Annotated in this window: 52 protein-coding genes and 1 tRNA gene; 32 read left to right on the forward strand and 21 right to left on the reverse strand. The window is 71.0% G+C overall.

The window, feature by feature from the left end; all coding sequences use genetic code 11:
• On the forward strand, positions 1-301 hold a 301-nt coding region (locus tag BLR49_RS13335), incomplete at its 5' end, for a hypothetical protein (protein ID WP_218121353.1).
• A gap of 180 nt (positions 302-481) precedes the next feature.
• Here the strand turns inward: BLR49_RS13335 and BLR49_RS11040 are convergent.
• Entirely contained in the window at positions 482-1,159 is a 678-nt protein-coding gene (locus BLR49_RS11040) for a uracil-DNA glycosylase (protein ID WP_092537585.1), read from the reverse strand.
• Positions 1,160-1,245: 86 nt separating this feature from the next.
• Between BLR49_RS11040 and BLR49_RS11045 the strand changes: the two genes are divergently transcribed.
• From BLR49_RS11045 to groL, 3 genes are all read left to right on the forward strand, one after another.
• A complete protein-coding gene (locus BLR49_RS11045; RefSeq protein ID WP_092537587.1) occupies positions 1,246-1,851 on the forward strand; it encodes a LytR C-terminal domain-containing protein in 606 nt (201 codons plus the stop codon).
• Between the two features lie 106 nt (positions 1,852-1,957).
• Positions 1,958-3,298 carry a glycoside hydrolase family 15 gene (locus BLR49_RS11050; protein ID WP_092537589.1) on the forward strand — a complete coding sequence of 447 codons (1,341 nt, stop codon included), beginning with the start codon at positions 1,958-1,960 and terminating at the stop codon, positions 3,296-3,298.
• Positions 3,299-3,633: 335 nt separating this feature from the next.
• Positions 3,634-5,259: a chaperonin GroEL gene (gene groL, locus BLR49_RS11055; RefSeq protein ID WP_092537591.1), complete on the forward strand. Its 1,626-nt coding sequence runs from the start codon at positions 3,634-3,636 to the stop codon at positions 5,257-5,259.
• A 192-nt stretch (positions 5,260-5,451) separates the two neighbouring features.
• On the opposite strand, the gene BLR49_RS11060 is transcribed toward groL, so the two are convergent.
• The gene (locus BLR49_RS11060) at positions 5,452-5,688 is read right to left on the reverse strand and encodes a hypothetical protein (RefSeq protein ID WP_092537593.1); all 237 of its coding nucleotides are present in this window, start codon (positions 5,686-5,688) and stop codon (positions 5,452-5,454) included.
• A 124-nt stretch (positions 5,689-5,812) separates the two neighbouring features.
• Positions 5,813-6,118 (reverse strand): WXG100 family type VII secretion target, encoded by a 306-nt coding sequence (locus tag BLR49_RS11065; protein WP_092537595.1) that lies wholly within the window; start codon positions 6,116-6,118, stop codon positions 5,813-5,815.
• A gap of 1,080 nt (positions 6,119-7,198) precedes the next feature.
• Between BLR49_RS11065 and BLR49_RS13755 the strand changes: the two genes are divergently transcribed.
• On the forward strand, positions 7,199-7,462 hold the full coding sequence (locus BLR49_RS13755; RefSeq protein WP_245690642.1) for a DUF559 domain-containing protein: 264 nt from the start codon (positions 7,199-7,201) through the stop codon (positions 7,460-7,462).
• Positions 7,463-7,507: 45 nt separating this feature from the next.
• On the opposite strand, the gene BLR49_RS11075 is transcribed toward BLR49_RS13755, so the two are convergent.
• The 4 genes from BLR49_RS11075 to BLR49_RS11090 all read right to left on the reverse strand — a co-directional run bounded on the left by BLR49_RS11075 (position 7,508) and on the right by BLR49_RS11090 (position 12,055).
• Entirely contained in the window at positions 7,508-8,734 is a 1,227-nt protein-coding gene (locus tag BLR49_RS11075; protein WP_425425772.1) for an HD domain-containing protein, read from the reverse strand.
• Positions 8,735-8,923: 189 nt separating this feature from the next.
• Entirely contained in the window at positions 8,924-10,558 is a 1,635-nt protein-coding gene (locus BLR49_RS11080; RefSeq protein WP_425425773.1) for a sensor histidine kinase, read from the reverse strand.
• Between the two features lie 2 nt (positions 10,559-10,560).
• The gene (locus BLR49_RS11085; RefSeq protein WP_092537599.1) at positions 10,561-11,307 is read right to left on the reverse strand and encodes a response regulator transcription factor; all 747 of its coding nucleotides are present in this window, start codon (positions 11,305-11,307) and stop codon (positions 10,561-10,563) included.
• Between the two features lie 157 nt (positions 11,308-11,464).
• A complete protein-coding gene (locus tag BLR49_RS11090; protein ID WP_092537601.1) occupies positions 11,465-12,055 on the reverse strand; it encodes an NYN domain-containing protein in 591 nt (196 codons plus the stop codon).
• An 841-nt stretch (positions 12,056-12,896) separates the two neighbouring features.
• On the opposite strand from BLR49_RS11090, the gene BLR49_RS13760 reads away from it, so the two are divergent.
• Positions 12,897-13,142 (forward strand): DUF559 domain-containing protein, encoded by a 246-nt coding sequence (locus tag BLR49_RS13760; RefSeq protein WP_245690631.1) that lies wholly within the window; start codon positions 12,897-12,899, stop codon positions 13,140-13,142.
• 229 nt (positions 13,143-13,371) lie between these two features.
• Here the strand turns inward: BLR49_RS13760 and BLR49_RS11100 are convergent, their stop codons facing one another.
• Both BLR49_RS11100 and BLR49_RS11105 read right to left on the reverse strand, forming a co-directional pair.
• A complete protein-coding gene (locus tag BLR49_RS11100; protein WP_092537603.1) occupies positions 13,372-14,289 on the reverse strand; it encodes a cation diffusion facilitator family transporter in 918 nt (305 codons plus the stop codon).
• Positions 14,290-14,366: 77 nt separating this feature from the next.
• Positions 14,367-14,681, reverse strand: coding sequence for a protoporphyrinogen oxidase (locus BLR49_RS11105; RefSeq protein ID WP_092537605.1), 315 nt, complete (start codon positions 14,679-14,681; stop codon positions 14,367-14,369).
• Between the two features lie 157 nt (positions 14,682-14,838).
• On the opposite strand from BLR49_RS11105, the gene BLR49_RS11110 reads away from it, so the two are divergent.
• Positions 14,839-15,705: a VIT1/CCC1 transporter family protein gene (locus BLR49_RS11110; RefSeq protein WP_092537607.1), complete on the forward strand. Its 867-nt coding sequence runs from the start codon at positions 14,839-14,841 to the stop codon at positions 15,703-15,705.
• Positions 15,706-15,858: 153 nt separating this feature from the next.
• Here the strand turns inward: BLR49_RS11110 and BLR49_RS11115 are convergent, their stop codons facing one another.
• From BLR49_RS11115 to BLR49_RS11130, 4 genes are all read right to left on the reverse strand, one after another.
• Positions 15,859-17,052 (reverse strand): App1 family protein phosphatidate phosphatase, encoded by a 1,194-nt coding sequence (locus BLR49_RS11115; RefSeq protein WP_092537609.1) that lies wholly within the window; start codon positions 17,050-17,052, stop codon positions 15,859-15,861.
• Positions 17,053-17,126: 74 nt separating this feature from the next.
• Positions 17,127-18,467 (reverse strand): glycosyltransferase 87 family protein, encoded by a 1,341-nt coding sequence (locus BLR49_RS11120; RefSeq protein WP_245690632.1) that lies wholly within the window; start codon positions 18,465-18,467, stop codon positions 17,127-17,129.
• 197 nt (positions 18,468-18,664) lie between these two features.
• The gene (locus BLR49_RS11125; RefSeq protein WP_092537613.1) at positions 18,665-20,023 is read right to left on the reverse strand and encodes an MFS transporter; all 1,359 of its coding nucleotides are present in this window, start codon (positions 20,021-20,023) and stop codon (positions 18,665-18,667) included.
• Between the two features lie 73 nt (positions 20,024-20,096).
• Positions 20,097-21,347, reverse strand: a complete 1,251-nt coding sequence (locus BLR49_RS11130) for a variant leucine-rich repeat-containing protein (RefSeq protein ID WP_092537615.1) — start codon at positions 21,345-21,347, stop codon at positions 20,097-20,099.
• Positions 21,348-21,512: 165 nt separating this feature from the next.
• On the opposite strand from BLR49_RS11130, the gene BLR49_RS11135 reads away from it, so the two are divergent.
• The 10 genes from BLR49_RS11135 (at position 21,513) to BLR49_RS11180 (ending at position 31,543) form a co-directional block, all read left to right on the forward strand.
• The gene (locus BLR49_RS11135; RefSeq protein ID WP_092537617.1) at positions 21,513-22,406 is read left to right on the forward strand and encodes a PP2C family protein-serine/threonine phosphatase; all 894 of its coding nucleotides are present in this window, start codon (positions 21,513-21,515) and stop codon (positions 22,404-22,406) included.
• A complete protein-coding gene (locus BLR49_RS11140; RefSeq protein ID WP_092537619.1) occupies positions 22,403-23,383 on the forward strand; it encodes an FHA domain-containing protein in 981 nt (326 codons plus the stop codon). Before BLR49_RS11135 ends, BLR49_RS11140 begins: the two co-directional genes overlap by 4 nt.
• 141 nt (positions 23,384-23,524) lie before the next feature.
• Positions 23,525-24,364, forward strand: a complete 840-nt coding sequence (locus BLR49_RS11145) for an FHA domain-containing protein (protein ID WP_092537621.1) — start codon at positions 23,525-23,527, stop codon at positions 24,362-24,364.
• Entirely contained in the window at positions 24,361-25,254 is an 894-nt protein-coding gene (locus BLR49_RS11150) for a hypothetical protein (protein WP_092537623.1), read from the forward strand. Before BLR49_RS11145 ends, BLR49_RS11150 begins: the two co-directional genes overlap by 4 nt.
• 462 nt (positions 25,255-25,716) lie before the next feature.
• The gene (locus BLR49_RS11155; protein ID WP_425425774.1) at positions 25,717-26,937 is read left to right on the forward strand and encodes an AAA family ATPase; all 1,221 of its coding nucleotides are present in this window, start codon (positions 25,717-25,719) and stop codon (positions 26,935-26,937) included.
• A 14-nt stretch (positions 26,938-26,951) separates the two neighbouring features.
• Positions 26,952-27,947 carry a DUF58 domain-containing protein gene (locus tag BLR49_RS11160; protein WP_092537625.1) on the forward strand — a complete coding sequence of 332 codons (996 nt, stop codon included), beginning with the start codon at positions 26,952-26,954 and terminating at the stop codon, positions 27,945-27,947.
• A gap of 2 nt (positions 27,948-27,949) precedes the next feature.
• A complete protein-coding gene (locus tag BLR49_RS11165; RefSeq protein WP_092537627.1) occupies positions 27,950-28,471 on the forward strand; it encodes an alpha-amylase in 522 nt (173 codons plus the stop codon).
• Entirely contained in the window at positions 28,465-29,517 is a 1,053-nt protein-coding gene (locus BLR49_RS11170; protein ID WP_092537629.1) for a VWA domain-containing protein, read from the forward strand. Before BLR49_RS11165 ends, BLR49_RS11170 begins: the two co-directional genes overlap by 7 nt.
• On the forward strand, positions 29,514-30,596 hold the full coding sequence (locus BLR49_RS11175; protein ID WP_092537631.1) for a VWA domain-containing protein: 1,083 nt from the start codon (positions 29,514-29,516) through the stop codon (positions 30,594-30,596). The genes BLR49_RS11170 and BLR49_RS11175 overlap by 4 nt, the downstream gene beginning before the upstream one ends.
• The gene (locus BLR49_RS11180) at positions 30,593-31,543 is read left to right on the forward strand and encodes a tetratricopeptide repeat protein (RefSeq protein ID WP_092537633.1); all 951 of its coding nucleotides are present in this window, start codon (positions 30,593-30,595) and stop codon (positions 31,541-31,543) included. The genes BLR49_RS11175 and BLR49_RS11180 overlap by 4 nt, the downstream gene beginning before the upstream one ends.
• Positions 31,544-31,557: 14 nt before the next feature.
• Here BLR49_RS11180 and BLR49_RS11185 read toward each other — a convergent pair whose 3' ends face one another.
• Together BLR49_RS11185 and BLR49_RS11190 are read right to left on the reverse strand one after the other, a co-directional pair.
• Complete coding sequence (locus tag BLR49_RS11185) at positions 31,558-32,229, reverse strand: TetR/AcrR family transcriptional regulator (protein ID WP_092537635.1); 672 nt, start codon at positions 32,227-32,229, stop codon at positions 31,558-31,560.
• A gap of 173 nt (positions 32,230-32,402) precedes the next feature.
• A complete protein-coding gene (locus BLR49_RS11190; RefSeq protein WP_092537637.1) occupies positions 32,403-33,014 on the reverse strand; it encodes a (deoxy)nucleoside triphosphate pyrophosphohydrolase in 612 nt (203 codons plus the stop codon).
• A gap of 261 nt (positions 33,015-33,275) precedes the next feature.
• Between BLR49_RS11190 and BLR49_RS11195 the strand changes: the two genes are divergently transcribed.
• Positions 33,276-34,070, forward strand: coding sequence for a M50 family metallopeptidase (locus BLR49_RS11195; protein ID WP_092537671.1), 795 nt, complete (start codon positions 33,276-33,278; stop codon positions 34,068-34,070).
• On the forward strand, positions 34,067-34,291 hold the full coding sequence (locus BLR49_RS13120; RefSeq protein WP_143013755.1) for a hypothetical protein: 225 nt from the start codon (positions 34,067-34,069) through the stop codon (positions 34,289-34,291). Before BLR49_RS11195 ends, BLR49_RS13120 begins: the two co-directional genes overlap by 4 nt.
• Positions 34,292-34,566: 275 nt before the next feature.
• On the opposite strand, the gene BLR49_RS11200 is transcribed toward BLR49_RS13120, so the two are convergent.
• Positions 34,567-34,640: transfer RNA gene (locus tag BLR49_RS11200), tRNA-Gly, on the reverse strand.
• A 250-nt stretch (positions 34,641-34,890) separates the two neighbouring features.
• Here BLR49_RS11200 and BLR49_RS11205 point away from each other — a divergent pair.
• From BLR49_RS11205 to BLR49_RS11215, 3 genes are read left to right on the forward strand one after another with little or no spacing between them, the layout of a single operon-like run.
• Positions 34,891-35,499, forward strand: coding sequence for a TM2 domain-containing protein (locus BLR49_RS11205; RefSeq protein WP_092537639.1), 609 nt, complete (start codon positions 34,891-34,893; stop codon positions 35,497-35,499).
• 60 nt (positions 35,500-35,559) lie between these two features.
• Positions 35,560-36,192, forward strand: coding sequence for a dCTP deaminase (gene dcd / locus BLR49_RS11210; protein ID WP_092537641.1), 633 nt, complete (start codon positions 35,560-35,562; stop codon positions 36,190-36,192).
• Entirely contained in the window at positions 36,189-37,376 is a 1,188-nt protein-coding gene (locus tag BLR49_RS11215) for a hypothetical protein (protein ID WP_245690634.1), read from the forward strand. The genes dcd and BLR49_RS11215 overlap by 4 nt, the downstream gene beginning before the upstream one ends.
• Positions 37,377-37,404: 28 nt before the next feature.
• On the opposite strand, the gene BLR49_RS11220 is transcribed toward BLR49_RS11215, so the two are convergent.
• The 4 genes from BLR49_RS11220 to BLR49_RS11240 form a co-directional block, all read right to left on the reverse strand.
• Positions 37,405-38,001 carry a hypothetical protein gene (locus tag BLR49_RS11220; protein WP_092537643.1) on the reverse strand — a complete coding sequence of 199 codons (597 nt, stop codon included), beginning with the start codon at positions 37,999-38,001 and terminating at the stop codon, positions 37,405-37,407.
• A gap of 414 nt (positions 38,002-38,415) precedes the next feature.
• Positions 38,416-39,066, reverse strand: coding sequence for a hypothetical protein (locus BLR49_RS11230; protein WP_245690636.1), 651 nt, complete (start codon positions 39,064-39,066; stop codon positions 38,416-38,418).
• 53 nt (positions 39,067-39,119) lie between these two features.
• Positions 39,120-41,516 (reverse strand): Tox-REase-5 domain-containing protein, encoded by a 2,397-nt coding sequence (locus BLR49_RS11235; protein WP_092537647.1) that lies wholly within the window; start codon positions 41,514-41,516, stop codon positions 39,120-39,122.
• 180 nt (positions 41,517-41,696) lie between these two features.
• A complete protein-coding gene (locus BLR49_RS11240; RefSeq protein WP_092537649.1) occupies positions 41,697-42,446 on the reverse strand; it encodes a 3'-5' exonuclease in 750 nt (249 codons plus the stop codon).
• A 60-nt stretch (positions 42,447-42,506) separates the two neighbouring features.
• On the opposite strand from BLR49_RS11240, the gene BLR49_RS11245 reads away from it, so the two are divergent.
• Both BLR49_RS11245 and BLR49_RS11250 read left to right on the forward strand, forming a co-directional pair.
• Complete coding sequence (locus BLR49_RS11245) at positions 42,507-43,343, forward strand: nitroreductase family protein (RefSeq protein WP_092537651.1); 837 nt, start codon at positions 42,507-42,509, stop codon at positions 43,341-43,343.
• A gap of 10 nt (positions 43,344-43,353) precedes the next feature.
• Complete coding sequence (locus tag BLR49_RS11250; RefSeq protein ID WP_245690638.1) at positions 43,354-44,175, forward strand: serine hydrolase domain-containing protein; 822 nt, start codon at positions 43,354-43,356, stop codon at positions 44,173-44,175.
• A gap of 60 nt (positions 44,176-44,235) precedes the next feature.
• Here BLR49_RS11250 and BLR49_RS11255 read toward each other — a convergent pair whose 3' ends face one another.
• A complete protein-coding gene (locus tag BLR49_RS11255; protein WP_092537655.1) occupies positions 44,236-45,042 on the reverse strand; it encodes an exodeoxyribonuclease III in 807 nt (268 codons plus the stop codon).
• A gap of 110 nt (positions 45,043-45,152) precedes the next feature.
• Here BLR49_RS11255 and BLR49_RS11260 point away from each other — a divergent pair, with 110 nt between their 5' ends.
• The 8 genes from BLR49_RS11260 to BLR49_RS11295 all read left to right on the forward strand — a co-directional run bounded on the left by BLR49_RS11260 (position 45,153) and on the right by BLR49_RS11295 (position 52,978).
• The gene (locus BLR49_RS11260) at positions 45,153-46,028 is read left to right on the forward strand and encodes an SDR family NAD(P)-dependent oxidoreductase (protein ID WP_092537657.1); all 876 of its coding nucleotides are present in this window, start codon (positions 45,153-45,155) and stop codon (positions 46,026-46,028) included.
• 119 nt (positions 46,029-46,147) lie between these two features.
• The gene (gene nrfH, locus BLR49_RS11265) at positions 46,148-46,645 is read left to right on the forward strand and encodes a cytochrome c nitrite reductase small subunit (protein ID WP_092537659.1); all 498 of its coding nucleotides are present in this window, start codon (positions 46,148-46,150) and stop codon (positions 46,643-46,645) included.
• A 6-nt stretch (positions 46,646-46,651) separates the two neighbouring features.
• Complete coding sequence (locus tag BLR49_RS11270) at positions 46,652-48,187, forward strand: ammonia-forming cytochrome c nitrite reductase subunit c552 (RefSeq protein WP_245690639.1); 1,536 nt, start codon at positions 46,652-46,654, stop codon at positions 48,185-48,187.
• Positions 48,188-48,204: 17 nt separating this feature from the next.
• A complete protein-coding gene (locus tag BLR49_RS11275) occupies positions 48,205-49,104 on the forward strand; it encodes a tetratricopeptide repeat protein (protein ID WP_092537661.1) in 900 nt (299 codons plus the stop codon).
• Between the two features lie 4 nt (positions 49,105-49,108).
• On the forward strand, positions 49,109-49,801 hold the full coding sequence (locus tag BLR49_RS11280; RefSeq protein ID WP_092537678.1) for a cytochrome c biogenesis CcdA family protein: 693 nt from the start codon (positions 49,109-49,111) through the stop codon (positions 49,799-49,801).
• A 13-nt stretch (positions 49,802-49,814) separates the two neighbouring features.
• The gene (locus BLR49_RS11285) at positions 49,815-51,359 is read left to right on the forward strand and encodes a cytochrome c biogenesis ResB family protein (protein WP_245690640.1); all 1,545 of its coding nucleotides are present in this window, start codon (positions 49,815-49,817) and stop codon (positions 51,357-51,359) included.
• Positions 51,352-52,275 (forward strand): c-type cytochrome biogenesis protein CcsB, encoded by a 924-nt coding sequence (gene ccsB / locus BLR49_RS11290; protein WP_092537663.1) that lies wholly within the window; start codon positions 51,352-51,354, stop codon positions 52,273-52,275. Before BLR49_RS11285 ends, ccsB begins: the two co-directional genes overlap by 8 nt.
• Positions 52,268-52,978 carry a TlpA family protein disulfide reductase gene (locus tag BLR49_RS11295; RefSeq protein WP_092537665.1) on the forward strand — a complete coding sequence of 237 codons (711 nt, stop codon included), beginning with the start codon at positions 52,268-52,270 and terminating at the stop codon, positions 52,976-52,978. The genes ccsB and BLR49_RS11295 overlap by 8 nt, the downstream gene beginning before the upstream one ends.
• The last annotated feature ends 125 nt before the right edge of the window (positions 52,979-53,103 follow it).

Raw genomic sequence — 53,103 nt, forward strand, 5'->3', positions numbered from 1 at the left:
ACCCCAGCGCCGCAAGACCCCACCCTCAGGGACCCGGCAGGTACGCGTCGGCGCCAACGGGACCGTCAACCTGGCCTCGATCACGTTCCTGGCCTCCAAGGCCCACGCCGGCAGCCAGGCCATCATCGACTGGAACCCCGACACAATCATCATCACCACCACCGACGGCGAGGTCCTCGCCCAGTACCCCTGGCCCGCACCCGGCACCCGCTACGTCTCCACCCACACACACCCAACCCCACCAACCAGCACCAACCACCACCACACCCCACAAGACCCAGAACTGTCACCGATGTCCTGACACACCAACTGTCACCGATGTCCTGACACAAAACTGTCACCGATGTCCTGACACAAAACTGTCACCGATGTCCTGAGACATCACACCGTCTGAGAGCGCAGCCAGGACGGTCCAAATGGCGGTAGACGGTCCAAATGGCGGTGGACGGCAGCGCCGGCCGGGGCGGCGGCCCCTAGGCGCTCACGGCAGGCGCCAGTCAACCGGCGTCGTCCCCATCCGCTCCAACTCCGCGTTCGCCCGGGAGAAGGGGTGTGAGCCGAAGAAGCCGCGGGAGGCGCTCAGCGGCGAGGGGTGTGGGGAGGCGATGATCGGCGTCAAGCCCAGCATGGGGGACAGGGACTGCGCCGGGCGGCCCCACAGGATCGCCACCAGTGGTCGCTGCCGGGCCACCAGCGCCTCAATGGCGCGCTGAGTGACCTCCTCCCAGCCCCAGCCCCGGTGCGATGCCGGCGCGCCCGGCCGCACGGTCAGCACCCGGTTGAGCAGCATCACCCCCTGCAGCGACCACGGGGTCAGGTCCCCCGAGGTGGGGCGCGCCACGCCCAGGTCGCTGACCAGCTCGGTGTAGATGTTCTCCAGGCTCCGCGGCGGCCGCACGCCCGGTTGCACCGAGAAGCTCAGCCCCATTGGGTGACCCGGCGTGGGGTAGGGGTCCTGCCCGACGATCAGCACCTTGACGTCGTCGAGCGGGTAGGTGAAGGCGCGCAGGACGTCGGTGCCCGCGGGCAGATAGCCGCGCCCGGCGGCCACCTCCTCGCGCAGCTTCGCGCCGATCTCGTGGATGGTCGGCTCCACCGGTGCGAGCGCCTCGGCCCAGGAGGGGTGGATGATCTCGGACAGCGGCTTCGGTTCGGTCACGCCCCGAGCCTAGTCGCCGGGGCTCGGCCCCGGGGTGTCGGCGCGCATCTGCCTCCGCCGCGGCGGCCTCCCGGTATCCTCACGGTGTGAGCCGCTACGACTACCCCGATGACGAGTTCGACGCCGACGACGACGGCCCGGTGCCCGTGGGGGTGCATCGCGCCCAGGTTCCCGCCTGGCGCAGCTGGATTCCCCTGCTGGCCATCCTCATCATCGTGCCGCTGCTGGCCTGGGGCGCCGTCGGGCTGCTCGGGCGGCACTCGATCGGAACCGGTGGCTCATCCACGGCCACGGCCGGCGTGGCGGCCGTGGACGACTCCACGACGGCGCAGGCCCCGGAAGGCGAGCAGCAGGCGGCCCCGGAGGCAACCGACGAGGCCAGTGCGGAGCCCACCGGCACCGTGGACTACACCACGGGCATCACGGTGCACAACGGCACCGACACCACCGGCCTGGCCACCCGCACCGGCGACAAGCTGCAGAACGCCGGATTCACCTCGATCACGGTCTCTCAGGGCGTGTACACCCTTGAAGAGCCGATCAGCACCACCGTCTACTACGCCTCCGCGGACCTGGCGGCCACCGCCCAGGCCGTCGCCGATGTGCTGGGGTCGGGCGAGGTGGTCGAGTCCGCTGAAGAGGCGCAGTCCAATCCGATCGTGGTCGTCCTGCGCAGCGACTACCAGGAGTGACCGCCGAGATCGGTTGCAATAACCGCCGAGATCGGTAGAAGTTACGTACTGAGATCGGTCGATATGGCTGCCGAGACCGGCGCAAGTGACACGCGGAGTCCGCATCATGACGCAAGTGCCCAGTGGTGAACCGCGTGTGCCCGCCGGCGGGCAGGGGCGCCTGTGCAGGCGCATGCTGTTGCTCGGCGTCCCCGCCACGGCCGCCGCAGCGAGCATGGTGGCTCGGCTGCCGTCAAGACCCGCATGTCCCGAACTGCTCAGCGGTGGCGTGCTGGCCCGGGCCGACGGCGTCGTCGAGGTCCTGCCGCCCGAGCAGGAGACTCGCCTCAACCCACTCGAGCCCGCACAGCGCCAGCGTCTGGCTGTGGCCACCTTGCCGACCGGTCGTTGGCGGGAACTGTGTCGTACCGCCCTGGGCGACCTGCTCGCTCTGACCGGCCCGAATCTGGCTCGGGCCGACGGTGACGGCGTGGCGCCGGGCCACACCCGTTTCCCCGGCGGTGCCGTCGTCGCCGGTCCGGTCGGAATCTGGAGGTACGTGTGGCCGCGGGACGCATCCTTCGCCGCCGCAGCGTACGCCGCGGTCGGGCTTGTGCCGGAGGCCCTTGATGTGCTTGCCCACCTGGCGACCCTGCAGCGCCCGGACGGCGGTTTCGAGGCGCGCTACACCGCTGCCGGCATGGTCCCCGACGACCGCCCCGCCCAATCCGACGGCATCGGCTGGTTCCTCTGGGCGGCGGGACGCCTGCTCTCCGCCGGGGCCGACGGCGGCGAGATCGCGCAGCGGCTCGGTGCGGCGCTCGCCCGTGCCTGCGCTGGTGTGCTGGCCCTCACCGACACGCCCTCCCATCTGCCCGCCGCCTCGCCCGACTACTGGGAGGTGAAGGAGCGGACCGTCACCCTCGGGACGGCCGCGCCCGCCCTGCTGGGCCTGGAGGCGGCCAGGGCGCTCGCGGCGGCGGGGCTGGATATGGGGGCCGACGTCGATCTGCTCGAGGAGCGGGTGATGACGGTGCGGAGGGCGTTGGAACTGGGCTTCGCGCCCGGATGGGGACGGCATGTGCGCGGGGATGATGTCGACGCGGCGATCGCCTTCGTCGCGCCGCCGTTCACTCGGGCGTGCGACGGCGTTGAGTCCGTCAGGCGGGGTGCGGTGGCGCGAATGTCTCGGCCGGCCGGGGGAGTGGCGCCGGGGGCGTCATGGCGCGACGACGGGATCTCGTGGACTCCGGAGACGGCGCTGTTGGCCTGGTCCGCGGCCGCTCTCGGGCGCACCGAGGAGGCGCGTGAGCTGCTGGAGTGGTTGGAGGATCACCGCACGGGCGCGGGCGCTCTGCCCGAGAAGGTGCGGGCCGACGGTGCGCCCGCGGGACCGGCACCGCTCGCCTGGACCTGCGCGCTCGTACTGTTGGCCACGGCGGAACTCCGCCGAGATCGGTTGCAATAACCGCCGAGATCGGTAGAAGTTACGTACTGAGATCGGTCGATATGGCTGCCGAGACCGGCGCAAGTGACACGCCGAGGCCGGTTGGTGCCGCGCCTGGAGAGGTCTTTCACACCCCGTTTCGCGCCGACGGCGAACCTGAGCGCCTTGCACTCAAGGGTCGAGAGTGCCAGCATTGCGGTTAGCACTCGGAGGCGTCGAGTGACAGAACCACTGGACGTCACCGGTGAACGACCCAGGCCAGCAGGTGAGGGTCGGCGTCGGGCGGGACATGAACGTCCGGCGTCGGTTCGTCCGTCGCGGGCACCCGCCGGCCACCACTCAATACAGGAGCAGCAATGCCCAAGATCATCGCCTTCGACGAGGAGGCCCGCCGCGGTATGGAGCGGGGCCTGAACACCCTCGCCGACACCGTCAAGGTCACCCTCGGCCCCAAGGGCCGCAACGTCGTCCTCGACAAGAAGTGGGGCGCCCCGACCATCACCAACGACGGTGTGACCATCGCCAAGGAGATCGAGCTCGAGGACCCCTACGAGAAGATCGGCGCCGAGCTGGTCAAGGAGGTCGCCAAGAAGACCGACGACGTCGCCGGTGACGGCACCACCACCGCCACCGTCCTGGCCCAGGCGCTCGTGCGCGAGGGCCTGCGCAACGTGGCCGCCGGCGCCAACCCGATCGCCGTGCGCCGTGGCATCGACAAGGCCGTAGCCGCCGTCGTCGAGCGCCTGCTGGCCGACTCCAAGGAGGTCGAGACCCAGGACGAGATCGCGGCCACCGCCTCCATCTCCGCCGCCGACGAGCAGATCGGCGCCATGATCGCCGAGGCCCTGGAGAAGGTCGGCCACGACGGCGTCATCACCGTTGAGGAGTCCAACACCTTCGGCCTCGAGCTCGAGGTCACCGAGGGTATGCGCTTCGACAAGGGCTTCATCTCCCCCTACTTCGTCACCGACGCCGACCGCCAGGAGGCCGTCCTGGAGGACGCCTACATCCTGCTGGTCGAGTCCAAGATCTCCAACGTCAAGGACCTGCTGCCCCTGCTGGAGAAGGTCATGCAGTCCGGCAAGCCGCTGGCGATCGTCGCCGAGGACGTCGAGGCCGAGGCCCTGGCCACCCTCGTGGTCAACCGCATCCGCGGCACCTTCAAGTCCGTGGCCGTCAAGGCCCCCGGCTTCGGCGACCGCCGCAAGGCGATGCTGCAGGACATGGCGATCCTGACCGGCGGCACCGTCATCTCCGAGACCGTTGGCCTGAAGCTGGAGAACGCCACCCTGGAGGACTTGGGCCAGGCCCGCAAGGTGGTCGTCACCAAGGACGAGACCACGATCGTCGACGGTGCCGGGGACAAGGACGCCATTGACGCCCGGGTCGCCCAGATCCGCAACGAGATCGAGAACTCGGACTCCGAGTACGACCGCGAGAAGCTGTCCGAGCGCCTGGCCAAGCTGGCCGGCGGCGTGGCGGTCCTCAAGTCCGGTGCCGCCACCGAGGTGGAGCTCAAGGAGCGCAAGCACCGCATCGAGGACGCCGTGCGCAACGCCAAGGCCGCCGTCGAGGAGGGCATCGTCGCCGGTGGTGGCGTCTCCCTGCTGCAGGCCGCGTCCGCCCTGGACGCCCTGGAGCTGTCCGACGACGAGGCCACCGGCGCCGCCATTGTGCGCGTTGCCCTGGAGGCCCCGCTCAAGCAGATCGCCATCAACGCCGGCCTTGAGGGCGGCGTCGTGGCCGAGCGCGTGCGCAACCTGCCGACCGGTGAGGGCCTGAACGCCGCCACCGGCGAGTACACCAACCTGCTGGCCGCCGGCATCGCCGACCCGGTCAAGGTCACCCGCTCCGCGCTGCAGAACGCCGCGTCCATCGCGGGCCTGTTCCTGACCACCGAGGCCGTCGTCGCCGACAAGCCCGAGCCCCCGGCCCCGGCCGCCGGCGCGGGCGGCGGCGACGAGATGGGCGGCATGTACTGATCGGCTGCCCGGTCGGCTTCACCGGCTCGGCCGGAGTGGTTCGCCGGTAGGTGCGCGTTCCGTGCCGCCGCCGGCGGACCCCGGCCCCATCACGACGACGGCGGGCCGTCCCCCTGCGCAAGCGGGAGGGCGGCTCGCCGTCGTCGTGTGTGCGCGATCATGTGGGTGACCGGCCGGACCCGTGCTACGCGGTCACGTGTTGGCCGGGCGGCTGCGTTGCAGCTGCCAGAAGTGAATGCCCAGGAACACAATGAGAGCGCTGAGCATGCCGAGCCCGTCGAGGTCGTACACCTCCAGGTGTCGCAGGGCGATGGTGACGACGGCGATCAGGCCGAACAGAACGAAGCCGTCCCAGTGCCGCTGCCCTGACCGCCATCCCGCAACGGCGGGCAGCACCATACCGAACAGGATCCAAAGCAAGATGCTCATCTGAGGTCGCTCCTGTGCAAGCCATCTCCATACAGGGTGACAACAATCATAGCCCGGGGCAGGGGAGGTCGGAGTGCTGGGAGGACGCCTCGCAGACGGTGCTGGGCGGACTGGTGCGCGCCGCTCAGGCGGGCGGGGCCTGGTAGCTGAAGCGACCGGAGTTGGCGGTCTCGGCGTCGTCGTAGGAGACGGCCGACTGGTCCAGGGCCTGGCTGATCGCGTCCAGGCTGGCCTGCACCTGCAGGGCGGTGACGTGCCAGTCGGCGGCGCAGGCGGCCATGGAGTCGGAGGCGCCGCCCGTCCAGGAGGACTGGAGCAGCGCGATGTCGCCCTTCATCCCGTCCACCTCCGTCTGGATGGTGGAGATGCGGGTGCGGGCGCGTATGGCGGTGTCGGAGACGGCCTGGGTATCGACGGCGAAGACGGGCATGACGGGAGCCTTTCGGTGAGATGGTCCGGGGCGCTTCGGCCTCGGTCTGCGGGTGGCGCCGCGGTTGCGGCGTCTGAAATCACCGTAGGGATTGAGCCGAGGCGCCCGCATCCGCCGCCGTCGAGCCCTGTGGATTCACCCTGCACGAACCGTGCCTGTGGACGCCGGTGAGCTTAGGGGCAGAGTGTCGCAGATCGGCACAAACGCCTCGCGGGCGTCAGTCTGCCCGGCGTAAAACGTTGGAATGACGCCGATGCGCAACCTGCGTGAAGTGCGCGCGGCGTCGTTTGTGCCGATCTCAGACAGTTTGCCGGTTCCCACAGGCGGGTTTCGTGCAGGGTCAATCCACAGATCTCGCCGAGAGCGTTGGTGTGGCCCGGCCGACCCGTTGCAGGCTCGGGCCATGAGGCCGTGTGATGACGAGATTCTGGCGCGGGTGCGTGCCTGCCACGGCGCCGTCCGCCTGCGGGACCTGCGCCTGGATCGCACCGAATACCGCCATGCGCAGAGGCTGATCGAGCGGCGTCTCCTGTTCTCTCACCAGGGGGTGGTGAGTTTGCCGGAGGCCGGCTGGGACTTGATCCTTGCACGTATCCATGGCGGGGTCATCACCTGCCTACACGCCGCCAAGCACTACGGTTACCCGCGCCCGCGCCTATGGGCGCCGGTGCACCTGGCCGTCCTCCACAGCACGGGTAGGGCGCCGGTCCGCGGAGAGGTATTGCATGTCGAGCGATCCCTCGAACTGCCGCCTCTGACCCAGTTTCCGGTGGCGCCGGTTCCGCTCATGCTGGCCCGCTATCTGCGCTGCGACCCCCGCAGGGAGGGGCCGCTGATGGCCTGTGACGCCGCGCTTCACCAGGGGCACACCGGCACAGATGCCATCGCGGCGCTGCTGCACGGCCCGGGCTCGCGTCAGGCCCGGCAGCGTTTGGCCCTGGCCAGTCCGCGGGCGCGCTCGCCGTTGGAGACTCTGGCCCGCCTGCAACTGTATGACGCCGGGATCCCGTTCGCCGACGGCGTGGACATCCCACGTGTGGGGGAGGTCGACCTGCTCGTCGATGACTGGCTGGTCCTGGGCTGGACGGTTACACCTACCACGAGGACGAGTTCCAATTTGCCCGCGACCGCAATCGCGATCGAGAGCTGGTCAGGCAGGGCTACCGGGTCGCTCGCTTCACGCGCAAAGATGTGGAACTTGGTCGCGTGGGAGCCGAGATCCACCAACTCCTTGCCGCGCGCAATCGCGCAGCCAAAACTGTCGCAGATCGGCACAAACGCGCCGTGAGCGCCGATCCGCACGGCGTAAAACGTTGGAATGACGCGGGTGCGGATTCGGCGTGAAGTGCGCGCGGCGTCGTTTGTGCCGATCTCAGACAGTAGGCGGCGTCAGTCGGCGGAGGAACCGAGGATCGGCTCGGTGATGGCGGCGAACTCGCCCGTGCGCGCCTCCCGCAGCGCCTTGGCCTCCTCGCACTTGGCGCGCAGCTTCTCGGCCAGCTTCGCGCGCTCGGCCTCCGCCAGGCTGGCCCGGTCCGCGGTGCCCTCCTCGCCCGGGCGCGGCTTGGCCAGCAGCCGGTCCAGGTCCTCGGCGCACGACTCCAGGGAGGTGGTGTGCGCCTCCTCGGCGTCGGCCGGAGGCTTGGGGCGGTGCGAGCGCGTGGTGTTCTCCGACGGCGTCGGCGCAGACGCGGGTGACTTGCGCGCCGCGGGCGGGGCGGCGTGCGGCACGTGGTCGTCGTCGCCGGCGGCCTCCAGACCTCCGAGGCGGGGGTCCGACTCCCGGTGAGAAGACTGCCGGGGCTCGACGACGCCGTCGGTCGCCTCCGCCGGTGCTGACGACGCTGTGGGCGCCTCGGCCTCGGGACCGCCGACCTGCTCGGGCCGACAGGGCGTGCACTCGGCGTCGTCGGCCTGGGGGAACTGTGCCAGCTCGTCCTGCAGGTGCCGCTTCTCCGCCTCCAGGTTCTCCCGCGCCGGCAGCTCCCAACGCGCGCCCAGCGGGGAGGAGAACAGCGTCTCGCGGTCCAGTAGCCGGGTGATGATGGCCAGGCGCGCCCGCAGGTAGTCCTCCATGGGGATGTGCGCATACTCCTCACGCACGGCCAGCCGGTAGCTCTTGTACTGCTGCGGCTCGACGGCGAGCGCCCCCAGGTCCGCGTCGCTGAGGGCCTGGGCGTCGATGTCGTTCTTGGCCAGGTTGTGGCGCTTGAGGTTGAGGATGAGCGCGCACACGCGGTCGACCGTCTGGTCCGGCACGCCGAGCGCCTGCAGGCTCTTGGCGGCGTGGGCGGCGGAGGCGACCTCGTCCTCGCCGCCGTTGCGCCGGTAGGTCGACTCGCTGGCCGTGGAGAACACGCAGCCGTGGTACCAGGTGGCCAGCCGTATGACGTCGGGGTTGTGGGACTCGTCGGCAAGCTCGTCGACGCGCGCCAGCATGTTGATGACGTGCTTGAGATCGTGGAAGTGCCGGTCCGGGCTCGTCCAGCGGGAGACGAGCTCCTCTCCTGCGGAACGGATCTGCTCGACCGGTGCCGTGGCGCCGACCGCCTTGACACAGCGGACGAAGGCGGGGAGCAGCCACTGAGGGGCGTCGATCACGTCCATATGGCTCATGAGAAAGCCTCCGAGATGGGATGAAACGCAGCAATGGTAGGACCACTGGCCGCGGACTTGAAACCCGGAGGGGTGTTCTGCCCGCCACCTTTCGTAGCTACGCGCATGCCACGGAGGTCGCCGCATCTACCGATTTGGGCACGTGACTTCTACCGATCTCGGCGGTTATGTCTGCCGATCTCGGCGGGATCACTTGGGGGCGTCGGGTGCGGGGGCGGTCTCCTCCGCTGGGGTCACGAGGGCGGGCAGCTCGATATGCACGGTAGCGCCGCCTCCCGGCGTCTGGTCCATGCGGACCGTGCCGCCGTGGCGGGCGATGATGGCCGACACGATCGACAGCCCCAGCCCGGAGCCGCCGGTCTCCCGGTTGCGGGAGGTATCGGCCCGGTAGAAGCGCTGGAAGACCTTCTCGGCGTCGGCCTGGGCCACGCCCGGACCGTGATCGCGCACCTCGACGACGACGGTCGGACGCTCCGGCGCGCCCGCACTGCTGTCGGCGGGGCGGCGCGCCGTGCCGACGGCGATTTCCACCGGGGAGCCCTCGGGGGTGTGCCGGGTGACGTTGCCGAGCAGATTCGTCAGCACCTGGGACAGGCGGTCCCGGTCGCCCAGCACCATGGCGGGACGAGCTTCGCCGTCGGCGTCGTCGAGCGGGATGAGCGCGCAGTCGCGGTCGGGGGCCAGCACCGTCATGTCCGTCAGCGCCCCCGCGGCGATCTGCGTCAAGTCCACCGGGGACATGACCATCTCCCGGCCCTCGTCCATGCGGGCCAGTTGCAGCAGGTCGTCAACCAGCCGCCCCATGCGGGAGGCCTCGGACTCGATGCGCCCCATGACCTCCGCGGTGCGCTCGGGCGGCACGCCGCCCATGCGGTAGAGCTCGCCGTAGCCGCGAATGGCCGCCAGGGGGGTGCGCAGCTCGTGGGAGGCGTCGGAGACGAAGCGGGTCATGCGCTCCTGGGCGACCACCTGCACGTCGAAGGCCTGCTCGTTCTGCTGCAGCATGGTGTTCAGGGCGCGTTGCAGGGAGCCGACCTCCGTCGTCGGCGGCTCGGTTACGGGGACGCGGGCGGACAGGTCTCCGCTGGCGATCTGCCCGGCCACGCCCTCGATCTGCCGCAGCGTGCGGAAGGAGCGGCGCACCAGGTAGGCGGCCGCCATGGATCCCAGCAGGATCAGGGAGACATCGGTGAGAAGGACCATGAGCCGCGTCTGCTCAACCGTCTCCATGACGTCGCTGAGCGGCAGCGCGATGGCGACGACGCCGATGTGCTCCCCGGAGGTGCGATCGTCGATCGGCAGGATGATGACCCGCCACTGGTGGTGCAGCTGGTTGGACTCGACTGTGAACAGCTTTGGATCGGAGGCCTGTGCGACGGCCTCCTCAACCGACAGGACCCCGATCGCGGGCACTCCGTACTTGGCGGCGGTGTCCGGGGAGAGCATCTGGCCGCTGTTGCCGTCCAGATACTGCGCCTCCACGTAGTAGGTGGAGGGCATGGAGGCACTGGCATCCGTGCTGCTGACGCGGCTGGAACTGAGGGCGGTCAGCCCCTGGGTGCCGATGGTCTGCGCGGTGGCGCGCAGCTGGTCGTCCACCTGGCCGACCAGCTGGTCGTAGAGCAGGGAGGTGACGGACAGCGACGACGCGAACAGTCCGACGGTCAGCAGCCCGGTGGTGAGCAGGGCCAGGCGCGTGCGCAGCGGCTGGGTGCGCCAGGCCCGCTTGATGTCGGTCAGGAGGTGCCAGCGCCCGCGTTTGACCGGCCGGTACTGGCGTCCTCGGGGTGGGCGGCGCACCGTGCTTCTCACGGTGGCGCGCACGCTCAGCTCGCCTTGGGCTCGCGCAGCATGTAGCCGACGCCGCGGCGCGTCTGGATCAGCGGGACCACCGGATTGCCGTCGGCCCCGGAGATCTGGTCCACCTTGCGGCGCAGGTAGGAGATGTAGGACTCGACGATGGCGGCGTCACCGTTCCAGTCGTACTCCCACACGTGGTCCAGGATCTGGGACTTGGACACCACGCGGCCGGCGTTGAGCATGAGGTAGCGCAAGAGCTTGAACTCGGTGGGGGACAGGTCAACCTCGACGCCGGCGCGGTGCACCTCGTGGGCGTCCTCGTCCAGGATCAGGTCGGCCACGCGCACCATGCCGTCGTCCTCGCCCTCCATGGCGCGGGTGCGGCGCAGAATGGCGCGGATGCGGGCCACGACCTCCTCCAGGCCGAAGGGCTTGGTGACGTAGTCGTCGCCGCCGACGGTCAGCCCCTGCACCTTGTCCGCCATGTCGTCGCGGGCGGTCAGGAACAGGATCGGGATGGTCACGTCGCGCTCGCGCAGGCGGCGGGCGACGGTGAAGCCATCCATGTCCGGCAGCATGACATCCAGCACAATCAGGTCGGGGGAGGCCTCCTCGGCGCCGCGCAGGGCGCCGTTCCCATCCGCCGCCGTGAGCACCTCGAAGCCGGCGAAGCGCAGCGATGAGGCGAGCAGGTCGCGGATATTCGGCTCGTCGTCGACAACGAGGAGGCGTGCCTCGTAGGACGTGGGCTGAGAGTCGTGGGTTCGGTCCATGCCGCCACTGTGCACGGCGATTCTGGAAGTCGCCTGGATGGTGTATGGGAGTGAGGGATGTGTTTTCCCGTGCCGAGTTCGGTAGCAGTTACGTGCCCAGATCGGTTGCTGTGGCGGCGGGACCGCCCTTCGGGAGGGTGGTCCCGCCCCGGGCGAGTCAGAGGAACTTGAGCGGGTCGAACTCGGTCAGCGGGATGATGCGGACGCGCGGCAGCGCAATGGTGAAGGCGTCAACATCGGTCTCCAGGTCGTAGACGGTCAGCCCGCGCGACTCCAGTGAGGCGAGCTGGGTGTTGAGGAACTCCCGGAAGCACAGCACGTCGACCTTGGCCCCCGCATCCAGGAGGCGCTCGACCTGGGGGACGTAGTCGCCGTCGTGGGAGCCGAGCAGGACGTGCACCTGCTCGCCGCGCTCGACGCGCTGGGCCAGCGCCTCCAGGGTGCGCTGAATACCGATGTCAACGACCTTCTCCTCCTGGCTGCCGGAGCCGGCCAGCGGAATCGGGCGGTACTCCATGGCCAGCAACGCCTGAACGAAGCCCATGGGCATGTGTCCGGAGGTGGCGTTGAGGAAGAACAGGGCGCGGGTCTCGTCCTCGTCGCCGCCGTCGGCGAGTTCGTCGCAGAAGGACAGGACGCGGTCCCAGCGGGGACGCTCGTCGGGCTCGGGGCGCCGCCCGAGCACGCTCATGCCGAGCGTGGCGTCGATGTTCTCCCCGTCGACGAGGAGGTAGGTGGGTGTGGTCATAGCGTCATGCTAATGGTCCGCGGCCCCGCACTCGCTGGGCGAGTTGCTTGGCGGGACTTGGTTTGCTGAAAGGCAGGCGGCGGATCGTCCTGGCGAATCATTGTCACAATTGGTGACAAACCTGAGCGCCTCTGCCCGCCGTCATTGGATACCCGCATGATTCCAACGTTTCCGATGGTGCGCTCGGGGGGTGTCCTGGCAATTCGTCACCGATTGCGAAAGTGCACGAATACGACACCGCTGTCCACAGGGGCGGTTCGTGCGGGGCGCGTCCTCAGTCCTCAACAGGGTCACTGGCGCGTTCACCCTCATGCGGAGAGCATCAGCGGCATGAGGCGGCGGGAGGACGACATCCTGGAACGGGTGCGCGGCTGTTACGGAGCTGTACGTCTGCGGGACCTCGACTTGGAGCGCACGGAATATTGCCAGGCCGAACGGCTAGTCGCGGCTGGCGACCTCGTCGCTCATCCGCGTGGGGTCGTGAGCCTGCCCGGTGTTGACCGCGACCTGGTCCTCGCTCGCATACACGGCGGGGTGATCACTTGCCAGCACGCGGCGTAGTACTACGGCTGTCCCCATCCGCGGCGATCGATGGCGGTGCACCTGGCGGTGCCTCCCGGAGGCTCGCGGTCTCCAGTTGGCCGGGAGGTGCTGCACGTCGAGTATTCGTTAGCGCGTCCGTCTCCGACTGAGTACCCGGTAGCGCCAGTGCCGCTTATGTTGGCTCGTTATCTGCGTTGTGACGAGCGTCCGGAGGGGCCGTTGATGGCCTGCGATGCCGCGCTGCACCAGCGGCACACCACTACAACTGCATGAGGTCGGCATCCCATTCGCCGATGGCGTGGAGATAAGTCGCGTCGGCGAGGTCGACCTGCTGGTGGATGGTTGGCCGGTACTCGAACTGGACGGCTACAGCTACCACGAGGACGAGTACCAGTTCGGCCTGGATCGGCGACGTGACCGGGAACTGACCAGGCGGGGCTACCGGGTGGTCAGGTTCACCCGCCAGGATGTTGAAGCGGGCCGGGTGGGGGCGGAAATCCAGGATCTCCTGGCGGCGCGCAACCGCATGGGCGCCACCTCCTGAGGCAACATTGTCGGAAACGGTCACAAACGAGTTCGCCGATGCCGAAGTGGCGGCACAAAACGTTAGAATCATGCGGCTGCAGATTCCGGTAGGGCGCGCGAAACTCCTGTTTATGACCGTTTGCAACAATGATCCAGGCGGAGGGCAGGAGTCCGCCCACTTGTTCGACCTCGGCGAGGCGTCCCGCAGCCCCGGAGGGGCGCTGACCGCCGTGCCGGGCGCGGGCCGCTCAGAAGTCCTCGACGTCTGCGTAGGACAGCGGGTCCTCGATCGGCTCCAGGTGCGCCGAGACCCTCAGGCTCGGGTCGGCGGCGACGAGTTCGTCGATGAGCGCCTCGGTGTAGTCGTGCCCCTGCTTGACCGTCCAGGCGCCCGGCACCAGCACGTGCAGGTGGGCGAAGCGGCGGCTGCCGGCCTCCCGTACGCGCACCGCATGGAAGTCGACGACGCCTTCGCGACGGCGCTGGGCCAGGACGGTGTTGATCCTCTCCAGCGCCTCCCGGTCCGGGGCCACGTCCATGAGCCCGGCCACCGACTCGCGGATCAGCTGGAACCCGGTCCACATGATGTTCAGTCCGGCGCCCAGGGCGACGACGGCGTCGAGCACGGGGGAGTGGAACACGGCGACCAGGCCCACGCCCGCCAGGACGGCCGCCGAGGTGATCACGTCGGTGAGCAGGTGCTTCGCATCGGCGACCAGCGTGGCTGAGTGCTCGGCCCGGCCCTTGCGCAGCAGCACCCAGGCCACCACGCCGTTGACGAGGGAGGCGCCCACCGAGATCATCAGGCCCAGGCTCAGCCGCTCCGGCATGACCGGGGTGATGATGCGCTCTACCGCCGAGAAGATGATGAAGGCGGCGGCCACGAAGATCATGACCCCCTCGCACACGGAGGAGAAGTACTCCGCCTTGGAGTGGCCGAACTGGTGATCGGCGTCGGCCGGCCTGATGGCGATCTTCAGCACGATCACCGCCACCAGGGCAGCCACCAGGTTCACCAGCGACTCGGCGGCGTCGGAAAGCAGCCCGACCGAGCCGGTCAGCCACCAGGCCAGCGCCTTGAGCGCGATGGTGGCCAGGGCCGCCCCGACGGACAGCCAGGCGTATCCGGATAGGTCCTTGGGCGGGGCGTAGCGCGAAGAGGACACCCCCAGAGTATGGCCGGACCGAGCGACCGGGCGGAAGTCGCGTCAGCTCCGAGGCCGGGGAGCCGCCGCCGGCGCGGTCAGTCGGCCTGGTTGACCGGGCGGACCTCGGCGTCGTCGACGGTGACCGAGGGGGCCGAGGACGGCTGCGAGGCGGGTGTGCCGAACAGGCGCTCCTTGACGGCGTCGGCGACCTTGTCGGTCACGGCCTCGCCCTGCTCACGCACGAAGCTGGAGGCGCGGGTGGAGGCGGCGCTGACCTTGTCGCGCACGAAGGGCTGGTCGACCAGCTTGGTGGCCGAGGCCTTGATGCGTTCGTACTGCGCCCGGCCCGCGCGCGTTCCGAGGACGTAGCCGGCGCCGAGTCCGATAATGAAGGGGAGCTTGCTAGCCATGGGTTCCTCCTGCACGGGGCGCCGCCTGGTGCGGCCCCTGCTCGCAACCCTACCGGCATCTACCTGGGGTTCCGCTGGGGGAGGGCGCCGCGGAGGATTCATTAGGTAAATCTGTCTTTGCTATACAAGCACATTGATCAGATTTATCTTTGGGGGCATGGGTGTGCTGCAGACCTCACGTCGTTTCCGTCCGGACCGGTCCGCCGGTCCGGACGAGTCGAGCACGGTCGGGAACACCGCCCAGGACGCTGCCGGGCGCCTGGATCCGGAGGCCTGTCCGACGGCGTTGTGGCTCACCGCCCGTCCACGGCGGCACCAGCCGACGCCCGTCGCCGCCAATGCGGCCTCCGCCCTTGCGTCGCGGCTGAACTGGCTGCGTGCCGGCGTCCTCGGCGCCAACGACGGCATCGTCAGCGTCGCCGGCCTGGTGATCGGCGTCGCCGCAGCCACGCCCACCGACACCGCCGCCATCGTGGCCGCGGGGGTCGCCGGGGTGCTGGCCGGGGCCGTCTCCATGGCCGCCGGCGAGTACGTGTCCGTCTCCACCCAGTCGGACACCGAACGCGCATACGTCGCCCGCCAGCGCGCCGAGCTCGACGCCGACCCGACCGCCGGCGTCGACTCCCTGGCCGCCCACTACCGCGCCAAGGGACTGAGCGATGAGACCGCACGGCGGGTGGCGCGGGAGCTGACGGTGCACGACGCCGTCGGCGCCCACCTGGAGGTCGAGCTCGGCCTGCGCGAGGACGACTACACCAACCCCTGGCACGCCGCCTTCTCCAGCGCGGTCGCCTTCGTCGTGGGGTCCGTGCTGCCGATGGCGGCGATTCTGCTGCTGCCCGTGGGGATCAAGATCCCGCTGACCTTCGGGGCGGTGCTGGTCGGCCTGGCGCTGACCGGCGGGGTGTCCGCCCGGCTCGGTGGCGCCCCGATTCGCCCGGCGGTGGTGCGCAATGTGCTTGGCGGTGCGCTGGCCATGACCGTCACCTGGGGCATCGGCCACCTCATCGGCGTCGCCGTCTAGGCGGCCGTCCGGACGATCGGCATCAGGCGCACGACTTATCGTCAAGCACACGAGTTTTGGACTTCTGCACGGTCTAGACACCTGCAAAGCTCCGGAAACTCATGAGCGTGGCGGGAATGCGTGTTCGTGGCACCGGCACGGCCGGGCCGCGGCTCACTGCTGCAGCTGCGCGGCGAGCACCTCAGGACGCAGGGAGCGCGCCAGTTCAAAGCCGTCCGCGCCCACGGCCACCGGCACCCCCGACTCCGCCAGCGCGCGGGCCTCAGGCGCCAGTCCGGCCGGATGGGTCAGCTGGGTGCCCGCCAGCACCTGCTCGGTCGGCGTCAGCCGGCGGATCGCCACCGCCGCCACCCGATCGGAGTGCTCGCGCGCCGCCTCACCGTAGATCAGCGGGTCGTGCTGGCCGTCGTCGCCGACCAGCAGCCACTTCACCTCCGGCAGGTCGATCATGAGACGGCGCAGCCCCGTGCGCTTGTGCTCGATGCCGCTGCGGAACAGGCCGGTGTTCGTGGGACCCCAGTCGGTCATCAGCATCGGCCCCTCCGGGAAGCCGTTGCGCTCGAAGAAGGAGCGGTAGGTAGGCACCACGTTCCACGCACCGGTCGACAGGTAGATCACCGGCGCCCCCGGGTGCTCCTGCTGGACCCGGGTGAGCAGTTGCGCCATTCCCGGCACGGGCTCGCGGGAGGAGGTGTACTTGACCAGCTGATTCCAGGCGGCCACGAACATGCGGGGCACATGGGAGACCATCACCGTGTCGTCGATGTCACACACGATGCCCAGCCGCGGCCCGGGCGCCACCACCAGCACCCGGGTGGTCACCGCGGCCGCGCCGGCAGCCTCCAGAGTGGCCTCGTGCCAGCCGGGGGGTAGGCCGTGCCCGCGCAGGACGACGTCGACGTACCCCTCCCGGTCGGCGCGGGTGCGCACGCTCATCCCACCGAGCCTGACGGTGACCGGTAGATGCGGCACGGGCACGTCGATGAACATGCGCCAGCCGCGCTGCGCCTCCAGCAGGCTCTCGGCCGCCTGGCGGCGGGCGTCCTGCGGCGTCGCCGGCAGCTCCTCCGGCAGCCGCTGGAACAGCGGGCCCTCGCTGGGGGCGTTCGGCGGACGCATGACCATGCGGGCCAGGACCCGCGCCATGTCGCGAGGTGCGCCGTCGGCAGAATGCCCCGACGGCGTCCCGACGCCGGAATCCGGCCGTGCGGAAGCGGCCGCGGGTGCGGCCGAGCCGTAGCCGGCGTAGGGGATCACCCGTGGACGCCAGCCGCGGCGCCTGAGCACGGGGATCGAGTCGCGGTGGAACTGGTCCTCGACGGCGCGGACGATGTCGGAAAACGGCACGGAGCCATCCTACGGACGAATGCACCTGCGCGTCGGGGGAGAACTCCCCGCCCCCTCGCCGAGATCGGTAGAAGTTACGTGCTGAGATCGGTAGAAGTTACGTGCTGAGATCGGTAGATACGACAGCCAGTCACACGCCACAGCACCAGGCCGGTGGCCAATGCCCACCAGGTGTAGGACGAGCCCACAACCGTCGCCCAGAAGGGCCAGTCCTGCTCGACGTGGTTCTGCTCGGGGAACCACCACTGCATGGCCAGGCCGAAGACCGCCGTGCCGGCGGCGGCCGTCGTCAGCAGTGCAGGGGAGTCCCAGGCCAGGCCCGCAGCCACCAGCCCCATGAGGGCGGGCAGGCACCACACCCAGTGGTGTGACCAGGAGATCGGGGAGATGAGCAGGCCCAGCATCATTGCCACCGACACCTGCACCACCAGAACGACGCCGTCGGGCTGCAGACTAACGAGGCCGCGGCGGGAGGGTGATTCAGGCGCGGCCGGGTCGGCGGGGGAGTCGGCGAGCATGCCGACGTCGGCGGGGCTGGCGGCGTCGGATGAGCGCAGCCGGTTCAAACGCACCAGTAGCAGCCAGGTGACGACGACGCTAGCCGCAGCGAGCACGGCCCAGGCCGCGTCCCACGCCTGTGTCGGCAGCCAGCGGGCCAGCAGCCCCTTGAGGTTCTGGTTGCCGGAGTAGTCCGTGAATCCGGCCCGGGAGGAGTCCCACATGGCCGAGAAGAAGAACCTCGCCGACTCCTGCGGTGAGACCAGCCAGCACAGCGCCGTCACCCCCAGGGCGGAGCCCGCCATGGTCGCCGCCGCCCGCCACTCGCGCCGGGCCAGAAACACCAGGACGGCGATGGCCGGGGTCAGTTTGAACGCGGCCGCCAGACCCGCCGACACGCCTCGCAGTCGCGACGACGCGGGCACCACCAGCAGGTCGAGGGCCACCAGCATCATGAGCGCCGCGTTGACCTGTCCGTACTCCATGGTCTTGGGGACCGGCTCCAGCACCAGCACGGCGGCCACCGCCAGCCAGGGGGCCGCGCCCCAGGCGGCGCGTCGGCGCACCCCCAGGGCATGCAGCACGGTCCAGGCCGTGACCGCGGTGCACAGCGGGGTGGCCACCACGAGCGCCACCTGGGTGGCCCGGTCCGGCCACCACGTCAGGGGCGTGAACACCCAGGCGGCGAACGGCGGGTAGGTGAAGGGCCACAGCTGCTGGTCGGGGTTGGCGTACCAGTCGTATAGGCTGCCGCCGGCGTGCCACTGGGCGACCGCGTGGTGATAGATCCAGGCGTCGAGCTTGAAGGTGGCGGAGCCGTCCTTGCCCCACAGGGTCGGGTAGACGGAAAGGGCGAGTGCCGCCCAGCCGATCAGGGCGGCCGCCGGTGATGAGAGTGCGCGTTTGAGGGACTCCACGAAGGGCAGTCTAAGGCGGGTGCCTTGGTGTCCCCGGCCGCCGACGTCGTGGCGCGACAGCGTCGTGGCGTGGCGGCACCCCGGCCGCCACTTCTACCGATCTGGGCACGTAACTTTTACCGATCTGGGCACGTAACTTCTGCCGATCTCGGCACGTAACTTCTACCGATCTCGGCGGGTGGGGTGGCGGCGCCCGCTCAGGCTGTGCCGCCCGCGCTACCCCCGGCGTCCGCCCAGGTCGCGCTGCCCGCGTCCGCCGCCTCCGCGCCCGTAGGCAGGCTCCGGTGCGGGCGTGCCCGTCGCAGCGTCCGCAGCCCGCACGCGCACATGACGACGGCGAGCCAGCCCACCGCCGCCACCAGCAGGTAGCCGCCGCGGCTGCCGGCCGCGTCGACCGCATGACCGCCGAACATGGAGCCCAGCGAAATGCCGATGTTCATGGCGGTGCCGACCCACGCCAGCCCTTCGGTGAGCTGCGCGGGCGCCACCGACACCTGGGTGATCGAATTGCCGGTGGTGACCGTCGGGGCGATCGCCATGCCGGTGAGTGCCATGAGCACTCCCAGCACCACCAGGTTCGGGGCGAACATGAGGGTCGAGGCGCCCACCGCCAGCGCCGTCGTGCCGAACAGGAACTGCTGCCACAGCGGTCGGCCCCAGGGCCGCGAGCCGTAGATGAGCGCGGCGGTGAAGGAACCGACCCCCCAGGCCGCCAGCACCGTCCCCGCTGCCGACTTCATGCCCAGCTCCGTGGCGAAGGCGACGGCGGCGACGTCATTGGCGCCGAACATGGCGCCGGAAGCCAGGAAGACGGCGATCACGGCGACGACGGCGCCGTGCCGCAGCACCGGCCGCGTCTCCGCCTCGGGTGCGGTCTGTGGCGTCGTGACCGGTTGGTGCGCTGCCGAATCCGTCGGCCGGCGGCGTGTCCCGAGCCGACGGCGGGTGCGCCGGTGCGGCGTCGGCTCCGTGGCCCGCTGCGAGAAGAACCACAGCCCGCCGCCCACTTGCAGCGCCACTGCGGCGATCCAGCCGCTGGTGGAGGGCAGCGCCGGGGAGGTGCACAGCACCGTTGCCAGCACCGGCCCGATGATGAAGGCGACTTCGTCGAAGGCGGCCTCCAGGGAGAAGGCGGTGTGCACCTGCTCCGGGGTGCTCAGCACGCCGGTCCAGCGCGAGCGCACCAGGGAGCCGAAGGAGCCCGCCAGCAGGCCCGCCAGCGCGGACAGCGCCAGCAGCACCCCGAGCGGCGCCCGCATCTGCGCGGCCGCCGCCAGCCCGATGAGCGCCGCCGCCGAGCCCAGGGTGGCGGGCAGCATGATCCGGGACTGCCCGTGGGCGTCGACGAGCCGGGCCAGCACGGGAGCGCCGACGGCCACCGCGACCACGTTCGCGGCCGAGACCGTCCCCGCCGCCGAGTAGCTGCCGTACAGCTCCTGGATCGCCAGGATGGTGGAGATGCCCACCATGGACATGGGGAAGCGGGCGATCAGGCCCGCGATGGAGAAGCCGAGGGCGCCGGGCCGGCGCAGGATGGTGGTGTAGTTGCTGGACATTCAGTTCTGCTGGTAACGGACGCGGTCACCGTCCGCGGGCGTGCGCGGCCGGTGAGGACGGGGGATTGGCCGGTCAGCGGGTGGTGGGCTCCGCCTGAGACCGCGAGAGGTGGAAGCCCTGGCCGGAGACCTGGCTCCAGCAGTCGATTCCGGATTCGGTGGAGGTGCACGCGAAGGAGTCGTTCTTCGCCGACGCGCCATAGTTCAGCGAGGCGCCGGCCGCCGAGAAGGCTATGCCGCAGTCGCCCTGCGCCTCGCCCTCGGCGTCGACGCTCACCGTGAAGGCCTTGGTGTTGGAGTTGTTGCAGGAGGCGTCGGTGGGGATGAAGTCGTAGTCGTTTACCGTGCAGGAGACCGAGTCGTCGCTCAGCACGCAGCTGATATTGCCCGACGGCGTGGTGAAGGCAGCCATTTCGAGGGCGTCATCAGGCGCGGGGGCGACCAGGTTCTGGGAGGCGGTCGGGCTGGGGGTCGGCGACGGCGTAGAGCTCGCCTCCGTGTCAGCCGGAGTGGTGGCGGGGGCCTGAGTCGCCACCGCCTGGGCGGGGTCGGTGGCCGGGGAGGAGGCGCTCTCGCCGTGATCCGAGCTGAGGTACCACACGACCAGGGCGACCACCAGCACCAGGGCAATGGCGCCGAGGACCCCAAGCCACAGGTTGTTGCTGCTGCGCTGCTCCTCCGACTCGGGGGTGCCGACGCCGAAGACCCCCTGGCCTCCAGCGGCCGCCTGCTGAGCCGCGGCCTGGGGGGCGGCCGGTTGGTAGGCGCCCTGCTGATAGGTCGGCTGCTGCGGGGGCTGGGGCTGCTGGTAGGCGGCCGGCTGCTGGTAGGCGTAGGCGGCGGTCGTGGCGGGGGCGGCCTGGCGCCCCTCCATGATCGGGCGCCGCTCGGGGGCGGCTGCGCGGGTGACTTCGGACTGGGAGATCGCCTGCGTGGGCGCCGCGGGCTCGGCCTGCTGCGCCTGGCCGGTCGGCGCGCCGGTGGGAAGCGCCTGCGTGAGGCCCGCCGGGTCGCTCGGGGGCAGCTGACCGGTGGCGGCGTTCTGGGCCGGCGCCGGCTCGGCGGTGGCTGCCTGCACGGCCGCCCGCGCCTGCTCCGGGCTCAGGGCCTGGGTGGCGGCGGAGGCGTTCCGGCGCGCGAGCGCGGCGTCGACGGCGGGGTCCCCCAGGGTGGCCAGCCAGTCCAGGAGCGCCGGATAGGTGCGGGGATTCTCCGCGATGTAGGGGCGCAGCCCGGGGTAGTTGTTGGCGAGCTCGTGCAGGGTCTTGAGTTCCGCATTGGGGTCACTCGCCCGTGCGACGAGGTCGTCCTGAGGCTGAGACATGCTGGATCCTTCGTGACTGCTTGGGCCCGGTCCGTGCGGGTTCTCGCGGACCGCCGGTGGGTGCCGGCAACCATGAGCCTACCTGAGAGCGCACAATGGCGGTCCGGCCGGTATCGTCTGGGCAACGAAAGTCCGTTCTTCACCCCGCATTTCGAGGAGGCGCCGATGCACGAGGACAGCGACTCGGCCGGAGCATCCGGTCCGGAACGCCCGGCAGACGCCGTCGGCGGCGCCGACCAGGCGGGGCGGCGTGAGCCTCCCCCCGACTCCGGTACTCCTGTTGCCGCCCTGGTGGCGCCGCGGTCCCCGGCGGACCCGGGCTCACGGGCGGTCACCGTGGCCGGTGCGGCGACGGACATAGGCCGCCTTCGCCGCGTTAACGAGGACGGTTATCTCGCTCTCGCCCCCGCCTTCATCGTCGTGGACGGCATGGGCGGCCACGCCTCCGGCCGCGCCGCCGCCAGGGCGGCCCTCAGCGCCCTGGTGCCCTTGGCCGGCAGCCGGGTCATCGACCAGTCCCAGGTAGTCGACGCCGTCATCGCCGCCGGTGAGGCGGTGTCTGCGATCCCCTCCCAGGCGGTCAACCCGCCCGGCGCCACCATCGCCGGCGCCGTGCTCGCCGACCTGCCGGAGGGATGCACCTGGATCGTGTTCAACATCGGCGACTCGCGTGTCTACCTGCTGCGCGAGAACCTGCTGTCCCAGCTCTCCCACGACCACTCCCAGGTGCAGGACCTGGTCGACGCCGGCCGACTGACCCGCGCCGAGGCGCACCGGGACTCGCGCCGCAACGTGGTCACGCGGGCGCTCGGCGCCGGGCTCGACCAGGCCGCCTACCCCGAGCTCCGCCTGGTGCCGGCGCTCGCCGGCGACCGCATCCTGGTGTGCTCCGACGGCCTGAGCGATGAACTCGACGACGACGAGCTGGCCACCGTACTCGGATCGGGTCTGGGGGCCCAGCGCACCGCGGAGATGGCGGTGGCCGCCGCGCTCGAGGCCGGCGGGCACGACAACGTCACCGCGCTCGTGGTCGACCTGCCGGAGCAGGAGACATTGTGAGCGAGGAGACGAGCGCGACCGTGGTGGGCAGGTACGGCACGGCCGTCCTGTCGGCGCAGGCGCCGGCCGGTGTGCGCGAGCGGGTGCTGGCCGCCCTCGGTGGGCCGCCGCCCGCTGCTGCACCCGTCGACGCGGATGACGCCGAGCAGACCGCCGAGCGCCCCGAAGGCACCGGTCTGCTCAAGACCGGGGTATGGGTGGACCCCGACTACGCGCCCCCGGCGCCCGAGACCGACGTGTGGGCGGACAGCACGGGCGGCATCGACGTCGCCCCGACCCCTGCGGCCGCCGGCGCGGACCTTCCCGAGCCCGCACCCGGAACCGGCCGGAGGCGGCGTCGGCCCGGGAGCCCGGCCGTGGCGCCCGATACCGTCGAGGGGACCACCGCCGCTGAGAACAGTGGCGAGACCGCCGACGGCCCGGGCGGGAACGGTGCCGCCGACGTCGTCGAGCAGCGGCCCGGCGAGGACGCCACCCAGGCGCTTGCGGAGGCCACCGCCATGCTGGAGCCGGAGCCGCCGGTGCCGCTCATCCCCGCCGCCATGTGCGCCGCCGGGCACCCCAACCCGCCCGATGCGGCCGCCTGCCAGGCCTGTGCCGCCCCGCTGACCGGTGAGATCCGGCAGGTGCCCCGGCCGGTGCTGGCGGTGCTGACCGTCTCCACCGGGCAGACCGTGCCCGTGCGCGGCAACGTCGTCGTCGGCCGTGCGCCCCGGCCGCGTCCCGGCGAGGAGCCGGCCGCCGAGCTGGTAACCGTTCCCAGCCCCACCCACTTCGTGTCCCGGTCGCACCTGGAGGTGAGCGTGGCCGGCTGGAGCCTGCTCGCCCAGGACCTCGGCTCCGCGAACGGCACCGTCCTGGTGCGCGCGGGTGCTCCCCCCGTGCTGCTGGCGACCGCCCTGCCCACGCCGCTGCTGGTCGGGGATCTGCTCGACGTCGGCGACGGTGTGACCCTGCGCGTCGACCCGCCGCTGTAGACGGCTGGCAGGGGCGAGCGCCGACGGGTGCTGGCACAGGGCGCGTGAAGAGCGCTCGGCGCCGGTATCCGTTACGCTGCTGTTAGTCAATGCGGCCAATCAGCGCAGTCAGCCAGTGCGCGCGAGGAAGCGGGAGAACGAATGAGTGACTTGACCTGGACCGACCTGCCCGAGGTCGACCCCGACCGCCCCGACGAGCTCGTCCTCGACTTCTCCGGGGAGGTCTACCGCGTGGGCACCGACGAGACCTTCGTCATCGGCCGTGGCGGTGACCTCGACATCGACGACAACCCCTACCTGCACCGCCGCTTCCTGGTGCTGCGCCACGACTCGGGCCTGTGGTGGATCGCGAACGAGGGCTCCCACCTGTCCGCCACGCTGACCGACGGCGATGGGCTGGTCCAGTCCCGGCTCGCTCCCGGGGCCAGCATGCCGCTGGTGTTCTCCCGCGTCATCCTCACCTTCTCGGCCGGTCCGACCACCTATGAGATCGACCTGATCACCGCCGACGTCGGCCGCTTCAACGGCATCGAAGGGGTACGCGACTCCCGCGGCCAGACCACGATCGGAGCCACCCCCATGACCCGCTCCCAGCTGCTCCTGGTCCTCGCTCTGGCCGAGCCGGTGCTCAAGCGGGCCGGGACCGGTGCCGCGGAGATCCCCTCCTCGGCGTCGGCGGCCGCCCGCCTGGGCTGGTCACTGACCAAGTTCAACCGCAAGCTCGACAACGTCTGCGAGAAGCTCGACCGCGTAGGGGTGCGCGGGCTGCGCGGCGGGCGCTCCGGCGGCGTCGCCTCCAACCGCAGGGCGGCACTGGTGGAGCATGCGGTGTCCACCCTGATGGTCACCGCGGAGGACCTGCCCCTGCTGGATGAGGAGCACCAGGCGAGCCGGGCGGCCGCAGCGCGGGCCGAGTCCCAGATCGACACCGCTCCGGTCCCGCCGTCCTCCGGCTCCGGCCGCACCGGGGAGGGCGAGTGACCGACCCGGACGGGGCCGCGGCCCCGCGGCCTCCCCGGCGCCGGTGGCGGCGGGCGCTCGCGGTGCTGCTCGTGGCGGCGGGTCTGGGCGCGGGCGGTCTCGTCGGCGCCGAGCACTATGCGCGCGCCCAGGTCGATCGGACCGTGCGCACGGCCCTGCCCGGATTGTCCGCCGACGCCGCCATCACCACGGACGGCGTCCTGCTGCCGCAGCTGCTCAGGCGTGAGTTGAAGACGCTGAGCATCCGGGCCGACGACCTGGTGCTTGCCGCCGACCGCGACCCGGATGGCGCCGCCGGTGCGGGTGGAGCGGGTTCCGGCCGGGCGGCGGGCGCCGGCCTGGAGGCTCTGGAACTGACGAATGTCACGGTGAGCCTCACCGGGGTTGGTACCCGAGACCCCTACCAGGCCGGCCTCGTCCATGCCGAGGCCACCATCGGCTTCGATGAGCTCGAGCGGATCATCGCCGCCGCCTCGCCCGCGGCCCCGGACCTGACGATTACTCCCAACACCCTCGGCTCCGCCACCGAACCGGGCCGGGTGACCGCCTCCGCCACCGTTCTCGGAGCCGACGCCTCGGTGGTCTTCGAACCCGCGGTGACGGAGGCGGGAGGCCTGGAGCTGACGGCTGTGGCCGTGAGCGTGCTGGGCATGGACATTGACGTGGACTCTTCGGGGCCTTTGGAATCGGCGGACGACTCAGCGGGTGCCGACGACGTCGGCTCGTTCTCCGCCGCCGCGGCCCTGGCCTTCTTCGGGCTGGAGGAGCCCAAGCTGGAGATCGGCCCGGAGGTGCTGCCCGACGGTGTGAAGCTGTCCCAGGTCTACATCGGCCGCGACGGAGCGCACCTGACTCTGTCCGGCACTGACGTCGCCCTGGCCGACTGGTAGCCGTCGGCTCTTTCATGGGCGGCTCTACTGCGCGGTGCGGGCCCCGCTGACGGGCTGCGGGCGTTCGCCGACGACGTCCTCCGGCAGTCCGGTTAAGCCCCTCGCATGCCGCGCCCACTGCGCCCCCTCCGGCGGGACCATCGCTCCCGGCGGAGGCGAACCGCCGATAACACGCGGCCCGCGTGCACTGGTGGCGCCCGGCCGCCATATCTACCGATCTCGGCACGTAACTTCTACCGATCTCGGCACGTAACTTCTACCGATCTCGGCACGTAACTTCTACCGATCTCGGCGAGGGGGACGGGTGGGGGGTGGGAGGCGGGGACGGTGCGGGCGGGGAGTACTTCCCACCACAGTGCCGTGAAACCTTCGGTGGCCTCGTGTAGCCTCCCCGAGACAATGTTCTTGCGGCGGCGCCCGACTCGAGGCGGGGCGGCGTCGGGGGAGAACCTGAGGAGAGCCATGACCATGCAGCCCGATCCGGCAGGCGTCGGCCCTACCGGCGGCTCCGTCCCGAGCCCGATCCCGCCGTCCGTCCCCCCGTCGGTGCCGCCTGCACCCGCCCAGCCCGGGTCCGGGCGTCGCGCCCGCCGCACTGCCAACGCCACCGGTGCCGCGCCCGCCGGCGGCTACCCCAGCACCCAGTCCCTGCCGTCCTCCGCCGAGCTTGAGCGGGAGGCCGAGCGGACCTCCCGCTCCAACGCCTCCCCGCGCGCCGACGTCGATCGGGCCGGGGAGCTGCTGGGACGCGTCACCCAGATCTTCTCCCAGCGCGTCGTCGGCCAGGAGCAGCTGCGTCTGGCCCTGGTCTCCAGCCTCATCGCCGGCGGACACATCCTGCTGGAGTCCGTGCCCGGCCTGGCCAAGACCACCGCCGCCCAGACGCTCGCCGCCGCCGTCTCCGGCACCTTCCACCGCATCCAGTGCACCCCCGACCTGATGCCCAACGACATCGTGGGCACCCAGGTCCTCAACTACGCCACCGGCGAGATGACCACCCAGCTGGGCCCGGTCCACGCCAACATCGTGCTGCTGGACGAGATCAACCGCTCCAGCGCCAAGACCCAGTCGGCCATGCTGGAGGCCATGCAGGAGCGGCAGACCTCCATCGGCGGGGTCATCTACCCGCTGCCGCAGCCCTTCATGGTGCTGGCCACCCAGAACCCCATCGAGGAGGAGGGCACCTACGTCCTGCCCGAGGCCCAGATGGACCGCTTCCTGATGAAGGAGGTGCTCACCTACCCCAAGCCGGCCGAGGAGGCCGACGTCCTGGACCGCATCTCCACCGGCGCCTTCGAGGAGCCCATCCGCACCAGCCCCATCTCCACCGAGGACGTCGAGTGGCTGGCGGGTGCCGTCGAGCGCGTCTACGTGGACCCCGTCATCAAGCACTACATCGTGGCCCTGATCAACACCTCCCGCGGCGGCGGCCCCCGGCCGGTGCCCGGGCTGGAGCGGCACGTGCGCGTGGGCGCCTCCCCGCGCGGCGGCATCGCCCTGATGAAGATCGCCCAGGCCGTCGCCCTGCAGGCCGGACGCACCTACGTCACCCCCGACGACGTCCGCCTGCTCCGCTACGCGACGCTGCGCCACCGCCTGGTGCTGACCTACGACGCCCTGGCCGACGACATCGCCCCCGAGTCCATCATCGACGCGATCTTCGCCGCCGTCCCGACCCCCTGAGCGGCCCCACGACCATGACCACCCCCGACCCCGCCTCCACGCAGGAGCCGAGCCCCGCCCGACGGCGGTCCGGCTCCCGGGTGGCGCGCGTGCGCGGCCGCCTGTCCCTGCCCACCCTGCGCCGCTCCACCAGCCTGCTCGACGGCCGCCACCGCTCGGTGTTCGTCGGACACGGGCAGGACTTCGACGACCTGTCCCTCTACCGGCCCGGCGACGACGTCACCGACATCGACTGGAAGGCCTCCGCCCGCATCGGCCAGCCGGTCATCAAGCGCTACCAGCGCGAGTCCAACCTGCCGCTGGTGCTCGCCGTCGACACCGGCCGCACCATGGCCGCCCAGGCCCCCAGCGGGGAGGACAAGCGCGAGCTCGCCCTCGCCGTCGCCGAGGTCTTCGCCTACCTGGCGCGCCTGCGCGGCGACACGGTGGCGCTGGTGGCCGCGGACACCGCCCGCGTCGTCTCCCGCCCGCCCCGGGCCGGAAGCGAGCACGCCGAGATGATCTTGTCCCTGTTGGAGCGCCAGCTCGGCGCTCTCACCCGTGACGACGCCCTGGCCCCCGCCGCGCCCGGGTCGGCCCTGTCCACCCTGCTGGAACGGGTCGGCACCTGGCACCGCCGCCGCAGCCTGGTGGTGCTGATCACCGACACCTCACACCCCGACCCCGTCACCGACCCCGCCGTCGCCGACCGGCTGCGCCGCCTGTCCGCCCAGCACGAGCTGATCGCCATCCAGATCGCCGACGACACCCCGCTCGCCCCCGGCCGCGGCCGCACCCGCGACGTCGAACTCGCCGGTGAGATCCCCGCCTTCCTGCGCGAGGACACCGCCCTGGCCGCCCGCCTGACCGCTGCCGACGACGCCCGCCGCGCCGCCGTGACCGGCCTGCTGGACGCGCGCCGCATCGAGCACACCTCCATCCGCTCCGACGCGACCATGGTGGACTCCATCGCCGCGCTGCTGGCCCGCCAGCGCCTGGCCTCCGGGCGCGGCCGCAGAGGGAGGCGCTGACCATGGAGGTGAACGCCCCCGTCCTGATGCCCCTGTGGATGCCGATCGTCGGCGTCGTCGCCCTGATCGCGGCCGCGGCCGTCATCCTGCGCGCCTTCCTGATCACTCGCCGCGACACCTCCCGCACGGTCGGGGACATTCCCATGGCCGCCTCCGAGCGCGGCCAGTGGGTGCGCCGGGTGGAGGACACCGCCGCCCGCTACCAAAGCCATGAACTGGACCTGCGCGGCCTGCACCTGGAACTGGCCGGGACTCTGCGCGGCTTCGCCACCGCCCGCAGCGGCGAGGACATCGTCTCCGCCACCGTTCTGGAGATCCTCGACATGGCGGACACCAGCGGCCCCCGCTCCATCATGGAGCGGTTGCGGCGGGTGCGCGCCAGTCGGCGCCCCCTGGACGCCAACCCCCTCGGGCATGTCGGCGAGCTGCTGGCCGTGTGGGAGCAGCCCTCCTTCGACCGGGATCCGGACGCGGCCGCGGACGCCGCCATCGCCGAGGCCAGGGAGGTGGTGACCCGATGGTGATGCCCTGGCTGATCTGGCTCATCGCCCTGGCCGCCCTCGCCGCCGTCGTCCTGGCCACCACCGGCCGGCTGGGGGGAGACGGCCGTCGCCGTCGCGCCGTCGCGCCGCGTCGGGTGGCCAACTCCGCCGGCCTGCTCAACAGTCCCGCCCTGCGGGAACGGCTCGCCCGCCGCCGGATGCTGTACGCCCTCCTGGGCGCCGTCCTCGTCGTCGCCCTGGGCGCCGCCGCCGCTCTGGCCGGCCGGCCCATCGAGCGCACTGTGCGCAACGAGTCCCTGGCCAGCCGCGACATCGTGCTGTGCCTGGACATCTCCACCTCCATGGTGACCACCGACTCCAAGATCCTGGACACCTTCGCCCAGCTGCTGGACACATTCGAGGGGGAGCGGGTGGCCCTCGTGGCCTGGAACTCCACCGCGCAGACGATCGTGCCGCTCACCGACGACTATGAGCTGCTGCAGGAGCAGTTCAACGAGATCGCCGACGTGCTCGACTTCCTGCCCTATATCGGCAACCCCGCCCTGGAGCGCTACTACCAGACCTTCCCCGGCACCCTGTCCGAGGACATCTCCGGCTCCTCCCTGGCCGGGGACGGGCTCGCCTCCTGCACCCTCGCCTTCGACAACCAGGTCACCGACCGCTCCCGCTCCATCATCCTGGCCACCGACAACCAGGTCCTGGACCCCTTCCGCGAGCAGATCTACTCCGTGTCCGAGGCCGCCGACCTCGCGCAGGAGGAGTCCATCCGGCTGTTCTCCCTGTTCGGCGCCGACCCGGAACTGGCCGACCCGGACGTGTCCGGCAAGGACGTGGACGAGGCCCGCGAGGACCTGCGCGACACCACCACCGCGCACAACGGGCGCTTCTACGAGGTCGACGACGCCGACACCGCCGGACAGATCGTGCAGGAGCTGGAGGCCGACCAGATAGACGAGCTCGACACCAATACCCAGGTGCGCGTCACGGACGTGCCCGAGCGGGCCGCCGCCGTCCTGACAGTCGTGGTCCTGGTCTTCCTGGCCCTGTCCGCCTGGAGGCGCGCATGAGACTGGTGCCCCTGTTCGGCTGGCCGCTCACGCTGGCGGTCGTGCTCGCCGTCGTCGCGGCGCTGGCCGTCTCCGCGCGTTGGCTGCTGCGGCCCGCCGGGGACCCGGGCGCGCGCACCGCCTGGTGGCGGCGGGTGGCCCTGGGCGCCGTCATGGTGCTCATCCTGGCCGGTCCCAGCCTGCCGGTCACCGAGGCGGTGGCCGTCTCCAACGTGGAGATCTACCTGGTGGTGGACCGCACCGGCTCCATGGCGGCCGAGGACTGGGCGGGCGGACCCGACGCCGGCGGCGGTACTCGCCTGGACGGGGTGCGCGCCGACCTGGCCGCCATCCGTGACGCCTACCCCGACGCCCGCTTCAGCATCATCGCCCTGGACTCCGCGGCCGCCCGGGAGCTGCCCCTGACGCGGGACACCGACGCCGTCAGCTCCTGGATCGGCGCGCTGCAGCAGGAGGTCACCGACCGCTCCAAGGGCTCCTCCCTGGAACGCGCCCTGCCGCTGCTGGCTCAAGTCCTCACCACTGCCGCCGAGGCCGCCTCCGAGAACGCCCGACTGGTGTACATCCTCTCCGACGGCGAGGCCACCGACGACGGCGCCGGGGCCGACGCCGCTGTGGCCGCAGGCGTGAGCTGGGAGCAGCTGGCGGCGGTCGTCGACGGCGGGGCGGTGCTCGGCTACGGCACCGAGTCAGGCGGCAGCATGCGCGCCTTCGACGGCTCCGGCGCCGAGGCGGACTACATCACCGACCCGGACACCGGCGAGCCGGCGGTGTCCGTGCCTGACACGGCAGAACTGCAGGCGGTCGCCGATGCGCTGGGGATCGCCTATCTGCAGCGCACCGGCACCGACGACCAGCCCGCCACCGCCTTCACCGACCAGAACGTCGATCAGGTCCTGTCGGACGGGCGTGAGCGCAAGCGCTACACCCGGTACCTGACCTGGCCGCTCGGACTGGTCGCCGCCGGCCTGCTGATCTGGGAGGGAGCCGCGCTCATCCGCGCGGATCGGGCGGTGCGGGAGCTGACGCGTCCCGCCGTCGCGGCCCGGGCGGGAAACCAGGCAGGAGGACCCCGATGACTCAGAGCGGATCCACTGGTCCCGACGGGCGGCAGGCCGTCCCCGGCGCCGACCTGCCGGATGGGAACGAGGCCTTCCAGCCCGGTGCCCGCAGCGAGGCAGACGCCGCCGACTACGCCGCGCGCGCAGGCATCACCGACACCGCCGATCCCGGCGCCGAGTCCCCGCACCACCGGCGCGCCCGCCTGGCCCGCCGTCGTCGGCTGCTGGCCTGGCAGGGCATTCCGGCCGCCGTCGTCGCCGTGGTCGCGGTGTGGATGCTGGTGGTTTCCGGGCTGACCTTCGCCGCCAACCATGCGGCCGTGGCGGGTGAATACGCCACCGCGGTGGGCCGCTACCGCGCGGTTGCGCGCGTGAACCCGTGGCTGGAGCAGTGGCGCGTCCACTACAACCTGGGCACCGCGCAGCTGCTGGACGACCAGCTTGACGCCGCGGTCGACCAGTTGGAGGCGGCGCTGCAGACCGCTCCCGCCGCCGGCATGGTGCAGGCGCAGGACGATGCGGGCAACACGGTGACGGTCCCCGACCCGGAGGCGCCGGAGTGCCTGGTGCGAGTCAACCTGTACGTCACACACGTGTCATTGGCCGCCGCGGCGGAGGAGGCCGGGGACTCGGCCGCCTCCGAGGCGGAGCTGGACGCCGCCGTGCAGGCGGCCGGCGAGTGCCAGGTGCCGCCGCCGTCCGCCTCCGACCCGCAGCCCGATCCCACCGCCACGCCCACCGAGCCCCCGACTGCGGAGCCGACGCCGTCGGATGGCTCCACGGGTACGCCCACCCCGGAGCCGACCGCGACCGGGCAGTCCAGCCAGCAGGCGACGCCGTCGGCGAGCCCGTCGCCCACTCCGACTCCCGGTGACTCCAAGCGCCGGAAGCTGGAGGAGCGCAATGGGGACGCGAACTCCACCCAGGAAGCGGGCATCAGCGGCGGGGACGGGCGGCGCTGGTAGGGCGTCGGGGCCCCTCAGCCCGCGGCGCGGACGGAACGGGACGCCGGCTCGGTGGAGTGCGTCGGCGGTACGGCCGGGACGGCATGGCTGGGCGTGGGCGCGCCCACGGCGCGCAGCACGAACACGTCCAGGGACTGCAGGTAGGCGGCGCGGGCGTGCGGCTCCGTGGGAGTGGGGCGGCCCCCCAGGATGCAGGCGTGGATCAGGGGGATCAGCAGGGCCGGGTCCTGCCGGGGGATGGCCTCGGCGTCCATGGCGTCGGTGAGAATCTGGGTGAGCATCCGGGTCATGTGCCCGGCGTGGGCGTGGAGGCGGCCGGCGGTGTCGTGGGACACCGAGCGCGCCAGTGGCCCGGTGGCCGGGAAGTGGTAGTGGCGCTTGAGCAGTGCCTGCTGACGCACGTAGATGCGGAGCCGGTCGATGGGATCGGCGACTTCGGCGAGGATGCGGGTGAGTTCCTTGGCGTAGCGGCCCGTCTCATGCTCCATGAAGGCCAGGAGGAGGTCCTCCTTGTCCGTGAAGTGGTTGTAGACGGCGGTGCGGCCCACGCCCGCGCGGGCGGCCACGTCGGACAGGGTGATCTTGTCGAAGGGGCGCTGGCTCAGCAGCTCGGACAGGGCGTCGAACAGGGCGTGGCGGGTGCGCTCGCGGTGCTCGGAGAGTGAGTTCCCCATGATCTTCGGCATGAGGACACCCTAACCTGCGAGGTGACGGAGCGGGGAGAAGTGTCAGCAAATGGACCCCCACACCGCCGAGATCGGTAGTAGTTACGTGCCGAGATCGGTAGAAGTGGCTCGATGCCTGAGTCCGGCCGCTCCGGGAACAGCGAATTCGGGCGGGGCGTCCTGACACTGAGCAGTCAGCGCGCGTGCGCGAGTAGGCGGCGGATCGCCTCCAGGATCGGTCGGTCGGCGGGCAACCAGGGCAGGGTGCCGACCTTGTCCAGTGGCACCCAGCTCAGCGTCGCGTGGGCGGCACCGAGCCTGGCGATCCCCACGGGCTCCGCCAGCCAAACGCGCATGCGATAGCCGTGCATCGCCGGCCAGGCCGAGCGGTCGTCACCGGGGAAGGCGGCGGTGTCCGTCTCGGAATCCGGGCCGGCGGTCGGCGGCGGCACCGCCAGATCGGGGGAGGGGAGAATCTCTGCGCCCAGTCGCACCCTCATGCTGAGCTCCTCCTCGAGCTCGCGCACCAGGGCCGCCTTCGGGGTCTCGCCCGGCTCGACCTTCCCCCCGGGGAACTCGTACTGACCGGCGTGCTCGGCCGGGTAGGCGCGGGCCGCGCACAGCAGCGTTCTCGGCGCAGCCTGCGTGGGGCGGGGGGCAGGTGTTGCGGCTGACTGCGGGGCCGTTGCGGGTGAGAACGCGGTCGATGCGTGGTCTGCATCCGTCTGAGCCGCGTTCGGCAGTCGGTCCAGAACGGCGGCCGCCACCACCAGGCGGCCGGGGCGGGCGCGACGCGTTTCGAGCATGGACCGACCCTAGGCCACGCGCGCCGAGACCGGCCGGGTGCGCACAACTGTCATGAAATGCACCACTTTCAACCCGCCCGGCGGTTGGCCCATCTTCAAATCCGCGTAGTCATGCGGCCCGGCGATGTTACAGGGAGCGGTCCCGTCATAAAGTGGTGCATTCTGTGACAACATTCGCCCGATTCAGGGCGGGGGCACCGGTCCAGGCTGCGCATGGACAGCACCCGCACAGGGGCGCCTGGCAGACTGAGGCCGGTGATCATGATCAGCACGGCCGCAATCAACGTCGTAACCCTCGGCGCGGCGGGGCCGGCCCTGGGCGCCGCCGATGCCGCCGCGGTCACCGACGCGGCCGGCTTCTGGGACGGCGCTCTCGCCCGCCTCGCCGCTACGGCCCCGCCCGACCCGCGGCTGCTGTGGCCCGCGGCGGTCGTGGTGTTCCTGGCGTGGGCGCTGCCGTGGTTGCGCCGCTGGTCCCGCGCATTGACCACCCTTGTGCACGAGGCTGGACACGCCGCCGTCGGCATGCTGGTGGGGCGGCGCTTCCACGGCTTCGTTGTGGAGGGCGACCTGTCGGGGCGGGCAGTCACCTCCGGCAGCAGCCGTGGGCCCGGCCGCTGCGTCACCGCCTGGGCCGGCTACCCGATGCCTGCCCTCGTCGGGGCGGGCGCAGTGCTCGCGGCCCTGGCGGGCTGGGCGGGCACGGTGCTGGTGGCGGCGCTGGTGGTGCTGGCGGTCGCGCTGGTGATGAGCCGATCGGTGCGTACCGCGGGACTGGTGACGCTGTGCGGCGCGGCGGTGGCGGCCCTGTGGTGGTGGGGCGACGCCGCCGTGGTGCCTCTGCGCGCAGGCGTGGTGGCGGGCGTGGGCCTGCTGCTGGTCGCCGGGGCGTGGGAGTCGCTCGGCGACGTCGCCCGCTCGCGCGACGGCGGTGCCGACCACCGCACGCTGGCGCGGCTGACGCCGTTGCCTGCCGGATTCTGGTGGGTGACCTGGGCGCTGGTCGACGCCGGCGCGACCTGGCTGGTGCTGCGCTCCGCAGCCGAGCTGTGGTGAAGGACGGCGACGGCGGGGGTGAATCGCCGTGCGGTGTCGCCGGCTCCGGCTGCGTTCAGGTACTCGTCGATCCAGGCGCACTGCCAGTACGTGGCTTCGGCGACGGCGAGATCCCCCTCGGCCACGTGCACGGTGACGCCCGTCGACTCCGAGTCGAGCTCGGCATCGGCCAGATCGCGTTGCACCGCGGGGTTGTCCGGATCGGTGTCGAATACCAGTGATGAGCCGTCCTGGGCCTGGACGGTGGCACCTGCGAGCTCCGGGATGAGGTCGGACGGTGACGGGACCTCTACGCCCGGGGGATAAGTCAGCTGGTCTCCCTCCAGCTCGTGGTGTGCGAGCGTGGCGACCTCTGCTGCGACGGGGGCGGGGTACGGGCGCGCCGGGGCGGATCGCCGCGGACGGCGGCAACCGCGCTGCGGCGCCTACGGGGCGAGAATGCCGGGAACAAGGAATAACAAGGATTCCGGGAGACGCCGCTGCGCGCGACCGCCAGTGGAGCGGGTGACGGGAATCGAACCCGCGCTGTCAGCTTGGGAAGCTGAAGTTCTACCATTGAACTACACCCGCGTGCCTCACCTGGATGAGGTGCCCGCACAGGTTACCACGCCGTCGGCCTGGCGCAACGCGGAGGCGTCCCGTCCGAGCCGAGCGCCGGGGCCCGCCCTGGCAAAGGCTGGCCCGATCCGCGCTGGCGACAAGGGGAAGCCGACGCGCGGTGATCGGAACACCTCCGGTAAGCGTGAGATTACTCGCGCATGGGGAGACCAACCCATGAAACGGTCTGCGCGCCTGTGCGCAAATCTGCCAGCATGACCCCATGACTACCTCGCCCTTCAGCGCGCCCGAACCGCAGAACGCCGACGGCTCCTACGGGGCGGGCGCCCAGGCAGGCGCCTATGGCGCCGACTACCCGCAGGGCTACCAGGGGAGCGCAACCTCACCCGGTGCCACCGCGGCCAACCCCTATCAGCAGCTCGACACCTACCAGGGGGCGCAGGCCTACGCGGATGGCGCCTACCCGCCGGGGTACGAGCAGGCGCAGCAGGCCGGCTATCAGCAGCAGGGCTACCAGGACGGCGGCTACCAGCAGGCCTATCAGGATCCCGCCTACCAGTCCGGCTACCAGCAGCCCGGTTACCAGGCGCCCGCCGCGGTCTACGGTCAGCCCTACGCCGTTTACAACCAGAAGTCGAAGGTCGCCGCGGGCCTGCTGGGGATTTTCCTGGGTTCGCTCGGCGTCCACAACTTCTACCTCGGCCACACCGGCAAGGCGGTGGCCCAGCTCCTCATCACGCTGCTGTCACTCGGGTTTCTGGCGTTCGTTTCGGCGATCTGGGGCCTGGTCGAGGGCATCATCATCCTCACCGCCACTCCCGGCGCCCAGCCGTGGGGCGTTGATGCCAGGGGCGTGCCGCTGAGCAACTGAGGCGGCCGCGCCGCCCCAACCCGGGTGCCGTGACGTCGGCAACCTGGCACAATCGGGTCCGTGCTGCTTTCCGACCGTGACATCCGCGCAGAACTCGAATCCGGTCACGTCGGCCTCGAGCCCTATGACCCGGAGATGATCCAGCCCGCCTCCATCGACGTGCGCCTGGATCGTTGGTTCCGCCTGTTCGACAACCACCGCTACCCGGTCATCGACCCCGCCGTCGAGCAGGACCGGCTCACCCACCTGGTCGACGTCGGCCCCGACGAGCCGCTGGTCCTGCATCCCGGCGAGTTCGTGCTCGGCTCCTCCTACGAGCGCGTCACCCTCCCCGACGACATCGCCGCCCGCCTGGAGGGCAAGTCCAGTCTCGGCCGCCTGGGCCTGCTCACCCACTCCACCGCCGGCTTCATCGACCCCGGCTTCTCCGGGCACGTCACCCTGGAGCTGTCGAACACGGCCACCATGCCCATCAAGCTCTGGCCCGGTATGAAGGTCGGCCAGCTGTGCTTCTTCCGGCTGTCCTCTCCCGCCGCCGCCCCCTACGGGCAGGGCGCCACCGGCTCGCGCTACCAGGGCCAGCGCGGCCCCACGGCCTCCCGCTCCCACCTGTCCTTCCACCGCATCCGCATTACCGACCCCGGTCCGCTCGCCGACGTCGCCTCCCCCGCCCCCGAAGGACCCGGCGCATGAGCGAGCCGCAGGGCACTACTCCGATGCGGTCTCCGGGGCAGGCCCCACCCGCCTCCGCCCTTCCGGACTTCTTCACCGCCGGCGCCGACCTGGCCGCCACCCTGCCCAACACCGCCCTGTCCACCGTCGGCTCCTTCCCGGTCGGTCGCGCCGACACCCAGCACCTGCTGCTGCTCGCCGACGACGTCACCGTCGATGAGGTCGAGGCCCTCGCCCTGTCCCAGGATGAGAACGCCGGCTGGGTTGGCGCCTCCCGGTTGCAGGTGGCCCCCGGTGCCGAGCTGCAGGGGCCTTGGGATGTCGACGCCGAGCTGCGCCGGGTTCTGCAGCTGCCGGACTGGACCGCCCAGGCCATGATCCTGGACTGTCCACCGCAGCGATCCGGTGCCCTGCCAACGGCATTGTCCGGAATCGATCCGCTCACCGACGCCTTCCCGCTGGCTCAGCCCGCCGACACCGAGCTGCTCGCCCTCACTCGTCTGCGTGCCATCGCCCGCCGCCTGGCCGGAGCACTGCGGCTGGCCGGGGATCCGAGCGAGCCCGGCGGCCGCACCGTCCCGGTGCTGGTGACTCCCGACCCCGAGCAGTCCACCACCCTCACCGTCTACTCGCCCGTGTGGATCGTGCCCGACGGCGTCGTCGCTCTGACTGAGCCCGTTGCGGCGGGCGCCCGGCTGCGTCTTCAGGCCGAGCCGGTGCCCGGCCCGACCGGCCTGGCCGCCATCCCGCGCGAGGAGCTGGTAAGGCTCTCCGAGACCATTGGGGACGATGTACTCGACGCCGCCTGGCGCGCCGCCGAGCGTCGTCGCCGTGAGCAGCAGGATGAGGAGGCGCGCGCCCGCGCCGCGGGCACCCAGGTGGAGGAGTTGCGCGACGGGTACGGCGTCGTCGCCGACGTGGACTCCTCTCACCCCGACTGGGGCGGGATTGAGATCCGCGTCCAGGCGGCGGAGGAGGTGCCGCTGGTCGTGCGTGGCGAGGCGTGGTCGCGAGGCGGAGTCATTACCTACCAGGTCGTGTGGACGCCCCTGGACCCGGCCGACGCCCACCGTGAGGAACTGCCCGACGGCGTCCGGCAGGCGCGCTCCGCCGCCCGGACCCTCATCGAGGACGTCGCTGCCGCCCTCCTGGCGGCCGCCGGGGGAGTGGCGGTGGACGACGACGGCTTCCTGGTCGGGTTGTAGGTTTATCCGTTCTATTCGGTCGTCCCGGTCATTGCTCGCGGGGCCATTGGTTGAGGATTTGGGTGTAGGTGTCGGGGGTGCCGTAGGTGAGGATGGCGCCCTCGGCCACGGGCACGGCCTTGGTGGCCAGGGCGTGGGCCTGGGCCCAGTGGGGTGAGTCGCGGTGGAAGAACATCTTCCAGCCGGGGCCGAAATCGTACGGCTCGGGGTCGGGGTTGAGAGGGGCGCCGTCTCGTTGTAGTGCGCCGATGGTGGGGTTGATTATGCGGGCTGCGGTGTGCATGAGCCAGTCGGCGAAGTCCTCGTCGGTGTCAATTCGTGCCCCGAGTGCGTGGCCTGTGTGCAGGCTTATGAAGTGGGTGTCGGGGCGGCCCAGGCCCAGCTGGATGCCTAGGCTGCTGCCGTCGGCGTCGATGTCGCCACTGAAGAACGATCTAATAACGCCGGGGAGTTCCGGATCGGCGCTGGTGTAGACGGCCTGGCGGAGCTGGTCGAGGGTGTCGATGTTGGGGTTGGCCTCGGCCTGCGCCTTGGTGCGGGCGGTTTCCCGCCACCGGTGGAAGGTGGGGTCGTAGGGCTTGATCGCCTGCATGAACTCCCACGCCCTGGCAATCGACTCATCCATGTGCCGGTCCAAACCCGGACGGTACGTCCTGAACACAAGTTCCCATTTCATGGCGTCTGTCCTTTCCCGTCAACTTGAATTCGCGCTGGTTAGTAGTAGTTGGGTGGGGTGAAGAACAGCTTAATTTCCGACGGGAAATATCCGCGGTCCTGGAGGGTAAATAGCCGTTCGTATAGTTCTTGTTCGGCTATGTGCCAGTGTATGGGTGTGCTGGTGCCGGTGGCACGCACGGCCGTGACCTGCTCCCACGCCTGTTGTCGCATGTCGGGGATGATGTGCTCGCCCCAGGGGTGGTTCATGAGGTTGGCCAGGCCCTAGCCCTTGGCCTCAATGAGTACGCCTGTCGGCGACGGCGACGGTCCGGCCCTGAGGGCCCGGGGGGTTGTGGTCGGGTGCGGAGTCAGGCTGTGCTGCTTATGCGTTGTTGCGGGGCCATTGGTTGAGGACTTGGGTGTAGGTGTCTGGGGTGCCGTAGGTGAGGATGGCGCCCTCGGCCACGGGCACGGCCTTGGTGGCTAGGGCGTGGGCCTGGGCCCAGTGGGGTGAGTCGCGGTGGAAGAACATCTTCCAACCGGGTCCGAAGTCGTATGGCTCGGGGTCGGGGTTGAGAGGATCGCCTTGGCGGCGTAGTGCGCCGATGGTGGGGTTGACAATGCGGGCGGCGGTGAGCATGAGCCAGTCGGCGAAGTCCTCATCGGCGTCAATACGCGCCCCGAGCGCGGGCCCGGTCTCTAGTCTTATGGAGTGGGTGTCGGGGTACACCAGGCCCAGCAGGATGTATAGATTGCTGCCTCCGGTACCGATATCGCCGCTGAACAGCATAAGCTGGGCGCCAGGCAGTTCCGGGTCGACGCTGCTGTAGACGGCCTGGCGGAGCTGGTCGAGGGTCTCGATATTGGGGTTGGCCTCGGCCTGGGCCTTGGTGCGGGCGGTTTCCCGCCACCGGAAGAAGGTGGGGTCGTAGGGCCTGATCGCCTGCATAAACTCCCACGCCCTGGCAATCGACTCATCCATGCGCCGGTCAAGGCCCGGGCGCTGAGTCTTGAATGAAAGGTGCCATTTCATGGTGTCTTTCCTTTCCTGCTGGCTGCGGCTGCCGGATTAGTGTTGGTTAGTGGTTAGTAGTAGTTGGGTGGGGTGAGGAACAGCTTGATGGTGGTGGGGAAGTATCCGTCTTTCTGGAGGTCTAGGAGTCGTTGGTAGAATTCTTGTTCGGCGATGTGCCAGTGTATGGGGGTGTTGGTGCCGGTGGCGCGCACCGCCGCCACCTGCTCTCTGGCCTGTTTAACTGCGTCGGGGATGACGTGTTTGCCCCATTCTTGGTTCATGAGGTTGGCCAGGCCCTCGCCCTTGGCCTCGAGGAGCACGCCGTCCTTGAAGCCGTCGAACTCCTTGCCGCCCACGAAGTAGGAGTCTTGCACGCGTACGCCGGTGATCTGCTCCTCGTAGGTGGCCGAGCGCCAGGAGGGGCTGTTGTTCCTGCCCTTGCCCCAGGTGCCCACCCCGCCCTCACTGGACCCGCGCACGGGCTTGCGCACGCCGGGGTAGTGCTTGCCGGCGCGGGGATCGAACATGCCGGGCTTCACCGCGCCGGTCTCGTCGGCCAGGTGTGCGCGCACGGCCCGGTTGCGTTGCTTGGCGTGCTGCCGCCAGGCGGGCCGGTTGCTGCGCCACAGCCAGTACTCGTAGCGGGCCTCGCGGGCGGTCTGCCGGGAGGCCCAGCGGGCGCCGCGGGCGGCCTGGCCGCCCATGCCGCTGGCCGCGCCGCCGCCAACAAAGGTCAGCCCCGCCAGCGCCAGGTCCATGACGATCTCGGCGGGGGTGTGGGTGGACAGGTAGCGGCGCGTGGTGCCGGACGGGTCCCGCACCAGATCCGCGGCCCCGTGGGCGGCCGCGAACACGGTGGAAAGCCCCATGCCGACCTCGAAGGCCAGGCCCAAGGTTCCGCCGGTGAATATCACGATCGCCCCGGCCAGCGCCAGCACCATGGCCTTCTGGCCCAGGCTGAGCCCCTCCCACCAGGTTCCCAGCGCGTGAAGGATCCCGGCCAGCCACCACGACAAGCCCGAGCCGCTCAGCTGCTCCTGCAGCGCTCCGGCCAGCACCGGAGTGAGGGGCAGCAGGCCGACGGCCGCCGCCAGGGCGCCCGCGCCCGCCAACCGCCAGGCCCACCAGCGCTGCGGCACGGCGTCCAGCACCGCGCGCGCCGCCTCTTCCCGGCCCACGCGCAGCCTCGCGGGCGCAACCGCCAACAAACTTGGTTGGCGGGTGTCGGCGGCCTCAAGCAGCGTGAGGTAGGCCCACCGCCACTCAATCCCCGCGGTGGCCACCAGGTCGATCAGCACCGCCCGCAGCGGCCGCCAACGGTCGTAGGGCAGCGCCCTGATCCGCCGCTCCCGCCACAGCCCCAACCGGCCACCACCGTCGCTGCCCTCAATCGACAGCGTGTAACCACCCTCCCACAGCGTGCGCACATCCAACAGCCACGCCACACCCAACAAGGCCAGCAGCACCCAGCCGCGCCCGTGACCGCCCAGCGTCAAAGCAGAAGTGGCCCCCACCGGCCACCACGGCGCCTGGTCCCCGGTCTGCGACCAGGCACCGTACTGACTGGCGTTGCGGCCGGCGTGATCCACCATCGCCACCCACAGCGCCCACAACGGCGCCAGCGCGCACACCGCCCGCGCCGCCACCCGCACCCAGCCGGACAGGCCCCCGCACCGGCGCCACACCGCCACCGCCAGCCCCGCCGTCGCGGCCACCATCCCGGTCACGATCCCGTGCCCCGCGAAGGCCAGATACTCCCCCGCCTGCCCCGAGAACGGACTCAGGGAGTACATGGCCGCACCCAGGCACTCCAGATCACTGACACCCTGGTAGGAGCACGTCAACAAATCCAGCGCACCGAACAGCCCCGGCTGCGTCTCCAGGATGACGACCCGCCGCGCCATCTCCTCCACCACCTCAAACCCCGCGCCACAGGCCACCCCCAGCACCAGCCAGTCGCTCGCCAGCAGCCGCCGCGCCCGCCCCGGAGCCGCCACTGCCAGCACCGCCAGCGGCACCAGCTTGCCCACCTCCTCCACCAGCGGGGCCACCACCACCGAAGCGGCCGTAGAGCTCACGGACACCTCGGCCAGCCCCGAGATCCACGCACTCGCCGCCGCGATGACCCCCGCCCACGGCATCGCCGCCGCCAGCACCCCCGACACCAGCATCCAGGACACCGTCTTCGCCCGCGCCAGGGCGAACCAGCACACCACCAGCCACACACAGCCCACCCAGGCCCCCAAGGCCGCCCTCAGCACCGGCGATACCACCAGCGTGACCAGCACCACCACCAGCGCCACCCACGAGCACACCGCCCGGAACCGCAACAACCGCCCGAACCAGCGGGTGCCGCTCACCCGATCCCGCAGCACCTCCCACCACTCCGCACGCCCCTCAGGCAACGGAGCGGACGCCGGACCGGCCTGCCAAGCACCACCAGCGGAGTGCGCGGAGGAAGCGACCATCAGGGAACCCTTCTGCTAGGAGGATGACACGCGGCCGCAGTAAATCACAGTATTAAATCGTTTGCACTACGAACAGGCGTGAACAACCGTGCGGCATCACAATGAGGTCCCGGACCTCCGGGGCAAACCGCTATGACCCCGGCGAGGCGGTAGTCATCGGGACCACGGCCCCTCTCACTGTTAACGCCTATTGCGCAGCACGCCGTCGCCACGGCGCGGCACCAGACGGGACTCCTGCGCGCGGGCGGCCGGCTCACTCCAGCGCCAGCCGTTGAAGGCCACTGCCTCCGCCAGCGCCCGAGACCACGCCACCGGCTCCTCGCCGCGCTCCCGGCCCACCGCCAGGTAGTGGCGCAGCAGCCCCGCGCTGGCCAGGGCGTCGTCGAGCGCCGTGTGATGCCGTCCGATCGCCACCCCGGCGGTCTCGCAGCAGGTGACCAGCCGCCGCGAAGGCGTGGTCATGAAGTGCCGCGCCAGCTCCATGGTGCACACGCGCGGCACCCGCGCCCCGCGCTCCAGGCGGTCCAGGCCGCCCAGCGCCTGGGTGAGGAAGCCGACGTCGAAGCGCGCGTTGTGGGCGACCACCGCCCGCCCCGCCAGATCCCGGGCCAGCAGGTCGGCGACGTCGGACAGTGCCGGCGCCCCCACCAGGTCCTCGGCCACCAGCCCGTGAATATGGGTGGGGCCCACGTCGACACCGACCCCCGGGTTGACCAGAGTCGACCAGCTCCGCTCCACAGCCCCATCCGGACCGGCCTGCACCAGCCCTATCTCAATGATCGAGTCGGCCGCCGGAGACAGCCCAGTGGTCTCCAGGTCGACGACGGCGTAGCCCACCTCAGAGACGTCCGCTGCGTCCAGGGCGTCCGAGACCGGACGGGGCTGAAGCGTCTGGCGCAGCGGCCGACGCGGGCGGTGATAGAAGGGCATCGCCTCCATCGTATGCGCTCGTCGTATCGCTGCGGACGGCGCACGACTAGAGTCCTGGGCATGACGACCGCATCCAACCACCAGCCCGCCGAAGCGCTCGCAGCCGCCCCCACCGACGCCCTGACCACGCCCGCCACGACCTCGGTCACCAACGCCACCATCGCCACCCAGATGGCCCACCGCACCATCCGCGCCTACACCTCCGAACCGGTGGACGAGGACACCGTGTCCGCCCTGCTCGACGTCGCCCGCCACGCCGCCACCTCCTCCTTCCAGCAGCAGGTCACCGTTATCCGGGTCAAGGACCCCGCCGTGCGCGAGCAGCTCCACCTCGCCTCCGGCCAGCCCTACGTGGGCGGTGACCGTGGCGAACTGTTCGTATTCGTGGTCGACCTGCACCGCAACGCCGTCATCCGCGAGCGCGCCGGCGCCTCCCTGGAGCCGCTCGAGCGCACCGCCCTGTTCCTCCAGGGTGTCGAGGACGCCGTCATCGCCGCCCAGAACATGGTGGTCGCGGCCGAGTCCCTGGGATTGGGAACCGTCTACCTCGGCTCCATCATCGGCGACGTCCGCCGCGTCATCACCGCGCTGGGCCTGCCCAAGCGCACCTACCCGATCCTCGGCCTGCTGGTGGGCCACGCCGCTCAGGCGCCCCAGTACAAGCCGCGCCTGCCCCGCGAGATCGTCACCGCCGTCGACGCCTACCCCGACCTCGACGCCCACGCCGACGCCCTGGCCGCCTATGACGCCGAGGTCGAGCAGTACTACGACCTGCGCGACACCAACAACCGCGTGGACTCCTTCACCACCCAGATCGCCCGCGCGCTCGGCGGTGGGCCGGCCTCGCAGGCCCCCGTCCTCGAGGTCCTGCACGAGCAGCTCCTCTGCCTGCACTGAGGGAGCCGCAGTGCTGACGAGGTTCGACTTTCCGGTCGCGCTTATCGCCAGTGAGTTGGTAGGCGATGCCGCAGACGCCCGTCCGCGCTTCCGCACCCTCGCCGAGGTGGGCGACATCAACGCCGTCTTTCCCCTCGCCTCGCTGACCAAGCCGCTCGTCGCCTGGAGCGCCCTGGTCGCCGTGGACCGCCATCTGTTGGACCTCGACGCCCCCGCCGCGCCCGAGCTGCCCGGTGCCACCATCCGCGACCTGCTCGCCCACGCCTCCGGCGTCGCCCCCGACGCCACCGCCGCGCTGTCCGCCCCACGCCGTCGTCGCATCTACTCCAACCGCGGCTTCGAACTGCTCGGGCAGCGGCTCCAGGAGGCCACCGCCACCCCGCTCGAGGAGTGGGTCGAGGCGGCCGTCCTCGAACCCCTCGGCCTGGCCAGCATCTCCGTCCCCGGCTCGCCCGCCCACTCCGGTACGGGCAGCGCCGCAGACCTGTCCGCCTTCGCCCGGGAGCTGGCAGCGCCGACGCTGGTCTCGCCCGCTCTCGCCGCCGCTGCGCGGCGCCCCGTCCACCCCGGACTGGCCGGCGTCCTGCCCGGATACGGGCGCCAGAACCCCAACGACTTCGGCCTGGGCCTGGAGATCCGCGGCGCCAAGCACCCGCACTGGACGGCCGCCGCCAACAGCCCCGAGACCTACGGGCACTTCGGTCAGTCCGGGTCCTTCATCTGGGTGGACCCGGTCGCCCGCCGCCAGGCCGTCTTCCTGGGCGGGCGCCCCTTCGGCACCGTGCACCGGGAGAACTGGCCCGTGCTCAGCGCCCAAGTGCTCGCCCTGTGAACTGGCCGAGCGGTGAGGCGTGGGTCCGCGGACGACCACTGCGCCTCCTGCGGCCCCCGTTCAGTCGAGGTCGACGACGACCGGCACGTGGTCGCTGGGCCCCTTGCCCTTGCGCTCGTCCCGGTCGATGGCGGCGTCGCGCACCCGGGCGGCGAAGGCCGCCGAGCCGTAGACGAAGTCGATGCGCATGCCCTCATTGCGCGGGAAGCGCAGCTGCTGGTAGTCCCAGTAGGTGTAGTTGGTGACGCGCTCGCGCGTCACCTCCTGCAGGCCGACCGCCTCCAGCGCGGCCAGCGCCTCCCGCTCCGGGGCGGACACGTGCGTGGCGCCCTCGAAGACGCTCATGTCCCACACGTCCTCGTCCCGCGGCGCCACATTCCAGTCCCCGACCAGCGCCAGAGACTGCCGCGGATCCGCCGCCAGCCAGCCGGATACGGCGTCGCGCAGCGCCGCCAGCCAGTCCAGCTTGTACCGGTAGTGCGGGTGGGACAGCTCCCGACCGTTGGGCACGTACAGGCTCCACAGCCGCACCGGGTCGCCGTCGGCGCCCCCGACGGTGGCCCCCAGCGCCCGCGCCTCCACGACCGGCTGGGCCCCCTCCTTCGCCGCCCAGCCGGGCTGCCCGGGGAAGGAGGCGGCGACATCGTCGAGCCCGACTCGGGAGGCGATGGCCACGCCGTTCCACTGGTTCAGCCCGTGCACGGCCAGCTCGTAGCCCGCCGCCTCGAAGGGGGCGCGCGGGAACTGGTCCGGGCGGCACTTGGTCTCCTGCATGGCCAGCACGTCTACGTCCCGGCGCTCGAGGAAGTCGATGATCCGGTCGACTCGGGTGCGGGCGGAGTTCACGTTCCAGGTGGCCAGACGCATGCGTGCAGGCTACCGCGGCCGTGCCCACTCGGGCCCGTTCGGGCCCCGCGTCATACGTTCGTCTCGCACTCGTGCGCGGTCCCGGGGCTCAGGCGATTAGGCTCGCCCGTATGGGAACCGCACTCGTCACCGGCGCCACCAGCGGAATCGGCCTGGAGCTGGCCTGGCAGCTCGCCGAGGCCCACCACGACCTCGTGCTCGTCGCCCGCACCCGCGAGCGGCTGGAGCGCGTAGCCACCCAGATCAGCCAATTCGCCGGCGTCGGCGTGCAGGTGATCGCCGCCGACCTGTCCATTCCCGACGACGTCGCCCGCGTCGCCGACCGGCTGCGCGTCGGGAGTCCCGCGCCCGGCGTCCCGGTGGATGTGGCCGGCGCGGAAGGCCCCGCTGACACGAACGGTGACGCCGCCCGGGCCGACGCCCCGCACACGGCCGCGCAGGTGGCCGCCCGGCCCATCGACCTGCTGGTCAACAACGCCGGCTTCGCCGTCGGCCAGCCCTTCGCCACCGGGGACATCGCCCAGGAGCGGCGCGCCCTGAACGTCATGGTCGGGGCCGTCCTGGAACTCACCCACGCCGCGGTGCCGGGGATGGTCGCCCGCGGGCACGGCGCGATTCTCAACGTCTCCTCCGTGACCGCACTGACCGCCATGGGCACCTACGCGGCGCACAAGGCGTGGGTGCGCACCTTCACCGAGGGCCTGGCCAGCGAGCTGCGGGGCACCGGCGTGACGGCCACCGTCCTCAACCCCGGCCTGACGCGCTCGGAGTTCCACGACCGCGCCGGCATGGACGCCGATTGGCCGGACATGGCCTGGCTGCGGGCCGAGGACGTCGCCCGGGCCGCGCTCGCGGCGGTGCGCCGCGGCCAGGTCATCTGTACCCCGTCGCTGCGCTACCTCGGCGTCAACGCGCTGCTGCGGATCGCGCCCCGTGGGGTGGTGCGCCGTGTTGCCGGGCATGCGAGCGTGCGCACCCGATACTGACGCTTAGTCCTGACTTTCCTGACGCTGTGTGATATCCTTCATAAAGTCAGGAAGCCCTGCGTCAGTCCGTGTCCCCAACGGACGGGGCGTGACATTCCCGGAGCGTGAGGGGGTGCCGCGTGGTACGTCTGTTCAAGGCGCTGTGGCGCGGCTACACGCGCCTGTTCACCGGGTGGACGCGGATCGCGCTGGCGGCGCTGCTGGGCGTGGTCCTGGGGGTCGGCGGCTTCACCGTGTACTACTCGGGGGTGACCGGCTACCTCGGTGACGATCCGGCCACCTGCGCCAACTGCCACGCGATGGATGAGCAGTACGAGGCCTGGCAGCGGGGCAGCCACCACGATGTGGCCACCTGCAACTCCTGCCACGCCCCGCACGACAACATCGTCTACAAGTACATCAACAAGGCGGACAACGGCTTCTGGCACTCGCTGAAGTTCACCTTCCAGAACTACCCGGAGAACATCCAGATCCGCGAGCACAACCGCGAGATCACCGAGGCCGCCTGCCTGTACTGCCACGGCGACTTCGTCGACCAGGCCACCAACAGTTCCACCCACAAGGACGAGACGGTGTCGTGCATCCGCTGCCACGACGGCGTCGGGCATATGAGGTGATGCGACATGAGCACCGAGAGGGAAGATGCTGCCATGGAGGACCCCCGGGTGGATGCCCCGGAGCCTGACGAGGACGTCGATGACGCCGGTGGGGCGGATGACGCCGCGCAGGAGGCCGACTCGGGCCGGTCCCGCAAGTGGGTGCCCGCCCTGGTGCTGGTGACCGTGGCCGTGGCCGCGGGCGCGCTGACCTGGCTGTTGACCAATATCTTCGAGCACAAGCAGGAGTCGGCGACGTCCTTCACCGAGGTGGTGGAGCTGACCGACACCTCCTACGACCCGGCCGTGTGGGGGCAGAACTTCCCCATCCAGTACGAGCAGTACCTCAAGACCATCGAGGACACCGACGGCGACTTCATCGCCGTCACCCCCACGGCCGAGGACCCCCGCGAGTACCACACCATCTCCCGGATCGAGTCCGAGACCAGGGCGCAGCGGATGTGGCGCGGCTACGCCTTCGCGGTGGACTACACCGAGCCGCGCGGGCACGAGTGGGCGCTGGTGGACCAGCGCTACACCGAGCGCACCAGTGAGCGCTTCAACCAGCCCGGCACCTGCCTTAACTGCCACGCCTCCATGCCCGAGGTCTACGACGAGCTGGGCGACGGCGACCGTGAGGCCGGCTTCCATGCCATGAACGCCATGAGCTACGACGAGGCCTACGAGCACACTTCCTCCTCCATCGCCTGCATCGACTGCCACGACCCGCAGACCATGGAGCTGACCATCACCCGGCCGGCCTTCATCGACGGCATCCGCGAGGCAAAAGCTGCCGAGGGCATCAAGGACTACGACGTCAACCGCGACGCCACCAACCAGGAGATGCGCACGTATGTGTGCGCCCAGTGCCACGTGGAGTACTACTTCGCCGGCGACTCCAAGACCCTGACCTTCCCCTGGGACAAGGGCCTGACCGTCTACGACGCCATGGACTACTACGACGAGATCGGCTGGACCGACTTCACCCACGAGGAGTCCGGGGCCGAGCTGCTCAAGGCGCAGCACCCCGACTTCGAGACCTGGTCGCAGGGCATCCACGCGGCCAACGGGGTCACCTGCGCCGACTGCCACATGTCCTACAACCGCGTGGGGGCCGCCAAGGTCTCCAACCACCAGATCATGAGTCCGATGGCCAATGAGGAGACCATCAACTCCTCCTGCCTGACCTGCCACCACTCCACCGCCGAGGAGATGCGCGAGCGCGTGGACGGCATTCAGACCCGCTGGCAGTCCTCGCTGAACGTCTCCTTCACCGCCCTGGACGCACTGATCACCGACATCACCGAGGCGGACGCGGACGGCAGCGCCTCGGCGGAGGACCTGGCCAAGGCCCGCGACTACCAGCGCAAGGCGCAGTTCGTGATCGACTACTCCTTCTCCGAGAACGGCCGCGGCTTCCACGCCCCCGCCTACTCGATCTCCATCCTCAACCAGGCCACCGACTGGGCCCGCTCCGGGCAGCTGGCGCTGCGCGGCGTCGACGTCGAGAACGGGATCGGCCCGGCCATTCCCGAGCAGCACCTGCCGGATGCAGGCAACTGACGGGGCGCGGGAACGGTATGCGTGAAGCGCAGGGGAGCGAAGGACGGCGAGAACCGGGAGCCGACGGGGAAGTGGACCGGGAGGCGCTGGCCGCCTTCCTCGCCACCGCCCCGGAGGGGCTGCAGGACTGGGCCGCCGCCCAGCTGGCCCGATTCGACGCCGAGGGCACGGGAGAACCGGAGGACGCCGCCGACGTCGAGGACCTGCTCGCCGACGACGATGTCGAGGACGCCCTCGCACCGTCCTCCGCGGATACTGCGCTCCGGCGGGGGCGCCCCTCGGCGCTGGAGCGGCGCACCGGGGTGTCCCGAATGAACCTGGTGCTGGTGGCGCTGCTGGCCGCGGCGGTGGTCATCATCGTCCAGCAGGTGGGGCGGGGCGACACCGCCGCTGATGCGGCCCTGCCCTCGGGCCACCCCTCGGTTGCCGCCACCGCCGACGCGAGCGCCGTCGCCGCCATGGACGAGGCCGAGCCGGTGGACGCCGAGCGGGAGGCGGAGCTCCAGGCGCAGGCCGAGGCCGACCCCGCGAACTTCGAGGCCCGCCAGGAGCTGGGCGTCATGTACCTCAAGGCGGCCCTGTACCAGGACTCCATCACCTGGCTGCAGCAGATCCTCGACGCCGACCCCGACAACCTCGACGCGCTGCTGACCATCGGCGTGGCCGAGTACCAGTCCAACCAGTACGAGGCGGCCGAGACGCACTGGCTGCGCGCCGCCGAGATCGACCCGGACGTGGCCGAGCCCTGGTACAACCTCGGCTTCCTGTACCTGGCGCGCACGCCGCCGGACTCCGAGCGGGCCACCCAGTGCTGGGAGAAGGTGCTCCAGCTGGCCCCCGACTCGGAGATGGCGGCAACCGTACGCGGACACGTGGGCACGATGGGCTCCGCCACGGCGACGCCGAGTGCGGGGTGAGCGGATGGAGCCAACCCTCCCGGTCGCCCTGCTGGCGGGACTCGTCTCCTTCGCCTCGCCCTGCTTCCTGCCGATCGTGCCCGCCTTCGTCGGGCAGCTGGTGGGCGTTGACGCGGGCCGGGTGCACCGGCGCGCCGCCCTGGCGAACTCGGTGAGCTTCGTGCTCGGCTTCTCCGTGGTGTTCATCGCCCTGTGGGCCTCGCTCGGGCTGCTCGGACGCTCGCTGGGACCCTATGCGGTACACGCGCGCATGGTGGGCGGAGCGGTGCTGGTGCTCATGGGACTGCATGTGGCGGGCATCCTGACGCTGCGCCCCTTCGACACGCTGGTGCGAGCCACCGGCCCCGCCGACGCCGCCGGCTCTCCACTGCGCGCAGCCCTGATGGGAGTCGCCTTCGGGGCGGGCTGGACTCCGTGCATCGGCCCGATCCTCGGCGGCATCCTCGCGCTGGCGACGGCGAGCCCGACGGCGTGGTCCGGCATCGCCCTCATGGCCGCCTACTGCCTGGGCCTGGGTATCCCGATCGTTGCCGTCGCCCTGGGCTCGGCGCAGGTGACGCGGAGGTTCGACTGGTTCCGCCGCCACCACGTGGGCGTCTCGCTCGTCAGCGGGGGCGTGCTCGTGGTCATCGGGCTGCTCATGATCGCCGGGCTGCTGGGAAGACTGTCCGCCCTGATACCCGCACTGGGGCTTTAAGGAGGCACCCGAGGTGAAACAGACCGACGCCAAGCCCACGCGCACGGCCGCCGCCGACTCGGCAGGGCCGGCACAGCCGTCCGCCGCGAGGGCGGCGGGAATGCCCCCTGCGGCGCGCGGCTCCGGGGCGGTGGACGGCCTGGACGATCAGGCCGCGCTGTCACCGGGCCAGGTGGCCGGGCACATCTACGCCTTCCTCTACAACAAGTCCGTCGGCCTGGTGCTGATCCTGCTGGCCGGCCTGCTGGGTCTGATGGGCGCGATCTTCCCCCAGATGCCGGCCTCCACCAGGGCGGACGCCCAGGCCGCCGAGCAGTGGCTGGAGCAGGTGCGGCCGGTCTTCGGCGGCTGGACCGGCGTCCTGCGCGGGCTCGGCGTGTTCAACATGTTCACCTCGGTGCCCTTCCTGGTGGTGATGGGGCTGCTGGCGGCCTCCATCCTCGCCTGCACGGCACACCGTCTGCCGGTGATCTGGCGGGCCTCCCGCCACCCGCGCACCCGGGTGACCGCCCGCTTCTTCGGCCGGGCGCGGCTGCGCTCCCACTTCACCGCGCCGGTGAGCGCCGAGGATGCCTTCGAGGCCGTGTGCGCCGACGCCCGTCGGCACCGCCTGCGCGTGATCGTCGACGAGCGCGGACCCGGGCGCAACGCCTACCTCGACCGCAACCACTGGGCCCCCTTCGGCACGGTCTTCGCGCATCTCGCCTTCGTGGTGGTCATGGCCGGATTCGTGGCCTCCTCCCTGACCGGCTTCCGCGACCAGCAGTTCACCCTGACCGTGGGCTACCCCAAGGACGTCGGCCACGGCACCGCCCTGAGCGTGCAGGCCAACAGCTTCCAGGACACCTACTACGAGGACGGCTCGCCCAAGGACTACGTCGCCGACCTGACGCTGCTGGACGACGGCGAGCAGGTGGCCTCCCAGGAGGTGCGGGTCAACACCCCGCTGAGCTACCACGGCGTCATGTTCCACCAGTCCTACTTCGGGGTCGCCGCCGTCATGCGCGTGGCCGACGCCTCCAGGGCGGAGCTGCTCCACGACGGCGTCGCCCTGGAGTGGAGCACGTCGGACAAGATCTTCAACTACGGCCACACCACCCTGCCCGACGGCACGGTCCTGTACGTGGTGGAGGCGGCCTCCGGGCAGGTCGGCACCGGTATCGAGCCCGGCCAGGTGCGCGTCGAGCTGTACGAGGGCGAGGCCACCACGCCCAGTGCGGAGGCCGTCCTGGATCAGGGCACGCCCAGCGCGGTGGGCGACTACACCCTCACCTTCGAGCGGGAGCAGCAGTTCACCGGGATGATCGTGCGCCGCGACCCCGGCGCCCCGATCGTGTGGGTCGGCTTCGGGCTGCTGGCGATCGGCGTGTGCATGACCATGTTCTTCCCGCACCGGCGCATCTGGGTGCGGGTGACCGACACCGACGACGGCGCCCTGGTGCAGCTGGCCTCGCCCGACCGCCGCGACTTCGGATTCAGCGCATTCTTCACCGACATGGCCGTCCGCCTGAGCGGACGAATGACGCAGCACGCGGAAAGGACCGACGCCGATGCTTGAGTACTCCCAGGCCCTACTGCTGATCACCACCGCCCTGGTGGTGATCTCCACCGTCGCCTACCTGGGCGCCTTCTTCGCCGCCCGCATGTCGCGGGCCGCGGCCACGGCGCCGACCGGGGCCGCGGGCGGCACCGTAGTCGTCGACACCGGCGCCGGCGAGCGCACCGTGGAGGTGACCGGTGGCGTCCACCGGGCCCCGCTCAAGCGCTTCACCGTCACCTGGTGGGCCGCCAAGTCCACCCAGCTGGGACTGCTGCTGCTGACCGGCTCACTGATCGCCCGGACCATCGCCACCGGGCACGCCCCCTTCTCCAACCACTACGAGTTCGCCATCTGCTTCGCCTGGGGCATGATGCTGGCGCAGGTGCTGTTCGAGTGGCGCTACCGGGTGCGCACCGTGTCGATCATCGTGCTGCCGGTGATCCTGGCGATGCTCATCTACGCCTCCACCCTGTCCTACCAGCCCAGCCCGCTGATGCCGGCCCTGCAGAACTCCCCGCTGCTGACCCTGCACGTGTTCACCGCGTCCCTGGGCTACGGGGCCGCGGTGGTCTCCTTCGCCGCCGCGGTCATGTACCTGCTCGCCCCACACGTGCGCTGGCGGGGCTGGCCCCGGCAGGAGGTGCTCGATGACCTGGCCTACCGGGCCACCGTGGTCACCTTCCCCATGCTGACCCTGATGCTGATCCTGGGGGCGCTGTGGGGGAACGTCGCCTGGGGGCGCTACTGGGGCTGGGACCCCAAGGAGACCGCGGCCCTGGTCACCTGGCTGATCTACGGCGCCTACCTGCACGCGCGCGTGACGCGCGGCTGGCGCGGCAACCGCGCCGCCTGGCTGCTGATCCTGGGCTTCGCCGCCGTCCTGTTCACCTACCTGGGCAACCTGTTCTTCGGAGGACTGCACTCCTATGCGTGATGACCTGCCGGAGGAGAACTCCGCCGACGTAGACGACCTGCTCGACGCCGTCGAGCCCGACGCTGCCGAGCCCGCATCCCGGGGCGATGCCCCCGACGAGCCCGCCTGGCGCGCCGGCATTCGCGGCTCGCGCTTCGGGCAGGTGGCCGTGGTGCTGGTGGCCGCCTTCGCCATTGCCATCGCCGCCTGGTGGGCGGTGGGGCCCGATGACTCCGGGCCCGCCCAGGCCGAGACCGCCGTGGTCACCGAGGTCGACGTCGCGGGGGCGGCCAGTGCCCCGGTGGCGGGGCAGACGGCGCCGGCCTTCACCGGTGCCGGCCTCGATTCCCAGGAGGTGGTGCTGGACCCGCAGTCCATGGAGGGGCGGCCGGTGTGGCTGATGTTCGTGGCCACCTGGTGCACCGGCTGCCGCACCGAGATGCCGGACGTGCAGGCGGCGGCCGCCGAGAACGGGGACGACGTCGAGGTGATCGTGGTTTACGTGGGGGAGGACGCCGGCACGGTGCGCGCCTACTCCGAGCGCGTGGGCAACGAGTTCACGCAGGTTTCCGACCGCAGCCAGGCGATCTCCGCCGCCTACGGGATCATGGGCGTGCCCTCGCACTTCTTCATCGGCGCCGACGGCGTGGTGCAGCAGGTGCACGTGGGCCTGCTCACCCCCGAGCAGATGTCCGAGTCGCTCCAGGCCCTCACCGGCAGCTGACCAGACGGCCCGCCTCGCCTCACCCCTCTCGCCCAGATCGGTAGCTATAACCGCCGAGATCGGTAGAAGTCACGTGCCCAGATCGGTCGTTGTGGTGGCTGGCCCCTGTTTGTTCTTGTGGTAGT

The organism is Actinomyces ruminicola (assembly GCF_900103885.1).
Taxonomy (GTDB): Bacteria; Actinomycetota; Actinomycetes; order Actinomycetales; family Actinomycetaceae; genus Actinomyces; species Actinomyces ruminicola.

What these genes read in the sequence shown, in the direction of transcription:
- BLR49_RS11280 (WP_092537678.1), top strand. Translation starts at nt 49,109, where the DNA reads ATGGAGCCAACCCTCCCGGTCGCCCTGCTGGCGGGACTCGTCTCCTTC.
- BLR49_RS11230 (WP_245690636.1), bottom strand. Translation starts at nt 39,066, where the DNA reads ATGAAATGGCACCTTTCATTCAAGACTCAGCGCCCGGGCCTTGACCGG.
- BLR49_RS11235 (WP_092537647.1), bottom strand. Translation starts at nt 41,516, where the DNA reads ATGGTCGCTTCCTCCGCGCACTCCGCTGGTGGTGCTTGGCAGGCCGGT.
- ccsB (WP_092537663.1), top strand. Translation starts at nt 51,352, where the DNA reads ATGCTTGAGTACTCCCAGGCCCTACTGCTGATCACCACCGCCCTGGTG.
- BLR49_RS11110 (WP_092537607.1), top strand. Translation starts at nt 14,839, where the DNA reads ATGGGTGTGCTGCAGACCTCACGTCGTTTCCGTCCGGACCGGTCCGCC.
- BLR49_RS11275 (WP_092537661.1), top strand. Translation starts at nt 48,205, where the DNA reads ATGCGTGAAGCGCAGGGGAGCGAAGGACGGCGAGAACCGGGAGCCGAC.
- BLR49_RS11195 (WP_092537671.1), top strand. Translation starts at nt 33,276, where the DNA reads ATGATCAGCACGGCCGCAATCAACGTCGTAACCCTCGGCGCGGCGGGG.
- BLR49_RS11160 (WP_092537625.1), top strand. Translation starts at nt 26,952, where the DNA reads ATGACCACCCCCGACCCCGCCTCCACGCAGGAGCCGAGCCCCGCCCGA.
- BLR49_RS11240 (WP_092537649.1), bottom strand. Translation starts at nt 42,446, where the DNA reads ATGCCCTTCTATCACCGCCCGCGTCGGCCGCTGCGCCAGACGCTTCAG.
- BLR49_RS11145 (WP_092537621.1), top strand. Translation starts at nt 23,525, where the DNA reads ATGAGTGACTTGACCTGGACCGACCTGCCCGAGGTCGACCCCGACCGC.
- BLR49_RS11125 (WP_092537613.1), bottom strand. Translation starts at nt 20,023, where the DNA reads ATGTCCAGCAACTACACCACCATCCTGCGCCGGCCCGGCGCCCTCGGC.
- BLR49_RS11050 (WP_092537589.1), top strand. Translation starts at nt 1,958, where the DNA reads ATGACGCAAGTGCCCAGTGGTGAACCGCGTGTGCCCGCCGGCGGGCAG.
- BLR49_RS11270 (WP_245690639.1), top strand. Translation starts at nt 46,652, where the DNA reads ATGAGCACCGAGAGGGAAGATGCTGCCATGGAGGACCCCCGGGTGGAT.
- BLR49_RS11260 (WP_092537657.1), top strand. Translation starts at nt 45,153, where the DNA reads ATGGGAACCGCACTCGTCACCGGCGCCACCAGCGGAATCGGCCTGGAG.
- BLR49_RS11215 (WP_245690634.1), top strand. Translation starts at nt 36,189, where the DNA reads ATGAGCGAGCCGCAGGGCACTACTCCGATGCGGTCTCCGGGGCAGGCC.
- BLR49_RS11170 (WP_092537629.1), top strand. Translation starts at nt 28,465, where the DNA reads ATGGTGATGCCCTGGCTGATCTGGCTCATCGCCCTGGCCGCCCTCGCC.
- BLR49_RS11090 (WP_092537601.1), bottom strand. Translation starts at nt 12,055, where the DNA reads ATGACCACACCCACCTACCTCCTCGTCGACGGGGAGAACATCGACGCC.
- BLR49_RS11155 (WP_425425774.1), top strand. Translation starts at nt 25,717, where the DNA reads ATGACCATGCAGCCCGATCCGGCAGGCGTCGGCCCTACCGGCGGCTCC.
- BLR49_RS11105 (WP_092537605.1), bottom strand. Translation starts at nt 14,681, where the DNA reads ATGGCTAGCAAGCTCCCCTTCATTATCGGACTCGGCGCCGGCTACGTC.
- BLR49_RS11085 (WP_092537599.1), bottom strand. Translation starts at nt 11,307, where the DNA reads ATGGACCGAACCCACGACTCTCAGCCCACGTCCTACGAGGCACGCCTC.
- BLR49_RS11205 (WP_092537639.1), top strand. Translation starts at nt 34,891, where the DNA reads ATGACTACCTCGCCCTTCAGCGCGCCCGAACCGCAGAACGCCGACGGC.
- BLR49_RS11175 (WP_092537631.1), top strand. Translation starts at nt 29,514, where the DNA reads ATGAGACTGGTGCCCCTGTTCGGCTGGCCGCTCACGCTGGCGGTCGTG.
- BLR49_RS11130 (WP_092537615.1), bottom strand. Translation starts at nt 21,347, where the DNA reads ATGTCTCAGCCTCAGGACGACCTCGTCGCACGGGCGAGTGACCCCAAT.
- BLR49_RS11255 (WP_092537655.1), bottom strand. Translation starts at nt 45,042, where the DNA reads ATGCGTCTGGCCACCTGGAACGTGAACTCCGCCCGCACCCGAGTCGAC.
- BLR49_RS11185 (WP_092537635.1), bottom strand. Translation starts at nt 32,229, where the DNA reads ATGCCGAAGATCATGGGGAACTCACTCTCCGAGCACCGCGAGCGCACC.
- BLR49_RS11165 (WP_092537627.1), top strand. Translation starts at nt 27,950, where the DNA reads ATGGAGGTGAACGCCCCCGTCCTGATGCCCCTGTGGATGCCGATCGTC.
- BLR49_RS11060 (WP_092537593.1), bottom strand. Translation starts at nt 5,688, where the DNA reads ATGAGCATCTTGCTTTGGATCCTGTTCGGTATGGTGCTGCCCGCCGTT.
- BLR49_RS11220 (WP_092537643.1), bottom strand. Translation starts at nt 38,001, where the DNA reads ATGGATGAGTCGATTGCCAGGGCGTGGGAGTTCATGCAGGCGATCAAG.
- BLR49_RS11065 (WP_092537595.1), bottom strand. Translation starts at nt 6,118, where the DNA reads ATGCCCGTCTTCGCCGTCGATACCCAGGCCGTCTCCGACACCGCCATA.
- BLR49_RS11190 (WP_092537637.1), bottom strand. Translation starts at nt 33,014, where the DNA reads ATGCTCGAAACGCGTCGCGCCCGCCCCGGCCGCCTGGTGGTGGCGGCC.
- BLR49_RS11135 (WP_092537617.1), top strand. Translation starts at nt 21,513, where the DNA reads ATGCACGAGGACAGCGACTCGGCCGGAGCATCCGGTCCGGAACGCCCG.
- BLR49_RS11245 (WP_092537651.1), top strand. Translation starts at nt 42,507, where the DNA reads ATGACGACCGCATCCAACCACCAGCCCGCCGAAGCGCTCGCAGCCGCC.
- groL (WP_092537591.1), top strand. Translation starts at nt 3,634, where the DNA reads ATGCCCAAGATCATCGCCTTCGACGAGGAGGCCCGCCGCGGTATGGAG.
- BLR49_RS11295 (WP_092537665.1), top strand. Translation starts at nt 52,268, where the DNA reads ATGCGTGATGACCTGCCGGAGGAGAACTCCGCCGACGTAGACGACCTG.
- BLR49_RS11180 (WP_092537633.1), top strand. Translation starts at nt 30,593, where the DNA reads ATGACTCAGAGCGGATCCACTGGTCCCGACGGGCGGCAGGCCGTCCCC.
- BLR49_RS11075 (WP_425425772.1), bottom strand. Translation starts at nt 8,734, where the DNA reads ATGAGCCATATGGACGTGATCGACGCCCCTCAGTGGCTGCTCCCCGCC.